Here is a 57671-nt window from a genome sequence, read left to right as displayed (position 1 = left end):
TGCGGATGCTTCATATACCAAGCTAAGACCAATTGGGTCACTGACGCGTCATAATCAGCAGCGATCGGTTTCAATTGATCGACTTTTCTGATGATCTCAGTGAAGCGGTCGCCCTTGAAATCTGGATTTTTGCTGCGAAGATCGCTGTCATCGAATTGTGCTTCTTCACTGTATTTTCCAGTCAACAGTCCAGAGTCTAATGGATAGTAGGGAACAAAGCTGATATTATTCGCTTCTAGGTAAGGGAATAGTTCATTTTCATGTTCGCGATGGATCAAGCTGAATCGTTCTTCGACGATATCAACGTAACCGTCTTGATTGGCTTCCTTTAATTGTTCTAATGAAAAGTTCGATACGCCGATCGCACGAATCTTGCCTTCTTCTTTTAATTGATGCAAAGCAGCAACGGCTTCATTTTTCGGAGTTGCCTCATCTGGAAAATGAATGTAGAAAATATCGATATAATCGGTTTGCAGTCTTTGAAGTGCTGCTTCTACTGCATTACGTAGAAATTCAGGAGAGTTGTTGAATTTTCCATCCTGCTGCATGTCATGAGCAGCCTTGGTCGCCACGATCACGCGTGAGCGGTCAAATTCTGGTTCCTGCAAGACTTCACCAATCAATTCCTCCGAACGGCCGCGGCCGTAAGAAAAAGCCGTATCCAATAAGGTGATTCCGCTGTTGATCGCGGTGCGTACAACCTCCTTGCCGATCTCATCGGTCAAGTTCGGGTAAAGATTGTGCCCGCCCACAGCGTTTGTTCCTAAGCCTAAGTCACTTGCATAGACTCGTGATTTTCCAATTCTTACATCTGTCATATAGCATTCGCTCCTTACTTCTCCCGTTTTATTAAAGAAACAGTTATTCTTTTTTAAGTTTAAAATAAAGTGTGAAAAAAAGCGACTATTCTTTTTCATTCTTTCTATATAGTCGGGAAATCACTTGACTTTCACGGCTTTTTTTAGTAGCTTAATAAGAGATAAAAACATCAATGAAATATCTATGAAGGAACTAGTAAATTACAAAAAAACGTACAGAAAAAATTGCCATGGCTGAAAGCAATTTCGTGAAAAGTAATTGAAAGACAGTCTGGAGATGAGCGCGTGCAAAGCCGCTCCGTTACGCAAGCGTTAATTGCTAGAGAAAAAGAGGATGACTCTTTTAAAAAATAGGTGGTACCGCGACGACTTTCGCCCTTGTTCAAACGAACAAGGGCTTTTTGTGAGTTCTGCTTTTCGCAGTTCTTAAATTTTGAGTTGAGGTTGTTGAATTCTGACTAGAGTAAAGAGCAAGCCATCTAGCAGAATCATATGCGTACGAGGATAAAATCATTTTTCTGGTTTTTAGAAAAATGAACTTCCATTTTAAAACGAGTCAGCAGACCAGATTTTATACAAATTAAATACATTAATACGAAAAAGGAGATTAACCATGAGTTATCAGCGACCAAAAGGGACTAATGATATTTTACCGGGAGAAAGCGAAAAATGGCAATTTGTCGAAGAGACTGCCCGCTTAGTCTTCAACGATTATCAATATCAAGAGATCCGCACACCGATTTTTGAACACTATGAAGTGATTGCTCGTAGTGTAGGGGATACCACAGATATCGTATCGAAGGAAATGTATGATTTTTACGATAAAGGCGAGCGTCATGTGACCCTTCGCCCAGAAGGTACCGCTCCGATTGTACGAGCATATGTTGAAAATAAATTATTCGGACCAGAATTCAAGAAGCCTTACAAGGTTTTCTATACTGGACCGATGTTCCGTTATGAACGTCCACAAAAAGGCCGTTTGCGCCAATTTCATCAAATCGGTGTGGAAGCCTTTGGTAGTGAAAATCCAAGCTTAGATGTAGAAGTGATGGCGATGGCGATGGATTTCTTCAAGCAATTAGGGATCAATCAATTGCGTTTGGTGATCAATACATTGGGTGATAAGGAAACACGAGCGAACTACCGTCAAGCGTTGATCACTTATCTTGAAGCCCATGAAGAAGAGTTGAGCGAAGATTCACGTCGTCGTTTACATGAAAATCCACTGCGGGTACTAGATAGTAAAGATCGTAAAGATCAACCAATCGTTGCAGATGCTCCAAGCATCTTAGACTATTTGAGCGACTATGCAAAAGAATATTTTGAGGGTGTTACCAAGACGTTGGAATACCTGGATATTGCTTACGAAATCGATCACCGGATGGTTCGCGGGTTGGATTATTACAATCACACGATCTTCGAAATCATGAGCGACGCGCCGGGAATGGGTGCTCAGACAACGATTTGCGGCGGCGGACGTTATGACGGCTTAGTAGAAGAACTTGGCGGGCCGGAAACACCGGGGATTGGTTTTGCGATGGGAATCGAACGCATTCTATTAACGTTGGAGCAAGAAAATGTTCTGATTCCAAGTGCAGCTAGTCTAGATGCATATGTCGTTGGACTTGGCGAAGCGACGAATATGGAAAGCTTGAAAGTTGTTCAGGCGATTCGCGGATTTGGTTTTTCTGCTGATCGTGACTTTTTAGGGCGAAAAGCCAAAGCCCAATTTAAAACCGCCGACAAAGAAGGAGCGAAGCTTGTCCTTACTTTAGGTGAAGACGAATTGGCAAATGGTGTGATCAATGTGAAGGATTCAGCGACTCGGGAGGAAAAAGCATTTCCGTTGGCAGCAATCTATGAAGACTTTGCGGCAATCTATGATGAAATGACCATGCCGAAGCTTGATTAAACGAAATAAATCTTACTTATAAAGTAGATTACTTAAATAAATGGAGGAATGAAAAAAATGGCTAGACGTACTGTCTATTGCGGACGAGTGTCCGAAGAGTATTTGGATCAAAAAGTAACATTAAAAGGGTGGGTACAAAAACGCCGCGACTTGGGCGGTTTGATCTTTATCGATCTGCGTGATCGTGAAGGTGTTGTACAGGTGGTCTTCAATCCAGAAGAATCAAAAACAGCTTGGGAAGTTGCGGACCAATGCCGTAGCGAGTTTGTGGTTGAAATCACTGGAACGGTCATTCGCCGCGATCCAGGTGCCGTAAACAAAAAAATGTCAACCGGAGATTATGAAGTCAAAGGTGAAGATATCACGATTCTGAACAGTGCGAAAACACCGCCGTTCTCAATCGAAGACGATCAAAATATCAGCGATGAAGTTCGCTTGAAATACCGTTATATGGACTTGCGTCGTCCGAAAATGGCTCAAAACATGATGATGCGTCATCGTTTGACACAATCGGTTCGCCGTTTCTTAGATGACAATGATTTTCTAGATATTGAAACACCTTATTTGGCTAAATCTACGCCAGAAGGTGCTCGTGACTATCTAGTTCCTTCACGTGTGCATGCTGGACATTTTTATGCCTTGCCGCAATCACCGCAAATTTTGAAGCAATTATTAATGACTGCTGGATTTGACCGTTACTATCAAATCGTTCGTTGCTTCCGTGATGAAGATTTACGTGGCGACCGTCAGCCAGAATTTACTCAGATCGATATTGAAACAAGCTTCTTAACCGCTGAAGAGATTCAAGAATACACTGAAGCGATGATCGCACAAGTCATGAAAGATGTGCGTGGCGTTGAAGTAACCTTGCCATTCCCACGAATCACTTGGGATGATGCGATGGAACGTTATGGTTCTGATAAACCCGACACGCGTTTCGATATGGAATTGATTGATGTGACGGATATCGCTGCTGCGACTGACTTTAAAGTATTCCGTATGGCTTCTGATAACGGCGGCGTCGTTAAAGCGTTGAACGCAAAAGGTGCAGCGGATAAATACTCACGTAAAGAATTGGATCGTTTAGGCCAATTCGTCGGACAATTCGGTGCAAAAGGTATGGCTTGGATCAAAGTGGACGAAAATGGTGAATTAACTGGACCGATCGCGAAATTCATGGGCGGTGTCAGCGATGACTTGAAGAAAGCCACGAATGCGGAAGCAGGAGATGTGCTAATGTTCGCAGCGGATCAATTCTTAACTGCTGTGACCGCTTTAGGCGCGGTTCGTTCGAAAGTTGGAAAAGAACTTGGTTTGATCGATGAAGATCGTTTCGACTACCTATGGGTTGTTGATTGGCCGCAGTTTGAATTTGACCAAGAGTTGGGACGTTACGTTTCTGCTCATCATCCATTCACGATGCCGATGGAAAAAGATATCGCAAACTTGAAGGAGCATCCTGAAAAAGTGTACGCGCAAGCGTATGATATCGTCTTGAACGGCTATGAATTAGGCGGCGGGTCATTGCGTATCAATACCCGTGAATTACAAGAGCAAGTCTTTGAAACATTAGGCTTCACTCGGGAAAGTGCCAATGAACAATTCGGCTTCCTATTAGAAGCGCTGGATTATGGTTTCCCTCCAATCGGCGGAATCGCTCTTGGGCTGGATCGTTTTGCGATGTTGTTAGCAGGCGAAGATAATATCCGTGAAGTTATCGCCTTTCCTAAGAATGGTAAAGCGGCAGATCCAATGTCTGATGCGCCAAGTACAGTTTCACCATTACAGCTTTATGAGTTGAATATCAATGTAACTGACATCGAGGAGTAGAAACGTTTTCATAGCGGGTTGCTTACTCGAATTCCGCTAAATTTTTTCCTTAACTCTAAGAATATACTAAGAGAAGTGCCTGCCGCTATGGCAGGTGCTTTCTTTTTTTCATGAAAATAGTATAATGTGAGTGAAATTTTGAAATGAGGCGGACATGACATGATGAAAAAGAAGATAGAGGAGTGGCCCCACCACGATTACGCCACCCGATTATCTGTCGCAGTTGTTTATGCATTTTTGGCGGCGATTGCCGTAAACTTTTTTTACCAGCCAGGACACATTTATTCCAGCGGAGCTACCGGTTTTGCGCAAATCCTTACAACGTTGTCGCATCGCGTGGTTGGCTTCACCGTACCAGTATCGATTACTTTATTTTTGATCAACGTGCCATTATTTTTCTTGGCTTGGTTCAAGATTGGTCATAAGTTTACGATTTTCACCTTCATCACAGTTTTCTTAACATCGTTTTTCATTCATATTATTCCGCAGACGACCTTGACGACGGACCCGATCATCTGTGCGATCTTTGGCGGAGCGATCATGGGTGTCGGAATCGGTTTTGCCTTGAAAAACGGCTTGTCCTCCGGCGGCTTGGATATTTTGAGTATTACGATTCGTAAACGGACAGGGACCTCTGTTGGATCGATCTCCATTATTTTTAACGTCATAATCATGTTGATGGCGGGGATTTTATTTAGCTGGCAATACATGTTTTATTCAGCGCTGGCGATCTTTATGAGCGGGAAATTAACCGATGCGCTTTATACGAAACAACGCAAAATGCAAGTAATGATCGTGACTAAATGCCCAGAGCGGGTGATTAATGGTATTCAAGATCAGATGCGTCGCGGGATCACGATCATCAATGAAGCAGAAGGCGCCTACAAGCATGACAAGCAGACTGTGCTATTTACGGTCGTTACCCGGTTTGAATTGCCGGTATTAGAATCAATCATGCGGGAAAACGATCCTGATGCCTTTGTAAGTATCTCAGAAAACGTACGGATCATGGGTCGTTTTTACGAAGAATCTATGGATTAAAGCTGGGACACCCCGTCTCAGCTTTTTTTGTCAGTTATGCTTTTCGCAGTTTATTAAGTGTGACCCTGCAATTATAGATTTTTACATATAAATCGAACAAACTGTTTAGCATAATGATATGCGCAGTGAAAATCATATTCATTTTTCTGTTTTTGGAAAAATGAATTCCTTAAAGCGAGCTAGCTGTCAGTTATGCTTTTCGCAGTTTATTAAGTGTGACCCTGCAATTATAGATTTTTACATATAAATCGAACAGGCTGTTTAGCATAATGATATGCGCAGTGAAAATCATATTCATTTTTCCTGCTTTTGGAAAAATGAGTTCCTTAAACTGAACTAGCTGCGAGTCCAACTTTTCGCAGTCTTTTGAAGTTTGAACGGGAAAATATTGATTTCCATGAATTGGTGAATAGGTTATTTAGTTGGATCGTATGCGAAACGAAAATAAAACTCATTTTTCTGTTTTTTAGAAAAATGAATCCCCTAATAAGAGCTAGCTGCCAGTTCGATGTCCAATTTCAGCAAGAGTAAAAGAATCGTTTACCCACAAAAATAACCTTATTTTCCATGGCTTCTAACAAGGATATCCTCAAATAGGAGCTAGCTACATAAGGCATTCTCATCAATATTTAGCAAGAAAAAAACTCAAATATTTAGGAAATACTTTTTTTATTGAGAAAATGTTGCAGTTTGCCAGATTTATCCGTATAGTTAATTTGATTACTCTATAGCAAAGTTGGAAAGTAAAATTATGGGAAAAAGACTAAAGCATAGTCGCTATATTACTGGATTTGACGGGATTCGTTCCTTAGCAGTAATCGGCGTAATTTTATATCATTTGATGCCTGCGCAAATGCGTGGCGGGTACCTAGGGGTTCCTGTTTTTTTTGTGGTCTCAGGATATTTGATCACAGATTTATTATTGCAGGAATGGAAGCAGACAGGCCGGATTGATATCAAACAGTTTTATTATCGGCGGATGAAACGTCTGTATCCGGCACTGGTTACGATGCTGGTTGGGGCTTCGGCATACATAACATTGTTCCAAAGAAATCTTTTGAACAATTTACGAGGCAACGTCATCAGCAGCTTGTTCTATGTGAATAATTGGTGGCAGATCAATCATGGGATGTCCTACTTTGATCGCTTTTCTGGCGAATCTCCGTTTACCCATATTTGGTCGTTGGCGGTAGAAACTCAAAATTACATTTTTTGGCCGATCGTTTTTGTTTTATTGATGAAACTGGTGAAGAATAAAGGAAAAGTATTCCTTGGGATTTTGGGAGCGGCACTTTTTTCAGCTATTTTGATGGCGGTATTGTTTGTTCCTGGGCAAGATCCTACTCGTGTATATTATGGGACAGACACACGCTTGTTCTCAATATTATTAGGCGGCGCTTTGGCATTTATCTGGCCGAGTACGCGTTTGAAAGCACAGATTCCGCCGCAAGCGAAAAAAATATTGAACGGGATCGGGCTAGGTTCATTAGTATTATTGATTTTGGCCTTTGTTTTCATGCGAGACGACTTATCGTTTGTTTATTATGGCGGAATGTTCCTAGTAAGTATCATAAGTGTCGTATTAGTCGCCATCACGGCTCATCCGGGAGCTAGCTGGAATCGCTGGTTGACCAACCCTGTTTTTACTTGGATTGGAAAACGCAGCTATGGGATCTATCTTTATCAATTTCCTGTGATGATCTTTTATGAAGCGAAGGTAAATGTGGCAAATCATATGTTCCTTCATACGATCATGGAAATTATTTTGATTCTTTTCGTTACAGAATTGTCTTATCGTTATATTGAAAAACCGCTGCGTGTGTTCAATTACCGCAAGACGTTTGCTTCGCTCAAGAAATCTTTCTGGGCGCCAATCAAAAGCCGCAGAAAAATTGGGTTTATCATTTCTAGTTTACTCACTTTTATCGCGGTAATCGGTATAATCATCGCACCGACAAATAGCGTGGATGCGAATCAACAGGCTTTGCAGAAGCAAATTGAGCAAAATAAAAAAGCTGCGAACAAGACAGAAACACCGCCGTCGGCAAGTGAGGCGACCGATGGAACTGCGCAATCAGAGGAAACAACCAGCAGTACGGAGGCGCCGAAAAGCTTGGCGGAAAAATACGATCTTAGCAATCGTGAAATAACTAAGGCCAAAAATCTAAAGGTGACTGCCTTTGGAGACTCTGTTCTGTTGGCTGGATCGAAAGGGCTGACTGAGATCTTCCCTAAAATGGTCGTTGACGGTGAAGTGGGGCGGCAGTTGAAGGATAGTGCGCCACTGCTGCAAGCCTTGAAAGATAAAGACGAGCTGAACGATACGGTCTTGTTAAGTTTGGGAACGAACGGAGCGTTTGGGAAAGATGACTTTGCTCAAATCATGAATGTTTTGGGAAATGAACGAAAAGTCTTTGTCATCAACACACATGTTCCAACTCGTCGTTGGCAAAATGATGTGAACGCGAATTTAGAGGCAGCTTCGAAAGATTATAAGAATGTTCATTTGATCAATTGGTATGATTTTAGTAATGCGAATCCAGATTGGTTCTATGATGATCAAGTCCATCCGAACGATGTCGGTTCGATTCATTATTGCCACCTGATCGCAAAAGAAATTTTAAAGGGTGTATAAAAGCAAAAAACGTTTTGTGAGTGATCACAAAACGTTTTTTGCTTGATTATCCAGCAGATATTTTTCTTTCCGTCTGCGGGGTAATTTTTTGAAAGCTGATTCAGCTTTGGTTGCCTCGCTTCGCGTTTCAAAGCGTTCGGCATGAATCATTTGGACAGGGCGGCGACTTTGAGGATGGGTATATTTTGCCCCCGTTCCAGCGTTATGTTCCGTCAGGCGGCGTGCCAGGTCAGTCGTGTAGCCGCCGTAAAAGCTTTGGTCTTTGCAAAGTAAAACGTAAAAGAATTGATCAGTTGCCATAAAGCATCTCCTGTAAGTCGGCAGAGTAGCTACCAGATTGATCATAAGTATATAATGGAGGAAGAAAGCGCAAGCCTTCGCTTTTGCCGTCTTTGATTCCTTCGATCAGCAGTGTGTTGGCCTCTTTCCCTGGTTTTGGATAGACGAATTGGATTCGCTTCGGCGCAATGCGATTCGCTCGCAAACAATCCACGATTTCCAGAAAGCGGTCGGGCCGATGAACCATCGCGAAACGGCCGTTCATTTTTAGTAGTTTCGCTGAAACGCTGACGACATCTTCCAAGGTTGCGTGAATCTCATGACGAGCAATAGCCAAATGTGGATTCGGGTTCTTTTGACTAGTCGGCAGTTCTTTGAAGTAAGGCGGATTACAAACGACGAGATCCGCAGAGTCCGCTCTAAAGACGTCAAAGGTATTTTTCAGGTCTAATTCATGCATCGTCAGCTGCTCTTCCAAATGATTCAAGGCAATACTGCGCTGCCCCATATCAGCCAAGCGCGGCTGCAGTTCGATCTGATCGATGGCAGCAGTTGTTTTACGACTTAAAAAAAGGCCGATCGCGCCATTTCCAGCACAGAGATCGATGATTTTGCCGCGTTTCGGGACACGGGCGAAATTTGCTAACAAGACCGCATCGATGGAAAAAGAAAAGACTTCTGAGCTTTGGATGATTTGGATATCCTCCGCGTAGAGTTGATCGATTCGTTCACCTTTTTTTAACAATTTCTTTAGCCCCCTTAAAAAAATCATACCGTTGTATTATACTACGTTTAGTTAGTTAACTGAAAGGAAGAAAAAATGTTTTTTAAATTCATTCGCGCAATCGTTCGAGTATTACTAGCTGTTATTAACGGCAATGCTCAATACCAAAATCGAGAAAAGTTGCCAGAAGGGAATTATATTCTCGTTGCTCCTCACCGTACGTGGTGGGACCCTTTTTACTTAGCTTTGGCCGCTTCACCGAAACAGTTTAGTTTTTTAGCCAAAGCAGAACTATTTAAAAATCCCGTTTTACGATTTATCCTTGTTCACTTGAATGCTTTTCCTGTCGATCGTGATAAGCCAGGGCCAAGTGTCGTAAAACGACCAATCAAAATGCTGAAGGAATCTGATAAGAGTTTGATCATGTTTCCAAGCGGAACGCGTCACTCGTCAGACCTAAAGGGCGGGATGGCCTTGATCTCACGTTTGTCGAAGAAACCAATCGTACCTTCTGTTTATCAAGGTCCGACGAAATTCTCACAATTGTTTAAACGGACACCGGTGATTATTCGTTTTGGAGATCCTATCGATGTTTCGGATATCAAAAAAATGGACAAGGAAGGGTTGGCGGAAGTAGAGCGTCGTGTTCAAGGAGCTTTTGATCAGCTAGACCATGAGATTGATCCGAATTATAATTATATCGCCAAAGAAAAAAACGCTGAGTAATCAGCGCTTCAGACTGTAGACGAACCTCGCCTTGAGGTTATTGTCTACAGTTTTTTTATCCTAATAGCGGGATGATCCAGGTTGTCCAGATCCAGCTGATGGGCATCACGAATAGCATCGCCGGAATCATATCAGCAGTAGGGAACATCTTGACCTTGATCATCCGAAATCCCGTTGCCAGCATCAAAAAACCGCCGCAAGCCTTAAAATCTAGAATCATTGCTGGTGTTGTTAAAGGGAAAATGACGGTCGCAAACAAAAATAAACTAAAAAAGATAATGAATTGCGGGATCGCGATCATAGAGACGACATAGCCGATATTGCAGGCAAAGATCGCCGCAGTGAAGAAATCTAAAATTGATTTTGCGATCAAAATCGTATGATCGCCAGTCATTCCTTCAGTCAGACTGCCGAAAATACCCGTTCCGCTAGCACAAAAGAGCACGATGATCGTTACAAGTGTACTCATGTACTCGTCGTAGGATAAGGTCAGCTCTTGCTTTGGGAATTTTTCAAGCGGCTTTTGCATCAACGTAGCAGCTGAATTGATCTTCTGATTGAATTGTAAAAGCAAGCCCAATGATGTGCCTAAAATAATCGCTAGGATCACCGCAGGCATGTTCGCCATTTGACTGATACTGGGAATGCCCATCGCCATTGAACAAACGCCAAAAATCAATGTAATCTGTTCTTTAAAATCCTCAGAGAGCAGGTGTCCTAAGAAACCGCCCAATAGGCCCCCGATAATAATCGAAAACGAATTAATAATAATACCAACTGGCAAAAAAACGCCTCCTTTTTCTTGTTAATCTCCTTATTTGGTACAATTGATGTTTAAGCCAGATTCTTCTCCAACAACGTATTTCATTGATTTCCTGTAAAAGAATCCGTTTTTAGTTTGTATTCGATAAAAATTAAAGTTGGATTGACGACGTGGAGCGGGCTTTAATTTTTGGTCACTTAATAATCGTAGCGTAAAAACCTTTGAAGGGAAAGACTTTTATGGTATGACATCCACTTGCTGAGCAGAAAAAAATGAGGAATCGTGTTATACTTTTGGGAAGGACTAAATTTGGAAAAGGGTGGATCAATGAAAGTTTTACATACGGCTGACTGGCATATCGGAAAAAAACTCCATGGTTATGATTTGTTGCCAGATCAAGCATATATTCTTGATCAAATAAAAAAAATCGCACAGGATGAGGCGGTAGAGGCCATCGTGATCGCTGGCGACTTATATGACCGCTCAGTTCCTTCCGAGGATAGTGTTCGGTTATTAAATCAAACGATTGCAGATTGGAATTTAACAGAACAACTCCCTTTATTAGCAATCTCTGGCAATCACGACAGTGCCACGCGATTAGCAACAGGCGCGCCATGGTTCAATCAAGCAAAATATCATCTTCACACTCGTTTACAGGAAGCCTTTACTCCGATTGAAATGAAAGACACACAATTTTTTCTTTTGCCATATTTCGAACCTGTTGATGCGCGCATCTATTTTGAAGATCCTGATTTGCGTACGATTAAGGATGCGATGCCGCGGGTAATTGAGAAAATTCAGGACAACTTTGATCCAACGAAAAGACATATTCTAGTCAGTCACTTTTTTGTTGCCGGCAGCAGTAAGACAGACTCTGAAACGAAGATTGAAGTAGGAGGACTTGATGGGATCAACGGCATTCTGCTGAAGGATTTTGATTATGTTGCCTTAGGGCATCTTCATGGCAAAGAGGCGTTGAAAATGGAGAACGCTCGCTACAGTGGATCACCATTGAAGTATTCTTTGTCGGAAAAAGATCAGACAAAAGGTGTATGGATCGTGGATACAGAGACCAGCGAGTTTTCTTTTCGCGAATTGGCACCGCTTCATGAGATTCAAGAAGTACAGGCTAGTTTTGCAGAATTACTGGACCCGACGTTCTATTCTAAGATCGATCGTGAGGATTATTTATCGATTTTACTAGAAGATCGCGCGGTAATTCCGAATCTTATGAACCAGCTACGGCAAGTTTATCCGCGGATCATTCAGGTTGAGCGGGCGAACGGATTTGAAACGGCGGTCGAAACGCGTTTGAAAACAGAAAATATTAAAGAGAAGTCGCCAATTACTTTGACGGAAGATTTCTTTACTGAGGTGTCGCAAAATGAGTTGACTCCGAAACAAAAAAAATGGATTGAAGATGGGCTACATACGATTCTTAAAAAAGGAGGCGCAAACTGATGCTTCCCAAAAAAATCATTATGGAAAATTTTGGTCCGTTTCTGCATGAAGAGGTCGACTTTGAAGAAATGTCCGAAGCCCCATTATTTTTGATCAGCGGAAAAACGGGTGCAGGAAAAACGACGATTTTTGATGCGATCACTTTTGCCTTATACGGTGATGCCTCTGGCGGTGTTCGTTCGTCGAATGAAATTCGCTCATCCTTCGCTGAGCCGACTGAAGAAACGCGGGTTCAATTCCTGTTTGAACATCAAGGGCGTCACTATTCTATCGAGCGTTGGCCAAAACAAACGCTGGCGAAGAAAAACGGCAAAGGCGAGACAACGAAAAATCAAAAGGTTCAATTGAGTATTTTTAACGATGCGGGACAGGAGGCGGAGGCCTATACGAAGGTAGACGCGGTGAATGAAGTGATCTATCAGATTCTGCATCTGCAAAAGGATCAGTTTCGTCAAATCGTGATGCTGCCGCAAGGAGAGTTCCGGACCTTTCTAAACGCGAACAGTACAGAAAAAGAAACCGTTCTGCGTAGTTTGTTTGGAACGAATGTTTATCGTAATTTCACGGAGGATTTAAAGTCTCAAAAAATCGAGCTGGAGAAGGCGGTCAGTGAGCTGACCACCAGAATTGATCAATTGTTCCAGCAGGTGGTCAGCGAAAAAGGCGTGACCTATGAGGAATCGCTAAGTCTTGCGAAAGAATATTTAGCAGCGGAAGAGCAGGAACTAATAAAAAGTCAGAATACGCTTACTGAAAAATTATCTGAGCAAAAAGTTATGCAGAATAATCTTCAAAAAGCGCAAGAGCTAGCAGATAAATTCCAACAGGCTCAAGAAACGCAGCAGCAGCTTTCGAAATTAGAAGAGCGTCTGCCTGAACAAGAGGAAAATAGGCGACGTTTTGTCAATGCTCAAAAAATTGAAAAAATCCGACCTGCTTATGATCGGGTCCAGGAATTAACTGTACACCAAGCGCAGCAAATTCAGGAAGTTGCCAAAAATGAGCAGCTTTCAGCAGAATTAGAGCTGCGATATGCGGATTGTCAGAAAAAATCCGCAGCTTTTGAGCAAAATAGTTCTGAATGGCAGGGGAAAGAAAAAGAGCTGCAGCACTTAGAATCCTTTTTGCCTTTAGTCAAACAAAAGGAACAGTTGTTAGAGCAAAAGGATGCCTTAACAGAAAAACAAACCCAACAGCAGACACAGATCACACAAATAATCCAGCAAATCAGCGGGCGTGAAGAAGAGCAGAAGGATTTGGCGGCTAAGAGCGGTACTGAGAAAGTTTGGCAGGACCGTCGTTATGAAGAACTGCAATTTCAACAAAGGCTGGTTCACCTGCAAGAACTTGACAAACAAATTTTTGATCAGCAGGAAGAAGAAGAGGAACAACAGATCAAGCTGGCTCAGTTAGTAGAGAAAGCCAGCAGAACTAGTAATCAGCTGACGAGTGAGACCGCGGCTTATAAAAAATTAAAGAGCCAGTGGGCTGCCGCTGAGATCGCTCGTTTGAGTATGGATCTGCTGCCGGGAGAAGCTTGTCCGGTCTGCGGTTCGAAGGAGCATCCGAATCCAGCGGAGCACGCAGAATTATCAACTGATAACTTAGGACAATTACAGGTTGCGTTAGAAACACAGGAAGCGCGTATCAAACAGCTGGAGTTGATCCGTGAACAAACGGAAGCTCGTTATGATGTTGCGATGAAAGCTTTTGATCAATTGCAACATGAACGATTAGCTGCTCAGGAATCACTTAAACAGCAGATCGAAGAGTGTCAAAACAAATTTGAAGACTATTACCAGACAGAAGTGCCGGTCGATCTAGCAGAATTAAAGGCATTTCTCGATAAGCGGCAAGGCGAGACAGCGCAGAATTTAGCTGAGATCGCAGAAATCAATCAAATGCTGCAGCAGCTGACGTTAGAGATTTCAAAAGATCAAGCGAAGAAAAATGAGATCGAAACGAGTTTAAATGCTGTAAAAGCTGAGATTCAGACATTGGATGGACGGCTAGCCAGCTTAGAAGAACAAACGGCCGATTGGCAACTGACGAGTTTAGAAATACGCATCAACGAATTAACAGAGAGTCTAAAAAACTATCGTGAACAGCTGCAGGCGCATCAGGAGTTAATGAAAGAAACTGAACAGCAACGGATTCGTCTACAAGAAAATCAAAAGCTTCTAGCGAAACAGCAGCAAGAAACGGCTGATAATCTCAAAAAGTACCACGAGCAGCTGCAAGAACAATTGGCTGAAGCTGAACTGACGATCGAAGCATTCGCAGCACCGCCGCTTGAACTAGCACAATTGGAAAAAGTGATTACAGCTTTTGACCAAGAACTCTTGGTCTTAAAAGATCGCCAAGAACGATTGACGGAATCAATAAAAGATCAGCAAGAGCCCGAACTGGAGCCGCTGCAAAATCTGTTAGCGGAAAAAGAGGCCGAGGTCAACCAATGTCAACAGCAGCATTATGCTAAAGAGAATCAATTGCAGCAGCAGCGTGAACTGGTCGAAAAGATCGAAGCCTTGCAGGAACAAAGCAAGGATCAGTTGGCGGAGCTAAGCCAAATGATCCAGCTGTATCAAACCATGAATGGTGACAACCCGCAAAAAATCAGTTTAGAGCGTTATGTATTACAATGGTATTTAGCGGAGGTACTGCAAAGTGCCAATCAACAACTGAACCAGTTGACGAAGGGACGTTATCGTTTCGAGCTGAAGCAGGAAACGGGTCGTTCCAAAGGAAATACTGGATTAGAGATAAATGTCTACGATGACAATGCCGGAGCAACCCGCAGTTCACATACCTTATCAGGCGGTGAAAGTTTCATCGCTGCGCTGTCATTGGCATTAGGATTAGCTGAAGTCATCCAGAACCAAGCTGGCGGAGTTGCTATTGAAGCGCTGTTCATTGATGAGGGCTTTGGCTCATTAGACGAAGAAGCGTTAGAAATGGCGATGGAAGCGTTGGAGGGCATTGAAAGTGCGGGGCGGATGATCGGTATTATCAGTCACGTAAGAGAATTGAAAGAGCGTATCCCACAACAAATAATTGTGGAAACTAGCGGAACAGGACGCAGCAGCATTCGTTACCAGCTAGAAGGATGGAGTGAAACGTAAATGAGATGGAGTATTCCAGAAAAAGTGATTGAACGCGGCAGAACCTACTTAAAAGAGGGACGGGTCTTATCCGTTGAGGCGGACCCTGCTCGACGTGTTTGGCATGGTGAAGTATTAGGCAGTGAACTTTATCTGGTTGACTTAGATGGCAGCGGGAAAGAAAATGATATTTGTGCATGCCCTTATTGGGAAGAACATGGGTATTGCAAACACACGGTAGCAGTCGAATTGTATTTGCGAGAAAAGGGACTGTCTCGTGTAATCAAACCTGAAACAATCTTGCCGAAGAAAATGGAGAGCAGCGTTTCTTTTGCGGATCTATTGAACCAAGGCTTCTCACGCTTGGCAAAAGAAGCAGAACCGCTGCAATCGCTATTTGTTGAATTCATAGTCGAAGCGATCCCGACGAATCCGTACCACACGGAATTGGATGTACTGGCTGTTTCCTTGCGGATCGGCAGTAATTTGAGTAAGCGCAGCTATATCGTAAAAAATTTGTACGACTTTCTTCACGCTTACCAAACAGATTCGCCTTATACCGTCAATAAACAATACAAATTCCAAATCGAAGCCGGAGCGTTTGATCCTAAATGCCGTGATTTGATCGAGGATTTAGTCGGTGTCAGCGAAACATACCAGTTATTGGGTAAAGCGGGACTGCAGGTCAAAGGGAAGTTAGACAAGCGTTATCTTTTATTGCCAGTTCATCGGATTCAAGAATTATTAGAAGCGATGGAAAAGACTGGTAATTTAAGTGTCATTTTAGGGGATAAAACCTATTCGGAAGTTCACGAGGGCCAAGAGTTACCATTATCCTTCACCTTAGAGAAGCGCGGAGAAAATGATTTTGGTTTGACCATCGAGGACGTTTTCACTAATTACTATAGTAATTATTTCTTGGGCTTTGTGGAAAATTCTTACTATTTAATGACACATGAGCAGCAGGATACGTATATCACGTTGAAGCAATTAATGAAACGGTTAAAAGAACCGGTCATTGCTTATGAGCAACGGCAGCTTTCTCAACTATTCACCGAAGTTTTCCCTTACTTGCGTAAAATTGGTCGCGTGATCGTATCAGAGGATGTAGCGGAGATCATGAAGGAAGAGCCGTTGCGTGCAGTAGTGATTTTCCGAAAAATAAAAGGGATGGTCAAAGCGGAAGCAGAGTTTCATTACGGCAATGCCTACTTCTCTACTAATGAAGCTCACCAGCCTAAATTACCGAATAATGTCGAGATTTTACGTGATCGCAAAAAAGAAAAACAAATTTTGGATCTTTTTAACACGTATCGCTACCAAAAAATCGATACTGGTTTTGAGAAAAAATTACCGATCAAAGATAATCTCTATTACTTCTTTAAAGTCGAGGTAGAGGAGTTTAGACGATACGCTGAAGTACGAATGGGCAAGAAGCTGCGTCAGCTTTTCTTAGATGGCGAAGAATTCCAACCAATGCTTGAGGTTAGTCAAGAAGGCTCATGGTTAGATATCAAGTTTGATGTGACTGGTATCAAGGACAACGAGATCGATCAAGTCTTGAATGGGTTGTTGCGTAAAGATCGTTTCTATACGTTGGAGAATGGGGAAGTTTTATCCTTCGATTCAGAGGCTTTCCAGCAAACCAGTGAAATGATTGGTCAGCTGCGGGAACGAATCAGCGCTAAAAATGGTCTGATTCGTTTACCGAAGAGTCAGGGAATTATGCTGGAGCAGCGGTTGAAGGATAATCCGCAGGCGCAATTTAGTGAAAGCTTTACTGCGATGGTTCAAGATTTAACAAATCCAGAAGAGTATCAGGTTGCTATGCCCGACAATCTTCAAGCAACATTGCGGCCTTATCAGGAAGCGGGCTTCCGCTGGTTGAAAATGTTGAGCGACTATGGCTTTGGCGGAATCTTGGCTGATGAAATGGGACTTGGGAAGACAATCCAGGTTATCACGTTCCTTTTAGCTGAAAAAGCGCAGCAGCCGATCAAGGCACTGATCGTGACGCCAGCAAGTTTAGTTTATAACTGGCAGGCGGAGATCAGAAAATTCGCCCCTAGTCTTGAGTCGATTGTTGTTTCTGGAAATCGCAGCGAACGGGAGCAATTACTCGCTGATGCTGGAGAAATCGTGATTACCTCGTATGCTAGTTTGCGTCAGGATATTGATCTGCATGATAAAATGGGGTATCAGTATATGATCCTCGATGAAGCGCAAATGGTCAAAAATGCTTCAACGAAAACATCCAGCGCACTCAGAAATTTATCGATTCCGCATCGTTTTGCTTTAAGCGGGACACCGATCGAGAACAATCTGGAAGAATTATGGTCATTGTTCCAAACGGTTATGCCAGGATTTTTCCCACCTATCGGACGTTTCCGTCAAATGGCTGTCCCAGAAATTGCCAAAATGATCCAGCCGTTCGTCTTACGTCGTGATAAGGATACGGTCTTGCAGGAATTGCCGGAACGGATCGAATCCAATGTATTGAGCAGCTTGACTGAAGAACAGAAGACCGTTTACTTAGCGTACCTCAAACGAATGCGGCAGGAAGTCGATCAAATGGACTCTGCAACATTCCGTAAACAGCGTGTAAGTATTTTGGCGGGATTGACGCGCTTGCGCCAAATCTGTGATGATCCACGTCTTTTCATGGAAGGCTATGAGGGCGGCTCAGGTAAACTGGAGCAAGTGAAGGATTTAATCCATGCGGCGAAGGAAAACGGCAGACGTGTGCTACTATTCTCGCAATTCACGAGTATGCTTTCCATTATGGAGCAGGAATTTGCTGAGGAAGGTGTTTCCAGCTTTTATCTAAGAGGCAGTACGAAAGTCTCTGATCGTCTGAAAATGGTCGATGCCTTCAATGCGGGAGAAAAAGATGTCTTCTTGATTTCCTTGAAAGCCGGCGGTACTGGGTTGAACTTGACTGGAGCAGATACTGTTATCTTGTATGATTTGTGGTGGAACCCCGCAGTAGAGGAACAAGCAGCAGGTAGGGCGCACCGGATCGGTCAGAAGAAGGTTGTGGAGGTTTGGCGTATGATTGCTGAAGGAACGATCGAGGAACGTATGAATCAACTGCAGCAAGAAAAACGCGAGCTGTTCCAAAAAGTTATTCAAGGCAATGAAGAACAAACGAATAAACTTACTGAAGACGATATTCGTATGATTTTAAGTTTAGGTGAATAAATAGAAGAAAAGTTTGCAGCGCTATGACTTAGCGTCGCAAACTTTTTTGTTAGTTAGGGCGTTATTCAAATCGTTAAAACTCTTGATTTCTTTATCGAAAATTGCGGTCTGGCCACTTGGGATGTCTCGTCCCTGATGATTGAACCACCAGACAGACCATCCTGCAGCTTTGGCACCAATGACATCATTATCGAAGCTGTCGCCGATGTATAAAAGCGATTCAGGGGACAGAGCCAAGTGCTCCTCCATTAACTTAAAGATTCTAGGGTCAGGTTTTTGGATCTGAACCCCGTCTGATATCAAAATGCTTTCCCAGTCGAACCAGTTGGCTAATTGCAACGCATTGAGTTTATCCTCTTGCCGCTTTACGGGCCCATTTGTAATTATTCCCATGGGAACCTTCTGTTCTTTTAACCAGTCTAAGGCACTGCTTATCTCGATCGGTAATGAAATTGTCTGCAATGCGTGGTCATATGCTGTTTGAAATGCGTCTAGATCAGCATCAGCTGGCACGAAATCGAAATCTGCTAATGCTAGCCGAATTCGCTCGTAGCGCATTTTTTCTAAAGTCCATTCGCCAGTGATTGATTTCATATAATGAAAATCACTATAATGACGAAAACGAATAAATAGTGCCTTCATTTCACTTGCGGGAAATGAGGGGAAAAGCGAATGGATGGCTGCTGCAAAAGGCGCTTGCTGTTCATACAGCGTGTCATCTAAATCAAATACAATTCCTTGGATCATTGAATCACTCCTAATTTCTGAATGGATTCATTATACCAAAAAAAACATCGGTTTTTGTTCACGCTAAGAAAAAAACTAGCTTGATTAGATAATTCTTGTTATGTTATCGGCGCGCTGATGAATTGAAAAAAACACTATCTGCAATCAATCAAAAATATTCTTGCGAAAAAAAATAATGATTGAAACTGGAAAAAAAGGCGGATTTTTAGGGTTTACCAATTTTTGAAATCTCTATAAAAAATTTGGAGATTTTTGATAATTTGTAAGCTGTATCTATTTCACTACCTTGTTTTGCAGGTGAAATCTGATACAGAGGAATACTTATTAAAGCAAAATAAAATAACTTTAAAATAATAAGCGGCATGTTTTAAACAACAATCTATTTTAAAATAATTCTAGAAAAGGCCTATGAGAGAATGGTTTATTGTTCGTTGTTTTATTTTTAAAAATAAAACTTAAGATTATTGATAGGATAAAAAAATATTTCACTAAAAAATAAATCGATAATTTCTCGAAATACGAGTCTGTAATGATACAGTTTTTTATCTTGTTATAACACTGTGCTAAATGAGAGCTACGCCACTGCTTTCTCATCTTGACAAATCATTATTGGCCTGACAGCTCGTATTACGTAGGGATAAATTAAATAACGTTAATATTTGCAAAAAAAAAGAGGAGCACCTCTTTTTTTTGTTACCTTTTTTCTGTATAATAGAGACAGATAGCAGGAAGTGAGTATTACCTGTTACAAAAATTGAGAGTCAAGAAAAGGAGTGATATGCATGTTAACACTATATACTTCCCCTAGTTGTACATCATGTCGGAAAGCACGTGCTTGGCTACAGGAACATGAGATCCCTTATGTTGAACGAAATATCTTTTCTGAGCCATTGAACATTGATGAGTTGAAGGCCATTTTACAAATGACTGAGGACGGAACTGAAGAAATCATTTCAACCCGTTCAAAAGTTTTCCAAAAGTTGAACATGGATTTAGATGAACTGTCACTAAAAGAATTGTTGGACTTAGTTAAAGAAAATCCTGGATTGCTGCGTCGTCCGATCATGATCGACGAGAAACGTTTGCAAGTCGGTTTTAATGAAGATGAAATTCGTCGTTTCTTACCTCGTGACGTTCGCCAATATGAATTACGTCAAGCCCAATTGATGGCTGGACTATAGAATATATACCCCGCGAATGCGGGGTATTTTTTGATTATTCGCTAAATGTAATAAATTGAGACAGCTCTTTTTTTAAGGGCTCAACCTCTTTTTTAAAATGAAAGCCGCGCATGCCGGTTTCTTCGGCAGCTAGAATGTTGGCGGCTGTATCGTCGATAAAGTAGCATTCAGCAGGATTCAATCCAAAGTGACTATAAAATGCTCGAAAGATTTCATGCTCAGGTTTAGCTAATTTCCAATCTGAAGAAATGAAGATGCCGTCAAATGAGCTATGGTTTGGCACTTTTTCTTCATATAAATAATAATCCTGCGGTGCGTTGGACAAAAGATAGACACCTAATCCCTGTTCTTTTAACTGTCGTGGAAGTTGCGCCATTTGTGGTAAGGGATGTAAGCCATTATACCAAGTAGTTAGTAATTCTTCTGCCGTGCCATGTAACTCTTTTGGCAGTCGATTTTTTACTGATAACAGAAGTTCTGGTTTTGTCATCATTCCTTTATCAAAACGCAGCCAGTCTACTGAACCAAATATTTCTGATACTAGCAACTTTTGCTGGGCTTCATCGCTCGTTGTTTCACGGACAAAGCGTATTGGTTCAAAATCAACTAATACGTTTCCTAAATCAAATACAATATTTTTGATCATCAAAAAACCTCCTTAGTGATATACTTTAGTCTATCACTCAAACAAGAGATAGGGGTCTGATTTATACGTATTTGTATATAAGTTAATGGAAACTAGAGAATTCCGAGTAAAAGGAATCTATGAGGATAACATTCATGAGAAAAGTAAAAACAATTCGCAAAGGTTTGGCCAGTCCTCATTTTTACCGCAAGTCTCATGAATCGAGGGCGAGTTTTCTCTTTTGTTTATAGGAATTTAATAAAATTCGTCGGCTTTCTTTACTTTTAAACGGAATCAGTTACAATGAACATATAATCTATCTTTAAAGTGAGGTGTGCCAAGATGGAGATGGAACACATCAATGAGAATACGATCCGCGTCATTATCGAGAATGAAGATTTAGCTGAACGAGGAATTACGTTTTTAGATCTGCTGGGGAATCATCGGGAAATCGAATCTTTCTTCTATAGTATTTTAGAAGAAGTCGATATTGAAGATGAGTTCAAGAGTAGTGAGGCTGTCACTTTCCAAGTACTTCCGAAGAATGACGGATTGGAACTATTTATTAGTAAAAACCTGACACCCGAAGATCTCAATAAAATGAACAATTCAACAGAGTTCGAAACGAGTGATTTTGATCAGCTGATTCGTCAGCAGATTTTAGCCAACTCTGAAAGTCTTGAAGAGGATGGAAAAGTGAGTCGCTTACGGGTTTTTCAATTAAGTAGTTTTGAGGACATGATTGAATTAGCGAGCTATCACTTTTTAGATGAGGCTTGGTGTGACTTATACCTATTGGATGAGACATATTATTTACAAGTTTATTTTGACCCTGAGGTTTTTGGCGAGTTTGGATTAGCAGACGTCATCGCTGAAATCTTAGAATATGCTCAGGATTCTGCTGTTTCAGCAGAAATGTTAGAAGAGTATGGGAAGCTTCTGATGCATCGCGATGCAATCGAGATTACGCGTGCTCATTTTAATTAGAGTGTTCAATACTATCGTTCTTATGAGCGATGGTATTTTTTTGCTAGTAGTACTTATAATAAAGTAAGAAAATTTCTTTCTAGTTACGTATTCCATGTTTTCCTGCGTATCTTTCTTTTGAGGTGAGGAAAATGCTGTTTGCTTATACAAAAGAAAAAGAGATGGTCAGTGCTTCAGAAATAAACGACGAGCAAAAATATTTTTGTCCAGATTGTGATGAACAGTTGATTCGGAAAGCGGGAAAAATCAAAATTCCCCATTTTGCTCATATGAACAATTCAGAGTGCTATGGCTTGAGTGAAGGAGAGACTCATGAACATCTACAATTAAAGCGGCTTTTTTTTAAATGGGGGAACCATTTTGAACGTAATTGGAAAATGGAAGCGCCTCTTACAGATTTAGCGCAGCGTCCAGACTTATTGCATGAGCATTTAGCGGTAGAGATCCAATGTTCGCCGATCAAGGGCGCCCGACTGGCTGAACGGATGCAGGGATATCGTCAGCAAAACTACCAGGATTGGTGGCTGTTAGGAAAGAAGTTGCAGCCCACTGAAAAATTTACACAACTGCAGAAGCAATTTTGTTCGTTTGATAAAGAAAGAGGACTCCATCTTTGGTTGATAGAGAAAAAGCAGATTCGTCTGCTTTATCATATCCATGAAACAGATCGTTTCTTTTATTGTGAAGAACGCTGGCCCAACGGCTCTCAATCTGTAAAGAATATTTTTCAAACAACAGTAAGCAAACGTCCACCACATCTTTTTCCTACTATAGAAAGTGTCAATAAACGGAAACAATCGTTGAGTCTTAAACTAGTTCAAAGCAATCCGCGACTTCGTGGCCTGCAGCACTATTTTTATCAAGAGCGAAGACATCTGCTCTATTTGCCGGACTGGGTCTATTTTCCAAGCCGCTATTTCTTCTTCTATCAAGAGGATTTGCTGGTCTTTCGTTATTTGTTTCAAAAAGAAGGGAAAAACGCCTCGCGGATTTTTGATAAATTTCTAAACTACCGATCAGAAAATCAAAGAGAGTGGTTCTTTCATCGAATTGATCAGCGTGAGATATTGGAACGCCTCTATCTTGAAGCGATTTTTTGTCAAAGAAAGGCTAAAGTTTCGTCAGCCTGACCGCTTTTGAAAATACTTTTTTCCAAATTGTGGTACTATTAAATGTGATTGATAGATGAAACGTCACTTATTCTTCACGCTTCAATAGGAGTCGTTTAGAGATCGGCGTTTGAGAATCAAGTTTCTTTCTAAAGAGGAAAGGACTACAAAACAAGTTAGGAGTGTTTTAATGAGCGAAGCAAAACAATTGCCAAAGCGGCAGGAAGTACCCACTGAACTGACTTGGGACTTAACCAAAATTTTTGCGGATGATGCGGCTTTTGAAGAAAAATTTCAAGCGTTATCCGATGAATTAACTGAAGTGGATAAGATCAAAGGGAGTTTAGGTCAAGGTGCAGCAGAATTTTTAACAGCGATCGAGTATGTTTTAGATATTTATCGCAAAGCGGAAGTTATTTATGTATATGCTCATTTAAAAAATGATCAAGATACCGTTGATACAACAAATCAAGCACTTTATGCTCGAGCTTCAAGTTTAATCGCACAAGTCAGCGAAGCAGTTAGCTGGTTTGAACCGGAAATGTTGCAATTGACGGATCAAGAGATTTGGGCCTTTTTCGAAAGCGAACCAAAGCTTGACCTATATCGTCATTTTGTGGAACAGATTATTTCAGAAAGAGCACACGTTTTACCCGCTGAACAGGAAGCGTTGTTAGCAGGGGCCAGCGAGATTTTTGGGAGTTCCGCTGATACGTTCTCTGTTATGAACAATGCGGATCTGAAATTCCCAGTTGTGAAGAACGAAGAGGGTGAAGATGTCCAATTAACCCATGGTGTTTATGGTCAATTATTGGAAAGTACGGATCGAAAAGTTCGTGAACAAGCTTTTAAATCCTTGTATTCTGTGTATCATCAATTTCGGAATACCTTTGCTTCGACATTAAGTACTCATATTAAAGGGCACAATTACAAAGCGAAGGTTCGCGGATATGGGTCAGCACGTGAGGCCGCTTTAAGCGGAAATCATATTCCTGAAGATGTCTATGAAACATTGACATTAGTAGTCAATCAATACCTGCCTTTATTGCATCGTTATGTGGAATTGCGCAAGGAACTACTAGGCTTAGAAGAATTGCACATGTATGATTTATATACACCGCTATTAGCAGAAGCTCCTGTTAAATTTACGTATGAAGAAGCACAAGAAAAAGCGCTTGAAGCATTGAAACCTCTCGGCGAAGAGTATTTAGAAGTCGTGAAAAAGGCTTTTGCGGAACGCTGGATCGATGTAGTAGAAAATCAAGGGAAACGCAGCGGTGCCTATTCTTCCGGTGCCTATGATACACAACCATATATTCTGTTGAATTGGCACGATCGTCTGGATGAATTATATACATTGGTTCATGAAATGGGTCATAGTGTTCACAGCTATTTTACTCGTCACACGCAGCCGTATGTTTATGGTGATTACTCGATTTTCTTAGCAGAAATTGCTTCGACGACGAATGAAAATCTTTTGACAAGCCGTTTGTTGGAAACTGAGAAGGATCCAAAAATACGTGCATATATCATTAATCATTATCTTGATGGTTTCAAAGGGACGATTTTCCGGCAAACTCAATTTGCTGAATTTGAGCACTTCATCCATACGGAGGATGCTGCCGGCACGCCATTGACAAGTGAGCATTTAAGCAAGTTTTACGGTGAATTGAATGCGAAGTATTATGGACCGATTGTTATCAACGATGAAGAAATCAAAGATGAATGGTCGAGAATTCCACATTTCTACTATAACTATTATGTTTATCAATACGCGACTGGCTTCTCGGCAGCGAGTGCTCTAGCAAAACGGATCGTCGAAGGCGAACCCGATGCTTTAGAAAAATACTTGGCGTATCTGAAATCTGGAAGCAGTGATTATCCGATTGAAGTTATGAAAAAAGCCGGTGTCGATATGACGCAGCCAACGTATATTGAGGACGCGATGGAAATCTTTGCATTGCGATTAGATGAGTTGGAACAACTGGTCGAAGAATTAAAGGCTTAATCAAAAAAAAGAAGCAGGAGCTTAGCGCTCTTGTTTCTTTTTTTTGCGTTGGTAAATCTGAAATGAAGGAGCTATAAAAATAATGAAGAAAACATTTATTTTTATTAAAGATTGATGCTTTATAATTTTTTTCCAATACAGATTACGTTTGAAAAACAATAGTTAAAAATTGAATTTAAGGCTTGTTTTATGCGGAAAAGGTTCTATCAGCCAGGAGAATATATTCAAATAATTGAAAGAAATTTTACAATTGGAATTTCTCTTTTGAGAATGATTATGCGAAAATTAGCATAAGTAGAGGGGGTGGAACATAATGACTAAACCAAATAAAAGAGACAAGATTGATTTGTTTTTAAAATTGTCAATTGCGGTCATGTTTATTGCTGGTTTTCTGATTTTTATGTATCCATTCGTTGTAGACTCGATCAATAATTACATTGATCAGCAGCGTCTCGAAGAGGTCCAAGAGAAAATGGAAGCTCGATCAGAGGCAGATAAGAAAAAACGTCTTGAAAAGCTTGAAAAAGAAAACAAGAAGTTGAAGACGATCATCCCAGGGGCAGGAAGTTTTGATGATCCTTTTGAAACATCACTTCGAGGAACTAAAAGTCCTAAAAAGGAATACTACGAAAAGCATATGATTGGTGCAGTATTCATACCGAAAATAAAAGTGAGCCTGCCAGTCTATGATGAGACGAACGACTTTTTATTGGATAAAGGAGCTACTGTTCTGCAAGGTACCTCTTTTCCGGTAGGTGGAAAGGGAACACATTCAGTCATAACCGGACATACAGGATTGCCAGAGAAGAAACTGTTTACAGATCTAGAGTTGCTCAAAAAGAAGGACAAGTTTTTCTTACATATAGAAGGAAAAAAATTGGCTTATCAGGTTGATCGGATCAAGGTCGTGAAACCTGATAAGTTTGATGCGCTCAAAATTGAATTGGAACGCGATCAAGTGACACTGCTGACGTGTACGCCTTATGGTGTGAATAGTCATCGTCTGCTGGTCACGGGTCACCGTGTGGCTTACCCGGTTGAAGCGGCGAAGAAAATCAAAGAAACCGAAAAATATCATCGTCGACGTGTGTATTATCTAATGGCCGGTTGTCTATTCTTCGCACTGATTTTTGGCTACTTCGTCTGGCGCAAAATCATACTTTATCAATCGAAAAAACGCGAATACGATTTTGTCTTCTATCTATATGAGAATGGTGAGCCATTACCGGGTGTGCGTGCATTGCTTACTCAAAAACAAGACGTTGTTCGCATCGATGGCAAACTTGTTCATACAGTCAGCGATGTGTTCGGGAAGATTGAATTCAAACAAATTCCTGGCGGCGTTTACCGTGTTGAGACCGAAAATGGTTTGAGTGTAAAAGGAAAGGTTTGGCGTTTGAAGGATAAGAAATTCAAGATTCTTAAACGTCGCGGATACAAGAATATCAAACAAAAAATCAAGCATTTTATTATTGAAAGCAAGGTGAACTAGCATGAAGAGGGCACCTAAATCTAGCAGCGCTAAAAGACAAATGATCAGCAAGATTTTTATGATCTTGATCTTTTTAGTCGGGGTATTAGTCATGATGTATCCTTTCTATATCAATGCCGTCAATGATTTTATTGATCAAAAAAGAATGGAAGAAGTTCAAGAACAGAACAAGGAGCAGAATAAAGAGCAAGTCCGCAAAGCGAAGGAACGAATGAAAAAACGCAACGAAGAGTTGAAAAAAAATGGGTTAGTTCCTAAAGCCCCTAAGTTCACAAATAATAATGAACGAAAAATCGTAAGTGACGACTATATTCGCAAGCACTTGATTGGCGCGATCAGCATTCCGACAATCGAAGTTACATTGCCGCTGTTCGATACAACTAATGAGAAGCTGTTGCAAGAGGGCGCAACCGTCTTGCAAGGGACCTCCTATCCGACGGGAGGAGCGGATACCCATTCAGTTATTTCTGCTCATAGCGGATTGCCGGAAAAAAATTATTTACGGATTTAGAAGAAGTGAAAAAGGGTGAGATATTTGTCATAACGTTGTTCGAAGAGAAGCTAGCTTATGAAGTAGACAAGATTGACGTTGTCGAACCGCGAGATACATCCGTAATCGAGATTGAACCTGGTCGCGACATTGTCACTTTATTGACCTGTACGCCTTATATGATCAATAGCCATCGTCTATTAGTGACCGGTCATCGGGTGCCTTATACAGAAAAAATGGCAGAAGCTATAAAAAAAGCGGACGATTCGCGTAAACTAAAGGAGATACTGATTTTAGTTGGATTCGCACTCTCCATATTGCTCCTGCTGTTTGGAATCTATCGTGCCATTCACGCGTATCTTTTAAAGAAACGCCAGTTCAATTTAAATATTCTTCGAACAGATTCATTTGGCAATGCCTTAGCAGGAAGAGAATTTGCGATGTATAGTAAGAATGGAAAACGTCCAGTACAGAGACAAGGTATTCCATTGATGGCGGTGACAGACGAAGAAGGTCGTGCACGTTTTGAGAGTATTCCAGGCGGTGTTTATTGTATTAAAGATAGTGAGGCACTTGGTTTTAAAGTAGGAATCAAGAAATTGCGTCAGGATAAAATAAGTCTTTATTTAACTAAACAACAGAAGGGTTACATTTTTACGAAGGAAAATGCTGTTCAGATCAAAAAATAAAAGCATCATTGCCAGGAGGCAATGATGCTTTTTTAGATTAATGATAAGTGATTGTCTGCTGTTGACTGTCGGATTGGTGCATTTCTATTTTGAGATTCTAAGAATGCAATCAATGACTCTTTCGTATTATATGTATCTAAAATATGATGGATCGTATCGCATCCTTCGATACGGATACCTGCATCACAATCACCGCCGTAGTTATAGATTACAGCTGAAGGGTGAGAAGTGATTTCCATCTCATGAGCGATCTGCTGGTCTGTTAGAAACGCTTCTTGAACAAACGCTGAATGCCGATCCTCTAGGAACATTTCTAAATCACCGCCGACTTTGGTGAATAGCTGAATCGCTAGTTTCTTTGAATAAGGTTGTTTCTGTTCACCAACCGTTTCTTGTAATTCAACTAAGAAATCACGCCCACGCTTTTTTCCTTGCAGATGAGCGGCTTTAACATCTAAAGCGGCTGAATGAATTTCTTGTGACAGGTCGGTTCTTAATTCAATATCTTTTTCGGAGGCGCCAATCCGCTGCATGAACTCAGAGACTGTTTTTAAATTCATGATCGGAATCAGACGTAGCTGGATTTTCATATCGTACTCTTCGATCAAATCAATGATCCGTCGCTCGATTGATAAACATTTTTTTCCAATCGGATTAACAAATAGATAAATCTCGATCATTGGAGTCCCTCCATTTCTTTATTTCGCTTTTGCTGTTCAGTCACGGCTCGAGCGATTTTATTTTGTGTTTTTCGGTAAGGTAAGTCGAATTTTTTTAATAGCTGGTTAAAGTCGCCTTCATTGTAATTCGAATCTGGAACTTCAAGCTCCAGCTCGTAATCATGCTGTTCGCCGTACCAGCTTTCATCCAATGCGAGTTTTCCTTCTGTAATGGTAAATTCCGCACGTTTTGTGATTAATTTCCCAATTAGGTGCAAGTCTAACAATGAAATATTTAATTGCTTCAGCCGGTTCAAAATTTCAGTAGCTTGCGAAACGAACTGTTCATTCTCTACAGCATGATCCACATCAGCAATCGTGAGGGAATCGGTGACCTCTAAAAGACCAACAGTTCGAGGAATTTTCAACGTTGCTTCAGCCTTAGCAGCAAAACGGCGAATTCTCAGACCCATCCCATGTTGTTTTAGTTGGAAATCAGCTGTATCGAAGTAAAGATTTGTTTGTATTACAAATTGCTCATCTGTAATATTATAGTAACGTAACAATTCAGTATACTCGTCTTTTGTCAGCATACTCTTGAATTCGATTTCAATTTCTTCACTCAATCTTATTTTACTCCTGATTCTAGAAAAATCCTAATATAAGACATCCTCACATAGAATAACCTAGCTAGTCAAATGATTAGAACTAATTCCATGAAAATGTTAGTATTTTGTAATATTTGTTGTGGGAGAAAAATATGATAATTCTTTCTGCGGAAGGTTTATGATAAGATAAGAAAGAATGGAAAAATGAAGCGAGGGATATGCGATGGAGAGAGACTGGGATTCATTTCTTGCTCCGTATGAATTGGCAGTAGCGGAGTTAAAGATAAAATTACGCGGATTGCGGAAGCAATACCGTACGAGCGGGGATCATGTGCCGATTGAGTTCGTGACCGGTCGTGTTAAGCCAGTGGAAAGTATCCTTAATAAGGCGGAGTTGCGGGGCATTCCGTTGAACCGTTTAGAAGATGAGATGTCTGATATGGCAGGAATGCGTATCATGTGCCAATTTGTGGAGGACATTCCCTTAGTCGTGGAAATTTTACGACGTCGAAATGACATGAAGATCATTCAAGAGCGGGATTACATCACGAACCGAAAGGCCAGTGGCTATCGATCGTATCATCTCGTGATCGAATATCCTGTGCAGATGTTAGAAGGAGAGAAAAAGCTTCTGGCAGAAATCCAAATTCGGACGTTATCGATGAACTTTTGGGCAACGATCGAGCATTCAATGAACTATAAATATAAAGGGCAAATACCTGAAGATATCCAAAGGCGATTATTTCGGGCGGCGGAAGCTGCATATCAGCTAGACGAGGAAATGTCCAGCATACGTGATGAGATTCAAGAAGCTCAGCATGTATTTAATCGTAAGGAACAAAAAAAGGAAGTGGGACGTCATGGGACTACGGATCGGAATCATCCATAATCAAGAAGAAAAATCAATTCGGGTGTTGCAGCGTTTACGGGGATTATTAGCCGGCAAGGATGATTTAGAGATCGTGGATCGTGATCCAGAGCTGGTAATCACGATCGGCGGTGACGGAACATTGCTTTCAGCGTTTCATCGGTACAACCATCGATTAGATGAAGTCCGTTTCCTAGGGGTGCATACAGGCCATCTAGGTTTTTACACTGATTGGCGGGATTATGAGCTTCCAGAGTTAGTAAATAGTTTGAGTGCTGAGCAGGGGAAAAGCGTAAGTTATCCTCTTTTAGATGTTGTTTTGACGACGAGTGATGGCGAGAAGAAGCATTTCTTAGCTTTAAATGAATCAACGATTCGTAAAGGCAGCCGTACAATGGTAGCAGATGTTTACATCAAGGAAGAATTATTTGAACGGTTTCGCGGGGACGGGTTAGCTATTTCTACACCTACTGGTTCAACCGCTTATAATAAGAGCGTCGGCGGTGCGGTGGTTCACCCCAGCATCAATGCGATGCAATTAGCGGAAATTGCTTCATTGAACAATCGTGTTTTTCGAACGTTGGGCTCTCCTAGTATCATTGGTTCTCATGAATGGATCGATGTTCGCTTAAAAGGGAATGAGCAGCATTTAATAACGATTGATCAGCTCGATATCAATCGCAAAGGGATTACATCGATCAAATATAAAATCGCTGAAGAACGGATTCACTTCGCTTCTTATCGGCATATGCATTTCTGGCATCGGGTTAAGGATGCCTTTATTCGAGAGGATTAATTTTGTGGAATTCAAATGGACGTATCAAGAACAGACCAGTTCGCTAGTACGAACTTTTTTAAAACGACAAGGGATCTCAAAAAAATTATTGGCTAAAATTAAATTTCATGGTGGCAAAATTTTAGTGAACGAGACGGAACAAAACGTCTTGTTTTCTTTAAAAGCCCATGATATTGTAACAGTTGTGATTCCAGACGAAGAGCCTTACGAGACCCTATTAGCTGACGATATTCCTATCGAGATCGTTTTTGAGGATGAGCATTTGTTAGTGGTCAATAAACCAGCGGGGATTGCGTCGATTCCGTCACAATATCATCCCCGTGGAACTATGGCTAACCGGGTCAAGGCATATTACGTAGCACAAGACTACGCCGACCAAGTCGTGCATGTCGTTACGCGTTTGGATCGAGATACATCTGGTTTGATGTTGTTTGCGAAGCACGGTTTTGCTCACGCAAAGCTAGATCAAGGCTTGCAGCAGAAGCAGTTTATTAAAAAATACCAAGCACTCGTTTCTGGTGAAGTGGAAACCTTACAGTCTCATGGGAATATTTTGCTACCCATCGGTCGTGATATGTCGTCTTTAGTAAAGAGACAAATAATCGAGACAGGACAACAGGCTGAAACGGAATATTGGTTAAAAAAACGAAATCTGACTAGCGCTTTAGTGGATATACAGCTGCATACGGGGCGGACTCATCAGATTCGAGTACACTTTTCGGCGATTGGCTGTCCTTTACTAGGTGATGATCTTTACGAGGGTGCGATGGATTTAGGAATTCAACGTCAAGCGCTGCACTGCTATTCTTTAAGCTTTCCTCATCCGTTCAACGACGAAACTATGCATTTCGAGCTGCCGTTAGCCGCTGATATGGCTGCGATAGCAGAAATGCTTTAGATCAATGAAAGGATAAACGTGAGGTAGGTTGTCAGTTCAGCTTCTCGCAGTAATTCAACGGGGAAGGACGAAACACCGAGTTTTTATGAAAAAAATACCAGTCAGTATAGCAGAATGATATCCGTGACGAAAATCAACTTAATTTTTCTGAAAGAAAAATTAGTACATAAAAAAGAGGTAGGTTGTCAGTTCAGCTTTTCGCAGTAATTCAACGGGGAAGGACGAAACACCGAGTTTTTATGTGAAAAAATACCAGTCAATATAGCAGAATGATATACGTGACGAAAATCAACTTAATTTTTCTGAAAGAAAAATTAGTACATAAAAAAGAGGTAGGTGAGATTGATGGATGAGAACCAAGAAGAGCTAGAAATACATTTCCAACAATTACGGGAGGAACTGGATCAGAATGATCTGCAGTCGTTCCGTGATCATTTCTTGGAAATGCATTTTTATGATCAGGGACAATTTTATCAATCGTTGAATCATGAAGAGCGGCAGCTTGTCTATTCTTATTTATCACCTAAAGAATTAGCGGATATGTTTGATGTCATTGAAGAAGACGATGAACATGTGGATGAATATCTAAATGAGATGCGCCCACAATATGCGGCTGATATGTTATCTGAAATGTACACCGATAATGCAGTGGATTTACTGAACGAATTAGACAAAAAACCAGTGGCAAAATATTTAAGCCTGATGGATTCTGAACATGCGAATGAAATTCGCGATCTGCTTCATTATGAGGATGATACTGCGGGCTCCTTGATGACGACAGAATATGTCTCGATCGTGGCGAATCAAACGGTTCGTTCTGCAATGTATGTTTTGAAAAAAGAAGCTCAAATTGCTGAGACAATCTATTATACTTATGTAGTGAATGATGATAATCAATTGGTCGGCGTAATTTCTTTACGGGATTTGATTGTCAATGATGATGATACCATGGTTTCAGATGTTATGAGTGAACGAACAATCTCAGTACATGTAGGTGATGATCAGGAGGATGTGGCACAAACATTCCGAGACTATGATTTTCTAGCATTGCCAGTAACAGATTACGATGATCATTTATTAGGAATCGTGACAGTCGATGATATCATTGACGTAATCGATGATGAAGCGGCAAGTGACTATTCTGGTTTGGCTGGGGTCAATGTTGAAGAGGTCGATGAAAATCCTGTTAAGGCAGCTTCGAGACGGTTGCCATGGCTGATTACTTTACTATTTCTTGGAATGACAACGGCGACGCTGATCAATCACTATGAAGCGCTGGTTAGTAAAGCAAGTATTTTAGCAGTTTTTATCTCGTTGATTACTGGGACTGCCGGAAATGCCGGAACACAATCACTTGCGGTAGCAGTAAGGCGTTTGGCAATTTCGGATGATAGTGAGAAAAATTTTGGAAAGCTAGTACTTGGTGAAATTTTAACCGGGCTTGTGACGGGGTTAGTTACCGGGATAACGATTTTTGTGATCGTTGGTATTTGGAAACACAACTTCATTTTAGGTTTTGTTATAGGAACGGCGATGATGGCTGCTATTACAGTGGCGACGTTAGCCGGCAGCTGGATTCCAATGGTCATGGAAAGATTGGGTTTTGATCCAGCCGTTGCCAGTGGACCGTTTATTACGACCCTGAGTGATTTGACAAGTGTACTGATTTATTTTAATATTGCTAGTCTCTTTATGGAAAGATTTATTGGACAGTGAGTGAAGATTTAAAAGACATATGCTGAAAGTAGTGAGAAAATTTTGAAAAAAGCTTATGCCATTATTATTCGTAACGGGTTGATTTTATTGGTCCGCCGTCAAGGGATGCCTGTTTGGGACTTGCCAGGAGGCGAACTTCTTCCAGATGAGAATGAACGAGAAGGAGTGCAACGCTTAATTAAGGAGCTGCTTTCTTTTGATAGTAAAGTAGATGATTTGATCGGGATATATACAAAAGAGTATCATGATGAGATTACCTATGTATACAAGGTGCAAGAAGCGGTTTCGCAAAGTCAGATGGAGTCGCAGGATTATGTGGCGTTCAATTTCTTTGATCTTCATAATTTACCGTTGAATATTTTTCCAGATCGCAATCGTCAAATCAAAGATTACAAAACAGGACGTTATCCGGTTCGTTTGCGATTTAAGGAGAATCGGATTCTCATTCGAATTGAAAAATTTATCAAGGAACGAAAAAAAGAGAAGTGACTCATTCGAGTCGCTTCTCTTTTAAATTGTAACGATTTTTGTGCCATGCAGTTCGTTGACACCTAATGTTGTGGCAATTTTTTCTGCATTCTCAGCATTGATGCCGCCGCCGGGCAAAATGATAATGCGGCCATCCGCATAATCGATTAATTCTTTTAAATGAGGCAGATTTTCATCGATAGTGGTAGATAACGGACCGCCATGGGTTAGGATACGATCAATGCCTAGTTTAACAAACCAATCAATCGTTTTGAATTGTTCTTCATTGGACAGTTCGTCGAAAGCCATGTGGAAAGTTGTTAATACGCCTTCGCTGTTGCCTACCAGCATTTCTAATGCTTCTTCATCCACTTCGTTGTCTTCGGTCAAACAGCCGAACACCACGCCATCCGTTCCAGCATTTTTTGCATGAATCAAATCATTCTCCATGATTTTCAATTCAATATCATTGTAGACAAAATTTCCGCCGCGTGGACGAATCATCGTCATGACTGGTACATGATTTTCACCAGCATAAGTCAGTACTTCTTCGATCACGCCCAGACTTGGTGTCGTTCCACCGGCTGCCAGGTTATCGCATAGTTCAATGCGTCCTGCGCCTGCTTGGATCGCTTTTGGAATATCGGTATAATTTTCAGCGCAAAATTCTTTAATCAAGATTATATCCTCCGATTTCATATTAAATTTTAAAAGAAATAATTAATGATCCCGACGTATAGTTTAGCATATCTCGACGATAGTAGGAATAGAAGAACTATGCTATGATTAGATAGCAAAAAAAGGAGTGAAGAGATGCTTAAAAAAATTGATCGAAGCGCCTTGTTTTTGGGCAAGCATGCGGAATTGTTTCGTTGTCCGAACTGTCATCGCGAAATGACCCAACAAGAGAAAAGTCTTATTTGTGTAAATGGCCATCGATTTGACTTAGCTAAAAAGGGCACGCTCTATTTTTTGGATCATCAAATTAAAACTGAATATGGCAATGACATGTTTACACCGCGTGGACGAATGATTCGTTCGGGTATGTATCAGCCTGTGATTAAAAAAATCGCGAACTTAATGAAAACCGGGAATGTATTGGACGTTGGTTGCGGTGAAGGAAGTTTCTTGCAGCAAATTACTCAACTAAAAGAAAATCCTGTATCCATCGGGTTTGATATTGCTAAAGAAGGGATTTATCTAGCTAGTAATCAACCAATCGAAGCTTTTTGGTGTGTCGCTGATTTAACGAACCTGCCGTTTACGGAGGATTCTTTTGATACGATTCTAAATATTTTCTCGCCTTCACACTATCGTGAATTTAAACGGGTGATGAAACCAGATGGCTGCGTGTTGAAAGTCGTTCCACAATCTGGCTATTTGCAGGAATTACGAGCGGTCTATCATCCTGACGGCGAAGCCTACTCGAATGAGGCGGTTATTCAACGTTTCACAGACGAGCTATCCCTCGACCATCGTGAACGAGTGACGTATGAGTTTAAAATACCAGAGGAAAATCGTTTGGATCTGTTAGAGATGTCGCCATTAGAATGGAAGGTTCCAGCAGATGTAAAGGCAAAATTAGCGGCGAATCCGTTGAAGAAAATAACGATCGATATTGAAATATTAAAAGGACATTAGAGTAATCGCTTTCATGTGGATTACTGAAAATAGAAGGTTGCATTTGTGACTTCGTGATGTTATAGTACAAACAAGTTGTTTTTCATTGGTTTTTATCAGGTTCCTGTTCTGATAAAAGTTAGTGAAAAGTGCTTCACTAACGTAGCGACTCGCCGTGCTAGACACCGAGTTGGTACGTTTTTTTTTACGGTTTTTGTGGTTTCGAAAAAGGATTTCTGAAACCGAAGAAGCTGACAGTTGTTCTTCTTGCTTGGGCAGATCAGGGGAAATCTTCTTTTATTATTGAACAAGCTGTAAAATACCGTCCTGATTTGTTTCATATATAAGTAAGTGACTGTTCTATGTGCGAGATTATTTTGAATACTTACATTAGAAAATAAAGATAGAAATAAGAACGAGGGAAAATATCATGACAAACCATATCGTATTATTTGAACCACAAATTCCAGCGAATACTGGAAATATCGCACGAACTTGTGCGGCAACCAATTCACCTTTACATTTGATCGAGCCTTTAGGTTTTTCCACCGATGATAAGCATTTGAAGCGGGCAGGACTTGATTACTGGAATGATGTGAATATTACTTACCATAAAAATTTGGCCGCATTTTTAGACTACTTAGGCGATCAGCCTTTGCATTTGATCACAAAGTTCGCCAATAGTACGTATTCAGAAATTGATTATACTGACGGTGCAGATCATTTCTTTATGTTTGGAAAAGAGACCACAGGCCTGCCGGAAGTGTTCATGCGAGAAAATGAGGAGAAGTGTTTACGTATCCCGATGAATGATGAACATGTTCGCTCGTTGAACCTTTCCAATACAGTTGCTCTAGTCGTTTACGAAGCGTTGCGGCAGCAAAGTTTTCCTAATTTAGAATTGACGCATCATTATGAACACGATAAGTTAGATTAGATAATAAGGACTTAGAAAGGGATTTTTATGAAACTTTATTTTACTCGTCACGGGAAAACTCGGTGGAATCAGGAGAAACGTTTTCAAGGCATGATGGGGGATTCTCCTTTGCTGCCTGAAAGTTTGGAAGCAATCAAAGCGCTGGGAAAAGAATTAAAAGATGTTCCATTCGAAAAAATTTATACCAGTACATTGAAGCGAGCATACCTGACAGCAGAAGGGATCAACAAGCAATTAGCACACCCAACAGAAATTATTCGTTCAGAAGATTTGCGGGAGCTGGGACTGGGAACCTTGGAAGGCCAATTGATTCCAGTGATTGAAGAACGTTACCCGAAAGATATGGTCAATCTGCGCCATCATTTAGAATTCTATGATCCTACTCCATTTGAGGGAGAAAAAATCGAAGATATGTTGAAACGAATCAATGATTTAGTGGAGAAAGCGGTAGCCGAGGCCAAAGAAGGTCCGCTTCTTTTTGTCGGTCACGGTGCAGCCTTGACTGCGGCGATCCAAGCATTAACCGGAAAGCCGTTAAACGAATTAAGGGAAATGGGTGGCTTATTCAATAATAGCTTGACGATTCTGGAGGCAGACAACAGTAAGCCGCCTTATCAAATGATTCAATGGAATGATGTCCGCTTTTTAGAAGGAACCGGATCAAAACCAGATTCCTTACTCTAATAGCGAAAGGAGGAGCGAAATGTCGGAAGAACAGTTATACATCGTGGGAACACTAAAAGTGATCTTTTTTCAAAATCCCAGTAATTTTTATAAGGTTATGTTGATCAAAGTCAGTGAGACAAACAGTGATTATCTTGAACAGGAAATTGTTGTAACGGGAAGTTTTGGCGATATGCAAGAAGATGAAGACTACCGCTTCTTCGGACATTTTGTCGACCATCCTCGTTATGGCAAGCAATTTTTAGTGGAGAGTTATGAACAAGCACATCCGACTTCTGCTAACGGCCTAATCAACTATCTTTCTAGTGAAAAGTTTCCTGGGATCGGAAAGATAACCGCGGAAAAAATAATCGAGGTTTTAGGCGAAGAAGCGATCGATCAAATTATGGAGAACCCGGCAGTGTTAGCGAGGGTTCCTAATTTGAATGTAAAAAAGCAGAAGGTTATTGTTGATACGATTCGACAAAACCATGGGATGGAGCAGATCATCGTCGGCTTGAGCCGTTACGGATTTGGAAGCCATCTGTCATTTGCGATTTTTCAAACCTATCGAAATGAAGCGTTAGAGGTCATCGCAGAGAATCCTTACCAATTGGTAGAAGATATTGAGGGGATTGGGTTCAAAAAGGCAGATAGTTTAGCTGAACAGCTAGGTATCTCAGCTGACAGTCCACAACGGATTCGGGCGGCGATATTTCATCAAGTCAATGAGGACGCGAACCAAAGCGGTGATACTTACGTAGAGGCACAGCAACTTTTGACGGAAGTTTTGCAGCTGTTAGAAACTTCTCGACCAGTCGAGATTGCTCCCGATCAAATTGCTAGTATGATTATCCAATTAGTTGAAGAGGAAAAAATTCAGCAGGAAGCAACGAAAATCTATGAAAATACCCTGTTTTATAGTGAATGGGGCATCGCTTCTTCGATCGAACGGTTATTGGCTCGTAAAAAAGAGATCAACTATCCGCAAGAGACAGTAGATAAAAAGTTGCGAACTATAGAAAAGTTATTAAAAATTACGTATGGCGATTCTCAAGATCAAGCCATTAAAGAAGCTATCCGTTCGCCGTTATTCATTTTGACGGGCGGACCCGGAACGGGGAAGACTACTGTAATTGATGGGATCGTTAAGCTGTTTGCTGAATTGAATGATTTGTCTTTAGACCCAAAGGATTATACGAATGCAATCTTTCCCATTCTATTAGCGGCTCCAACTGGCCGGGCAGCAAAACGCATGAACGAAACTACGGGTCTTCCTGCCAGCACGATTCATCGATTATTAGGCTTGAATGCGAATGATGACACGCCTGATATTGACGCTAAAGAACTTGATGGCGGGTTGTTGATCGTGGATGAGATGTCGATGGTGGATACTTGGTTGGCTAATACGTTGTTAAAGGCGATCCCTAATAATATGCAGGTAATCTTCGTAGGAGATAAAGACCAATTGCCGTCTGTTGGACCGGGACAGGTTTTTCATGACTTACTGCAGATTGAAGACATTCCTAAGATGGAATTGACAGATATTTATCGCCAAGGGGACGGATCCTCGATCATTCCGTTAGCCCATGAGATCAAAGATGGAAAATTGCCGCAGGATTTTCGAAAAAATCAAGCCGATCGTTCTTTTCTTGCTTGCCATGCTTTTCAAATGGAAGAGGTCATTAAGCAAGTTGTTGAGCGGGCGAAGAAAAAAGGCTTTACTGCACAAGATGTTCAGGTTTTAGCTCCCATGTATCGTGGTCCCGCGGGAATTGATGCAATCAATAAAATGATGCAGGAAATTTTCAATCCCAATGATGGACGGAAAAAAGAGGTTCAGTGGAACGATGTCGTTTACCGTATCGGTGATAAAGTTCTGCAACTCGTTAATAATCCGGAACTTAATGTTTTTAATGGCGATATGGGGATCATTGTTGGAATTATTCCAGCAAAGGAATCGGAAGATAAAGTGGATGAATTAGTCATTCAATTTGATAGTAATGAAGTTAGTTATAAACGTACAGAATGGAATAAAATCAAACTTTCTTATTGTTGTTCGATCCATAAGTCTCAAGGGAGTGAATTCAAAATGGTTCTCTTGCCGATGGTCAAACAATATTCTCGGATGCTGCAACGGAACTTGCTGTATACAGCGGTAACCCGAAGCAAGGATTTATTGATTTTACTAGGTGAGGAAGAAGCTTTCCAAGCATGTGTAAACCGAGAATCCGCTGTGCGAAAAACGACGCTGATCGAGCGAATCTTGAATGGGACGGAAGTTGCTCCTGCGCAGCCTAAGGCAGAACCATTTAAAGCGGTAGAAGAAAAACAAAAAAATACAGTGAATGAGCCAACGATTTTGACACCGAAGCTAATTGCTGCACAAGCGATAGATCCAATGATTGGAATGGAGAATGTCACGCCAGCAATGTTCATGTAGGATATAAAAAGGACTGAAAAATAAATCCATGGATTTATTTTTCAGTCCTTTTTTCTGCATACCAAATGTGTTGTGTCGCAGTGGAGAAGTTCATATCAAATGATCGCTCGCCCATGTCCTCGCCATCGGCTTGACCATGTTGCGGAACAACTGAGACGATTCGGATTTTGCTGCTAGTAAAATGCTTGTAGTGCTTATTTTCAGTATGTCTTTTTCGCAGAAGCTGGATTAGAAAGCGTAAGATCGCTGGTAGATTTGGTTTTTCTACCACCACAAGATCGATCGTGTCTTTTTTAGGATCAGCCATCGGTGCGATCGCCACACCGCCGCCAAAGTAAGGAATATTCGTAGTGGTACATAGGAAAGTTCGTTCAAAGCTTAAAGCTTGCCCATTCAACTCGACGAGAATCGGAAACGTTTTTTGAGTAAAGATTGCCTTCACCAAATAAAGTGCATAGGATGCCGACCCTAAGTGATATTTATTTAGCACCTTTTTTGAAGTAGAAGCGTTCGTTGTGGCAACGATCAAGGCATCTAACCCAATGCCGACATTGTTCAGGATAACTCCCTGTTCCTCGCGGATTTTTTCCTCATAATGAAAAACATTAATCGGTTGTGGTTTTAACGCAGAGGTAATTTGTTCAAAGGCTTTCTCCGGTTCGCGTGACAAACCGATACCGCGTGCGAAATCATTTCCCGAACCAGCAGGAATATAGCTGACAGGAAGGTGACGATCCAAGGCATAAAATTGACTGACAACCTCATGTAAGGTACCGTCGCCGCCGATCACAACTAGCAGATGAAATGAATTATCAACATGCTCTTTTTCGCAATTTTCCGACCATGGGCTGAGTAAATCGACCAAACGACCTACGATTTCTCTTTCATCCCCAGGTTCTTCAGTGTAATAGGGTGTGTATGTATAATCACCGTCATCAAGTAACTGGATGATTTTTTCAGCTGTCTTCGCCGCGTTGCCGCTGCCGGCTGCGGGATTGATTAAAATATGATAATGAAAATTCATGTCCTCGATCCTTTCAAAAATTGATTATAACAGAGTAACGAAAGGAACTGTAGAAAATTGAATCATTTTTTCTTGTTCTGGGCAAAGAAAACTCTCTCCACAACAAGAGGAGAGAGTGCATTTAGTAAATCGTTCATTCTGTTTCCGATCTTTGGATGAACCAGGTAATGATTTTTTTATCGTAATTTGAGGCCTCATAATCGCGGTTTATGTTAACGATGTTAGAAAGGGAATCCGTGGTTACAGCCAATGTTCCCCAAATATAAAAGGAGTGTTCATGGTCTCTGTTCTCAATTTTATATTTTTCCACTAACGGTGCACGAGTGCTGCAACAGCCATAATTTCCAGATGTCCATCGATCTTTGATGACAGCCTGCCCATCTTGTTGCGCTTTTATATACAATTTCTCTAACTCGTCGTTGATCCCTATCATGGTTAACCCCCTTCTTTCATTCAAAAAAAGAATAGCTTACACTAAGATTGTAGCATCACTCGATCGAATAATTCAATTTTGCAACACTATCGAAAAAAGCAAGAGTTGACTTACAATCTTAAAAAAAGTATGCTGTAAAAGGTTTACAGCGGTTCATCAACCATCCCGCTTAAAAAAAACTTGGAGAAAGAAGGATAATTATGAATATGGTAGAAAGAAAGCGAGTCAATGTTGTGGTGACCAACGGAATCATCATGGCGCTATATTTGGCTCTGACGATTTTAGTATCACCGGTAGCATCAGGAGCGATCCAGTTTCGTATCTCTGAAAGTCTGAATCACTTGGTCGTGTTTAACCGTAAATATTTATGGGGAATCTTTGGCGGAGTCGTAGTATATAACGCGATCTTTGGCATGGGTTGGCTAGATGTTGTTTTCGGCGGCGGTCAAACATTGTTAGCCTTAACCTTAACAGCGGTCTTGCAAAATATTATTAAAAATACGAAAGTTCGTTTAGCGTTGAATGTCGTATTCTTTAGCGCAAGCATGTTTATGATCGCATGGATGCTGAATTTGACAGCGCAACTGCCCTTCTGGCCGACATACGGCTGGACGGCTTTGAGTGAAGCAATCATTATGACAATTTCAGCACCAATCATGTATTATTTGAATCAACGATTAAATTTTGCAAAACAAATATAAAAAATGGCGATCCTAATTTAATAGGATCGCCATTTCTATTCGAATGATTAATCTTGCATCGTTAAAGATTCAACTTCTTGAATCTCAAAATGCTTCCGTTCCAGATAATCGATGATTTGGTTCATTTTGTTCTCATCGACACCTGCAGGCAAAGTGAATAAAGTCCGGCGACCTTTGAATTCTTGACCGACATCTAAGGTGATGCAGCTTGCAATGGTCGTAAACTTAGAAATGATTTTCGACATCGCGGCTAAATCGCCACGTTTGCCAGTAGAAACGACAGTTATTACATAGCTGCCGGTTTGGATATTCCAAGACTGTGATAACATATTTAATAAAGTACTGTGAGTCAAGATGCCATAAAAATGGTGGTCTTCATCTAAAACAGTAATGTATGGCAATTCTTTAATCGTAAAAAAGATTTTAAAAAATGACGTGTCTAGCGAGATAAATTTTGTTGCGTTTTTAAGTAAATGAGTGACAGGTAAATCCATGTCGCCACCATTCGCTTTGTGCCGGTAAATGTGCATTTTGTAGATATTGCCTCGGAAAATTTGATCGCTTTCATCAAGAATCGGGACACAACGGAAACCCGTACCTTCTAAAATGTCCAGTGCTTCTTGCAATGTCGTCGATTCATTGATCGTGGTCAAATTCTCTTTGGGATAAACGAGACTTTTTAATAACATCCAATAACCCTCCAATAAAGCTATTCGTTCTTTCATCATATTATCATATTCTCTTAGATAAAGAAATTCATTTTAGAAACAATTCAAATTGGCAAACAACAACTAAAGAAAGAATTACAGCTCTAAGGAAAGATTGACATAAAAAAGGATAGATGATAATGTTAATCTGTGACTTTTCGGGTTTACTCATTCGCTGTTTTACGCGATGGTATACGACATGAAAAATGAATACATTAAAAAGAATTAGGAGTAGATCGCTATGGCTACAAAAAAAGCGGCTCTAGCCTGCACTGTCTGTGGTTCAAGAAACTACACAAAATCAGTGAGTGAAGGCAAACGCGGTGAGCGTTTAGAGATCAATAAGTTTTGCAAACATTGTAATCAGTACACGATACATAAAGAAACAAAATAACTTACAAATTAGGGGGATAATCCATTGAACTTTTTACGTAGTGTCAGAGAAGAAATGAAACTTGTTTCTTGGCCTTCAAAAAAACAATTACGTCATGATTCGCTAGTTGTAATTGAAACAGCGATCATTTTTGCTTTGATGTTTTTCATCATGGATACAGCGATTCAAGCACTGATTAATTTGATCATTCGCTAGTAGCCAATTCAAAAAAAGCATGTTATACTGTTTGAGAGAAAAAACCTTGGTACTGCTGAGGTTTTTTTATTTTAGAACGAGGAGCCGATGGCAAAAATGGAATCTTTTGAAAAACAATGGTATGTGCTACATACTTATTCCGGCTATGAGAACAAAGTAAAGGCAAACATAGAATCACGTGCACAAAGCATGCGGATGGAAGACTATATTTTTCGTGTAGTTGTCCCTGAAGAAACCGAGACAGAAGTTAAGGGTGGCAAGGAAAAAGAAATTGTCCACAAAACCTTCCCCGGATATGTATTAGTTGAAATGGTCATGACTGATGATTCTTGGTATGTTGTTCGAAATACACCAGGTGTAACAGGTTTCGTTGGTTCACACGGTGCCGGAAGTAAGCCAGCGCCATTGATGCCAGAGGAAATCAATCATATTTTACGTTCATTAGGTATGAACACGCGTCAGCATGATTTAGAAGTGGAAGTTGGCGAAACAGTGAAAATCATCGAGGGTGCTTTCGCAGGTTTGGAAGGTGTCATTACTGAGATTGATGAAGAGCGCGATAAAATCAAAGCAAACATCGATATGTTTGGTCGTGAAACAAGTACTGAATTGGACTTCGACCAAATCGATAAAATTTAAGTAATCGACTAAGTCAAGACAAGCTGTCTTGGCTTTTTTTGTATTTAGCATGTGATGACTGTTTTTGAATAGTAAATGTCTCAATATGAACGGGTTGCAAAAGTTTTTTTGTTGAGTTAACGGTTCTTTATGCCTATAGTAGGAAGTAGAAAAAATAAATGATGAATAGAGCTGTTTAATGGAAAATAGAAATGGGGTTGAAGCATGAAAAAAATAGTTTTAAGCATACTCGCTATCGGAGTTATTCTCGTACTCGCTGGATGTGGTTCTGGCGAAACAAAGGAAGTGGGAAAAACCGAAACGGCACCAACGGAAACGGCGTCTAAAGAAAAAAATGATGAGAAAAAAAGTGCAATTCCTACGATTTTTATTCATGGGTATGGTGGTACGATGAATTCTTTTGGCGGTATGATCCAGCGATTAAGCGGGGAAGGCAAAACGAAAAAAGAAATGCTGATTACTGTTCAAGCAGATGGAACCTTGAATGTGGATGGGCAACTAAGTAAGAAAAAAGATAATCCTAGCATTCAGGTGTTGTTTGCAGCTAATAAGGACAATGAATGGAACCAAACAGAATGGATTTATTCTGTCTTACAGTATTTGAAGAAACAGGGGATAACGCAAGTCAATTTAGTGGGTCATTCGATGGGTGGAGTCAGTTCGTTACGATATTTGACAACCTATGGTCAACCCAGCGATGCGCCGGTAATAAAAAAATTTATTTCGATTGGTGCGCCCTTCAATGATTTCACCGAGTCAGCAGAATCAATTGATGATGTATTGAAAAATGGTCCAGATGCACAATCCAGCAGATATACAGATTATGAAAATGGGCTCTCTAATGTACCGAATACCTTGCCCATTTTATTAATAGCAGGAAAATTAGATGAAAATACCGCATCAGATGGTACGGTTCCGCTTAACAGTGCATTGGCGACATATTCTTTATTGGAAGCGCATGGTAATCCAGTTGAGTATCAAATTTTTACTGGCCAAAATGCGCAGCACAGCCAATTACATGAGAATTTAGAGGTAGACGAAGCTGTTGCTGACTTCCTATGGAAATAAGTGATGCTCCAATGAGGTACTAAAAGTCTCTCCAGTAGGGGCAGCAAATCTTTTTTAAATGAATGCATTCTGTTTGAATGAGGAGACAGATTTCTTGCTTACTTTTTGTAAGAGTATTAAGATGGGTCATGTATTCAAAAGAAAGAAGGATTTATCATGACTTATCAAGCAAGTAACGAAGAACATCCAATTGAAATCATAAATATCGCATCACTCGAAGAGCGCGTGAAAGAGCGTATGGATAAGCGTATGGATAAAGGAGCGTTCGGATATATTCGCGGCGGATCAGAAGATGAATGGACAATGAAGGAAAACACTTCTTCGTTTAATAATAAAACAATCATGCCTCGCGTGCTGCGAGGTGTTGATCATGCTGATTTAACAACGAAACTTTGGGATATGGACCTTGCTACACCGATTATTCAAGCACCATCAGCTGCCCAAGGCTTAGCGCATGAAAAAGGTGAAGCGGATACGGCAAAAGGTGTCGCTGAGGCTGGTTCAATCTTTTCAATCAGTACTTATGCGAATACAACAATCGAAGATGCGGCTGCTGCTGCACCTGAAGCTCCCCAATTTTTCCAATTATATATGAGTAAAGATGATGGCTTCAATGAATTTATTTTAGACAAAGCCGTTCAAGCTGGAGCAAGAGCAATTATCTTAACAGCAGACTCAACTCTAGGCGGTTATCGTGAAGAAGACATTGTTAACCATTTCCAATTTCCATTGCCAATGCCAAACTTAGCAGCTTACAGTGCTAAAAGCGACAGCGGTGATGGTGAAGGAAAAGGAATTGCTGAAATTTATGCAGCAGCCAAACAAGGATTAGTTCCTGAAGATATCAAAAAAATCAAAGATTTAACGAATCTGCCAGTTTTTGTTAAAGGAATTCAATCGCCAGAAGATGCTGAAGTTGCGATTGCAGCAGGTGCTGATGGCATTTGGGTCTCGAATCACGGCGGTCGTCAATTAGATGGCGGTCCAGCCTCGTTTGATGTTTTGCCATTAATTGCGGGCGTTGTAAATAAACGTGTTCCCATCGTTTTCGACAGTGGCATTCGCCGTGGTGAGCATGTCTTCAAGGCTTTAGCTAGCGGTGCTGATTTAGTTGCAATCGGGCGTCCAGTAATCTATGGTTTGAATCTTGGCGGTGCCGAAGGTGTAAAGTCTGTCTTTGATCATTTGAACAGAGAACTTTCTATCACGATGCAGCTTGCCGGAACAAGAACTATTGATGAAGTTAAGAACACAAAATTGAATAATGCAAAATAACTCGTGAATAAAAACTTCCCAAGAAGAATACTTTTCTTGGGAAGTTTTTTTGTTTTTCTTGCACACATTTCTGTTTTAGTTTATTATTAACTAATAAATTAGGTTAGCCTAAAATAGAAAAGAGGGGTATCTGTGAAAACGATTCGCGTAGAAAGTCTATCCGTTGCTTATCGTGGGAAAATCGCTTTGCAGCATGTGAATTTAGAACTATCCGCTGGAAAATTAACTGGTATCGTTGGCCCTAATGGTGCTGGGAAATCCACCTTAATGAAAGGAATCCTGCAACTAATAAAAACACAATCAGGGAAAATTTTTTATGGGGACCAGCCGCTTAATAGACAAAGACAAAAAATCGCTTATGTCGAACAACGACAAGATATTGATTTGAGTTTTCCGATAGATGTTTTTGGTGTTGTACTGTTTGGAACATATCCGCATTTGAAAATGTTTCAACGACCTGGGAAAAAAGAAAAACGATTCGCAGCTGAGTGTTTGGAAAAGGTGGGCCTAGCTGAATTTTCAGATCGTCAAATCAGCGAATTGTCTGGTGGACAGCTCCAACGGGTATTTATTGCAAGAGCATTGGCGCAACAGGCCGAATGGATCTTATTAGATGAGCCCTTCGCCGGTATCGATGCGACCAGCGAAAAAATTATCATTGAGCTGTTGAAACAATTACGAGACGAAGGGAAGTCGATTGTCATTGTTCATCATGATCTCCATAAGGTAACGGATTACTTTGACGAAGTAATTTTACTGAATAAGGATTTAATTGCTTCAGGTCCAGTTGCTCAAACGTATACGACGAAAAATATGGAAAAAACTTATGGCAGTGAAATTACTCAGATGTTGAGAGTGGGAGGTGCTGACTTTGCTACATGATTTTTTTCAAGGATTAGTTGATTATCAATTTTTACAAAATGCTTTGCTCACTTCGATCATGGTCGGAATATCTGCGGGCGTGATTGGTTCCTTTATCATCTTACGGGGAATGTCATTGATGGGCGATGCGATTTCTCACGCGGTCTTACCGGGGGTTGCGATCTCTTATATGTTAGGCAGTAGCTATATTATTGGCGCAACATTTTTTGGAATTTTTTCTGCGGCATTAATTGGATTTGTTGGTAAACACAGCCGATTAAAAAATGACACGGCAATCGGGATCGTTTTTAGTTCTTTCTTCGCGTTAGGGATTATTTTGATTTCCTTTGCTCGAAGTGCGACGGATCTTTATCACATCTTATTTGGAAATGTTTTGGCGGTTCGAGACTCAGACATGTATCTAACAGCGATCGTGATGGTCATTGTATTATTAGCCGTCTTGCTTTTTTACAAGCAATTAAAATTAACATCCTTTGCACCAACAATGGCGCAATCTTACGGCTGGAACATCGGTGTGATCAATTATGGGTTAATGTTTCTGCTGACATTAGTAGCGGTGACTTCACTGCAAACGGTTGGGACGATTCTTGTGATAGCGATGTTAATTACACCAGCGGCTACAGCTTATCAACTGACCAATAAACTTTCCGTAATGGTAGGACTGTCAACATTGTTTGGTGTATTGAGTGCCATCATCGGGTTATATTTTAGTTACAGTTATAATCTACCTTCTGGAGCGACGATCGTACTGACGGCAGCTGTATTTTTCATTGCAGCATTTCTGTTTTCTCCAAGTAAGGGTCTGATCCAGCAGTTACGAAAAGATGCCCGTTCAGCTGCTTCAAGTATTAACTAAAGGTTAGGCCAATGTAGTAGGACATGAATCATTAAAAATCATTCTTAGAGAAAAGGAGTAAACACATGAAGCATAAAAAGATAATTTTTGCAGGGATCATTGGATTATTATTACTCGCTGGGTGTGGGACGAAAAATAATGAAACCACTGATACAAAAGATTCAAAGAAGTTAGAAGTGGTCGCGACAAATTCAATCATTGCAGATATGGTCAAAGAAGTCGGGAAAGATGAGGTAAGTGTTCACAGTATCGTTCCCGTAGGCACTGATCCTCACGAATATGAACCATTACCAGAGGATATTAAGAAGGCTAGTGAAGCGGATATCGTTTTCTATAATGGCTTAAATTTGGAAACAGGGAATGGCTGGTTTGATAAACTGATGGAAACGGCCAAGAAAAAGGAAAATGAAGACTATTTTGCAGTGAGCAAAGAAGTTGAGCCGATTCATTTGACTGGCAATAGCAAACAAGAAGATCCCCATGCTTGGCTGGATATTTCTAACGGTGTTTTATATGTTAAACAAATCCAATCTGTTTTGAGTGAAAAAAATCCGAGTAATAAGGATAGCTACCAGAAAAATGCGGAAGCGTATATCAAAAAACTTGAAGTATTGGATGCTTCGGCCAAAGAAGAATTTGCTGATATTCCAGCTGAGAAAAAATTATTAGTTACTAGTGAAGGTGCATTTAAATATTTTTCCAAGGCTTATGATTTAACAGCGGCCTATATTTGGGAAATCAATACGGAAAGTCAAGGAACACCAGAGCAAATGAAACAAATCGTTGAAAAGGTACGTGCCTCAAAAGTCCCATCGCTGTTTGTTGAAACAAGTGTCGATAAACGCAGCATGGAACGACTAGCAAAAGAAGTTGATCTGCCGATCTATAGTGATTTGTATACAGACTCGCTAGCAAAGAAGGGTGATCCGGGAGATAGTTACTACAAAATGATGAAGTGGAATCTTGATAAGATTCACGAAGGATTGATGGAATGATAAAAGCAGCTGATCAAACGATCAGCTGCTTTTCATTTGACTAAATTGTAGCTTTTTCTGGCTCGCCAAACACTTGTTTTTGTAAACGTAAACCAGTTGGAGTAGTAGCGACACCGCCTTCAGCAGTTTCCTTGAAGATTTGCGGCATTGCGCGACCAACCTTGTACATAGCTTCTACGACTTCATCTGGTGGGATGACACTGCGAATCCCAGCTAGTGCCATGTCTGCTGAGATAAATGCTTGGGAAGCCCCCATCGCGTTACGTTTTACACAAGGTACTTCAACTAACCCAGCTACAGGATCGCAAATCAGTCCCATGACATTTTTTAAAGTGATTGCTAAAGCATTCGCGGCCATTTCAGGAGTGCCGCCGTTCGCTGAGACTAAAGCTGCTGCTGACATCGCGCTGGCAGAACCAACTTCAGCTTGGCAGCCGCCTTCAGCACCAGAAATCGATGCGTTATTGGCCATGACAAGTCCGAAAGCACCAGCAGTAAACAAGAAATCTATTTGCTCCTCGTGAGTTAGACTCAACTTTTCCCGTGCGGCCATTAAAACACCTGGCAGTACGCCGGCACTACCAGCAGTAGGAGTAGCACATACTAATCCCATTTTTGCGTTAACTTCATTAACAGCGATTCCGTTACGGACAGCTTTCAGAATCGTTTCACCACTCATGAATTTACCGCTTTCGATATAGTCATTCATGCGTTTGGCATCTCCGCCAGTAATTTTTGTTACAGAAGTCACACCTTGAATGCCTTCTTCGATTGAACTTTCCATTACTTCTAAATTGCGTTCCATCAACGCAAGGATTTCTTCACGCGTACGATCTGTTAATTCCATCTCAGTTGCGATCATTAATTCGCCGACCGTTGGATAATCCTTTGCTTGTTCTACAAGCTCTTGGATCGAATAAAACATGACAATTCCTCCTTGTTCACAATAAATTGAAATGACTATTCACTTCATACCTAAATCAATTATTTAAAATAAGTCACACTTAAGACATCGTCTTCGCCTTTAATTTCTTGTCTCAATCCTTCTGGATCATCTGGGGTGTCATCGATCTCTAAAAGAACGATCCCGTTTTCTCCTCTAGTTTTACGAGTCATAGTTACTTTTCCGATGTTTAGTCCGTGTTTCATGAAGATTGTAGATACTCGTGAAAGTAAACCGGGCACATCCTTATTGATGATGATATACGTAGGGTTGCCCATGCCAAGAGAAATGCTGTATCCATTCATTTCCGTGATTTGAATATTTCCTCCGCCGATTGAGACACCGGTGATTGACATCTCCAAGTCACCTTTGATCATGCGTAAGGTCACAGTGTTAGGATGATCAGCAATTTCTTTTTTCGGTACAAAAAGAACTTCCATTCCTTGTTCATGAGCTATTTTCAATGAATCGGATAAACGGGGATCATCTGGATCCATCCCTAAAATACCGCCGACCAAAGCAATATCTGTTCCATGTCCGCGATATGTTTTAGCAAATGATTCATATAAATCGAATTCGACTGAATCGGGACGTTCCCCGAAAATCATACGGCAAACTTTTCCGATTCTTGCAGCACCAGCAGTATGCGAGCTGCTTGGGCCCACCATCACTGGACCGATAATGTCAAAAACACTTCGATATTTTAATACTTCCATTATTTTAACCCTCCTAAATTTATCCGATGAAAATCCTCATCAAGTCGACCATAGTGTAACATATACGCTTTCTGAAAATAGGAAGATTAATAATTTATTTTGTTATTCTCATAGTAGTTAAAGAGATTGTGAAGCGTTTTATTATTGTTGAAAAAGTTTTATGATTGTGTCCAGCTTTTGAGCACTAAGTTGATACTGAGACATATCAGCGCTATAGAAAAATCACTATGTGTCTCAGTAGTAAGGCTAAATTTTGAGCAAGTGTCTGATTATTGCTAAAAAAGCTAGTTCACTAAGCCGAACATAAAAAAAGTGCAACAGTAAGAAACCACTCTTGCATTCAATAAAAAATTCTGCTATGATAACAAAGTGTGTCTTGTACACGCTGTTTTAAGTGGGAGGAGAAATTTTGATCTCCAATTAACCACATCACGGACTCAAGGAGGTATGTCTCGTGGCAAAGAAAGTAGAAAAATTAGTTAAACTGCAAATTCCTGCAGGGAAAGCAACACCAGCTCCCCCAGTAGGTCCTGCACTAGGTCAAGCGGGTATCAACATCATGGGATTCACTAAAGAATTCAATGCTCGTACAGCTGATCAAGCAGGTTTGATCATTCCAGTAGTGATCTCTGTATATGAAGACCGTTCATTTACATTCATCACAAAAACACCGCCGGCTGCAGTATTATTGAAAAAAGCGGCTAAAATCGACAAAGGTTCTGGCGAACCAAACAAAAACAAAGTTGCAAAAGTTACTAGCGATCAAGTAAAAGAAATCGCTGAATTGAAAATGCAAGACCTAAACGCTGCTAACGTTGAGTCAGCAATGCGCATGGTTGAAGGAACTGCACGAAGCATGGGTATCACTGTCGAATAATTCGATAATTATCGATAAACCCAAGAAAGTAGCTTCTCAGTTGGCTCCCTATCTAAAGATACGGAACACGTGGGAGGTTCTACCGTTATAACCACATCAAGGAGGAAACAAAATGGCTAAAAAGAGCAAAAAAATGCAAGATGCATTAAAAAAAGTTGATACTACTAAAGCTTACCCAGTTGCGGAAGCAGTAGCACTAGCAAAAGAAATTAATTTCGCGAAATTTGACGCAACGGTTGAAGTTGCTTACAAATTGAACGTAGACCCTAAAAAAGCAGACCAACAAATCCGTGGAGCAGTTGTGCTTCCAAACGGAACTGGTAAAACTCAAACTGTTTTAGTATTCGCTAAAGGCGAAAAAGCAAAAGAAGCAGAAGCTGCTGGCGCTGATTTCGTTGGCGACGATGACATGGTTGCGAAAATCCAAGGTGGATGGTTCGACTTTGACGTTGTTGTAGCGACACCTGACATGATGGCTACAGTTGGTAAATTAGGTCGTGTGCTTGGACCAAAAGGTTTAATGCCTAACCCTAAAACTGGTACTGTAACAATGGATGTTACAAAAGCTGTTGAAGAAGTTAAAGCTGGTAAAGTAACTTACCGTGTTGATAAAGCTGGTAACGTTCATGTGCCAATCGGTAAAGTATCATTCGACGATGCTAAATTGGTTGAAAACTTTAACACAATCAACGAAACTTTAGTAAAAGCAAAACCTGCAACTGCTAAAGGCCAATACATCAAGAATATTTCACTAACTACAACATTTGGACCTGGTATCCATGTTGAACAAAGTGCTATCTAATTTATTTTAGAAAAATACTTGACTCGGCTAGCTTATCTATGGTAAGTTAGTCGAGGTTAAATATTAACTGTACCGAAGACAGTAGGCGACGCAAGTCTTAATTTCCTACCGAGGACGTTTATTGAGAATCTTCAATAGTCCCTCTATGTCTACGGTGGCATAGGGTATTTTTTTGCTTTCAGCAAGGAATGCTCTTCCATCAAAATCAGGAGGTGAAACATATAATGAGTGAAGTAGCAATCGCTAAAAAAGCCGCTATCGTTGATGAAGTCACTGAAAAATTCAACGCTGCAGCTTCAGCTGTTATCGTCGACTACCGTGGTTTAACTGTAGATCAAGTGACTGAATTACGTAAACAATTACGCGACGCAAACGTTGAAATGAAAGTTATCAAAAATTCTATCTTAGTTCGTGCAGCTGAAAAAGCTGGATTGAACGGATTAGAAGAAGTATTCTCAGGACCTACTGCTGTTGCATTTAGTAATGAGGATGTAGTTGCTCCAGCTAAAATTATCGACGAGTTCGCTAGTAAAGCTGACAAACTAGAAATCAAAGGCGGTATCATTGAAGGAAAAGTAGCTTCTATCGAAGAAATTACTGCTCTTGCAAAACTACCGAACCGCGATGGACTTCTTTCTATGCTATTATCTGTTCTTCAAGCGCCAGTCCGCAACGTGGCTTACGCTGTGAAAGCAGTCGCAGAAAAAGAAGAAGAAGTAGCTTAATCGCTGCATAAAATATAAACTAAAAAAACTTACCTAAACGGAGGAAATTTAAAATGGCATTGAACATTGAAAACATTGTCGAAGAACTTAAAGGCGCGACAATCTTAGAACTAAACGACTTAGTAAAAGCTATCGAAGACGAATTTGGCGTAACTGCTGCTGCTCCTGTAGCTGCTGCTGGTGCTGCTGCAGGACCTGCTGCTGAAGAACAAACTGAATTCACAGTTGAATTGACAGCTGTAGGCGACCAAAAAGTTAAAGTTATCAAAGCAGTTCGTGAAGCAACTGGCTTAGGCTTGAAAGAAGCTAAAGCTGTAGTTGATGGCGCTCCTGCACCAGTTAAAGAAGACGTTTCTAAAGAAGATGCTGAAGCATTAAAAGCAGCTTTAGAAGAAGTTGGCGCTTCTGTAACATTAAAATAATCACTTTTGATTATTCCTACAGAGATCTGATTTCAGATCTCTGTTTTTTTGTCTTTTTTTATCCATACAAAAATCCGAGCAGATTATTCTTGCTCGGATTAAGCGTGTGTAATTATTTTTATTGTAAAGCTTCAAGCATGACATCTGCTTGATCCTCCAAAACATTTCCAGCATAATTCGGGGTGGCTAAAGATAAACCTCCATGCTTATTATGGAACAGATAAAGATCTCCAGATTGATTATTTGAGTTAGTCGCGCCTGAGATTTGCTCGCCAATTGAAAGAGCCGTGCTTACCTTAACTGTTCGAACCTCATTCGTATCCGCTGAAAAAATGTGAATAGTTTTTGCAGGCACATTTTGCATTATAAGGTTGTAACGAGCCTCACTGCTTGTATCAACGTTAAATGTAATTTGATTAGTGTTAGTATTAATATTTATTGAATCTGGTACATTCATACCATTAAAGTAGAAAGTTGCGTAACCGCCAAATTCACTACTTGATACAGTATCAGCTGTTTGCTGCACAGTTGAGTCTGTGGTTTCAGAAGTAGATGAACTGTCGGACAAATTTGAAGATGACTTCTGAGTAACGCTTGATGAAACCTTGCTGACTTGCGTTGAGCTCTCTGTATTGACTGGATTACTTGTGGTTGATTCTTGAGATGAATCACGAGTACATCCAACTAACAAGAAGGATGCAACTAGGCATACCATAAAGATTTTTTTCAAAGACAATCCCCCCTTCGTAGTTGATTATAGCAAAAAAACATCTTTTTGTAATCGTTTGCACAAAGTTTGTGAGATATGCTTGCTAAAATGATTTTAATCATCGGAGCACTTCTTTTTGTGAGCAATATCTTTGTATACTCAATTAATAACGCGTAGACTATTAATCAAGAAGAAGAAAAGGACTGATTTAATTTGAAGAAAATGTATGAAACAGCTATGATCAACCACGGTGGACGTACTGGAGATGTGCAAGCGCCGAACGGAAGTATGAAAATGAAAATCGAGCCACCTTCAATTCATTCAGAAGGAACAAATCCAGAACAATTATTTGCTGCAGGGTATGCCTCATGTTTTAATGGCGCAGTTCACCACATGCTGAAAGAACACAATATTGAATCTGATGCGGAAGTCAAAGCACGTGTTTCTCTATATCAGCTTGATGATGGCGGGTATCAAATCGGAGTGATCTTAGAGACTTCATTACCAGGTGTGGAAAAAGAAGAAGCACGAAAAATCGTTGAAGAAGCACATGAATTTTGTCCGTATTCAAAAGCAACTCGCGGAAACATTGATGTAGAAGTTGAATTGGTCTAGTTTGTGAACCTCTCAGTATTTTGAGAGGTTTTTTCTTTCATTCATTTTCATTACAGACTGCAATGAAATGTAAATCGGAAAATCTTCTTAGGATAACACTCTATATCTGATAAATTATTTCCGCTAATTAGCAAAAAGGAGAATGAAATAAGAGCTGTTGCGTATTGCTTTACAAAAAGTGAAGAATTAAATAGTATTAGGTCTTAATTATTTTATAAAGGATGTGCAGGGAAAATGAAAAAATATTTAGCGGAATTTCTAGGTACCTTTATGCTCGTTTTTTTGGGAACTGGTACAGTAGTTGTTGCTAAAGGTGGTACGTTAACAATTGGTTTAGCGTTTGGGTTAGCGATCACGATCATGGCTTATGCGGTAGGAGGGATTTCTGGAGGAAACTTTAATCCAGGTGTATCGATTGCGATGATGATCAATAAACGGTTAGAAGTGAAGGATGGAATATTTTATATTATCGCCCAAGCGTTAGGTTCAATTGTAGCTTCAGCAATTTTATATGTATATGTTCATGCGTTAAAATTACCTAGCGATGGTTTTGGTCAAAATGATTTTCCTAACATCAGTGCAGCGCAAGCATTTGGTGTGGAAACATTGATCACATTTCTATTCGTATTCGTCATTTTGATGGTAATCAGTGAAAAGTATGGCAACGCCCAAATGGCTCCGTTGGCGATTGGTATTACATTAGCATTCTTGATTATCGTAGCATTGAACTTAACAGGAGGCTCATTAAATGCGGCCCGCAGCTTAGGACCAGCGATTTTTGCTGGCGGCAGTGCTTTATCACATTACTGGGTTTACCTATTAGCTCCAACATTAGGCGCAATCATTGCAGCGTTTGTTGGTAAATTTATGGGTAGTGAAGAAAAATAATTTTTTAAACTAAGACGATCGCTATGATCGTCTTTTTTGCTCTGTATTTTTATAACGGGAGAAAGACACGAGAAAGAATAAAAGAGCAGAAACGAGAGGTTCTGCTCTTTTGCTATATGAAGAAAGTATCAGAATGATTTTTCGATTTTCGTACGATGGTAAATGGAATAACCTACGACAAAAAGATAAGCAATCACCATGGGGATGATAACAGTGTAGGAAATGCCCATTAGTGCAAATGTTAATAGAAGTGCAGAATACACATATAACATCATATCAAAACCTTTAGCTTTAGCCATATTTCCAATCATAATGTTTCGTTCATCCTTTGTATCGATCTCGATTTGTTTGGCTAATTTAGGATCGCTTTCAATCGCTTTTTTACTTATATATTCGCCTAGACCATAACCAAACAATCCACATCCTAGACCGATACAAAGGTAAGGCAATGTTTTCATGATCATTTGTGGATCAGCAATTGCTTTTATTAAATAAAAACCAATGAGTATCAATACTATGCCAGATAGGGCAATAAGCAAGTTCTTTTTCATTGTTCCTCCTCCTCATAGATAAAAATATCTTCAATTGTCATATTGAAATACTTGGCAATTCTAAATGCTAATAAAATAGATGGGTTATAACGATCATTTTCCAAAGATCCGATTGTCTGTCGTGATACTTCTAAGGCAATCGCCAACTCTTCCTGTTTTATGCCTTTTTCTTTTCGAATTTCTTCTAAACGATTTTTCATAGGACCTCCTTACGGAAAGCTTGCTTTACATCTAAAGTATAAATGAAAAAAACAATTATGTAAAGCACACTTTCCTTTTTCGAGATTAATTAAAAAAACAACCTAATCAGTTTACTACGCTGATTAGGCTGTTTATCTATAGTTGTTCTGAGACTGTATTAGTTTGTTTTTTACGATAACTGAAGAGAATAACGAAATAAATAAAGGCGGTGAAAAGGGTTACGCCAATCGGATTATTCATAAGGATTCCTACAAAGATCAATCCCAATACAAGAATCACTAAACCACTGAAGAATCGTTCTGTCAGGTTTCCTTTTTTTACAGCTAAAACAAAGGCAGCTAGACTAATCAATAGCCAAGTCAATAGCACAGAGTATGAAAGTGATCCCACCAAATAATTGAATAATTTATCTCCTAGAAAGTAAGACAAGATAACACCAAGATAAAGTGTACCCGTACAAAATAATACCGCTCGCTGCGGGACCTGATGCTTATTTAGAACAGCAAGCTTAGAAGTAAAACCGGTATTATCTTTTACACGAAAGTATAGTGTTCTAGAGGAAGCGTAAACGCCTGAATTAATTGAAGAAAACAACGCCAATACAATGACAAAATTTACGATATCAGTTGCAAATGGAATGTGCATCTTTTCAAAGACCATCACAAATGGGCTGGCAGTCGTGGCTGCTAAGGTATCCCAACGATAGATGATCAGAAGTAAAATCATTGGCACGATATAAAATGAAATGATTCTACCCATAACGCCTTTGATTGCTTTAGGAATAGCTGTTTTCGGATCTTCGGTTTCGCTAACTGTAATAGCGATTAGCTCAGAGCCGCCGTAAGAATAGATTACAACCAAAAGAGAACTTACCAGCCCTTGAAGACCGTGAGGAGTAAAACCACCATGACTATTCATTCGAGAAATGGTATCGATAAAGCCAATATTAAATACTTCACGCCCAACAAGATATGCACTGAAGACAATCAAGATAATAATGACCGCGATTTTGATAAATGCTAGCCAATATTCTGTTTCTGCGAATAAACGAACGGAATATAAATTAATAGCAGTTGTTAATACTGCCAAGATTAAAACAAAAATCCAAGAAGGAACATGAGGAAACCATAACTGCATGAAACTGGCAGCAGCTACGGCTTCAGCGATAATATTGACCATCCATAGCGACCAATATAACCAATCAATAAAGTCCGCAGTACGTTCGCCGAGAAATGGTTTGATAATTCCAGACAACCCCTGAACATTGTCGCTGCTTAAGACTAAGCGACCTAATCCATTCATAACAATGAAGAGTACTAAACCACCAAGCAGGAAGGCAAGTATGACGGAGGGGCCGGCAATTCCGATTGCTTCCCCGCTGCCCTTGAATAAGCCTGCTCCGATTGCGCCACCAAGCGCCAGCATCATAATGTGGCGAGAGGTCATTTGTTTCTGTAATTTATTTTCCATAAAGCTGCCTCGTTTCTAAATTGAAAGAATAGTTTGTAGATTTGAAATATTCTGATAATGATTTATCAATAATAGCAGAATCTTCTGA

At 40.5% G+C, this 57671-nt stretch carries 56 protein-coding genes, 1 pseudogene and 2 other annotated features (1 of these 59 running past the window's edge); of the genes and pseudogenes, 39 read left to right on the top strand and 18 right to left on the bottom strand.

Annotation, left to right across the window (positions count from 1 at the left end; all coding sequences use genetic code 11):
• On the bottom strand, window positions 1-818 hold the 5' portion of the coding sequence (locus tag IGI38_RS09115; protein WP_438729019.1) for an aldo/keto reductase. It extends 118 nt beyond the left edge of the window; the window shows 818 of its 936 coding nt (coding positions 1-818); the start codon lies at window positions 816-818; its stop codon lies off the left edge, out of view.
• Between the two features lie 175 nt (window positions 819-993).
• Window positions 994-1201 (top strand) — a binding site (T-box leader).
• A 230-nt stretch (window positions 1202-1431) separates the two neighbouring features.
• Here IGI38_RS09115 and hisS point away from each other — a divergent pair.
• From hisS to IGI38_RS09095, 4 genes are all read left to right on the top strand, one after another.
• Window positions 1432-2730: a histidine--tRNA ligase gene (gene hisS, locus IGI38_RS09110; RefSeq protein WP_438729017.1), complete on the top strand. Its 1299-nt coding sequence runs from the start codon at window positions 1432-1434 to the stop codon at window positions 2728-2730.
• Between the two features lie 57 nt (window positions 2731-2787).
• Window positions 2788-4560, top strand: a complete 1773-nt coding sequence (gene aspS, locus IGI38_RS09105) for an aspartate--tRNA ligase (RefSeq protein ID WP_438729015.1) — start codon at window positions 2788-2790, stop codon at window positions 4558-4560.
• Between the two features lie 162 nt (window positions 4561-4722).
• On the top strand, window positions 4723-5601 hold the full coding sequence (locus tag IGI38_RS09100) for a YitT family protein (protein ID WP_438730393.1): 879 nt from the start codon (window positions 4723-4725) through the stop codon (window positions 5599-5601).
• Between the two features lie 751 nt (window positions 5602-6352).
• Window positions 6353-8236, top strand: coding sequence for an acyltransferase family protein (locus IGI38_RS09095; RefSeq protein WP_438729013.1), 1884 nt, complete (start codon window positions 6353-6355; stop codon window positions 8234-8236).
• A gap of 24 nt (window positions 8237-8260) precedes the next feature.
• Here the strand turns inward: IGI38_RS09095 and IGI38_RS09090 are convergent, their stop codons facing one another.
• Both IGI38_RS09090 and IGI38_RS09085 read right to left on the bottom strand, forming a co-directional pair.
• Complete coding sequence (locus IGI38_RS09090) at window positions 8261-8536, bottom strand: GIY-YIG nuclease family protein (RefSeq protein ID WP_438729011.1); 276 nt, start codon at window positions 8534-8536, stop codon at window positions 8261-8263.
• A complete protein-coding gene (locus tag IGI38_RS09085; protein ID WP_438729009.1) occupies window positions 8526-9260 on the bottom strand; it encodes a tRNA1(Val) (adenine(37)-N6)-methyltransferase in 735 nt (244 codons plus the stop codon). The genes IGI38_RS09090 and IGI38_RS09085 overlap by 11 nt, the downstream gene beginning before the upstream one ends.
• 75 nt (window positions 9261-9335) lie before the next feature.
• Here IGI38_RS09085 and IGI38_RS09080 point away from each other — a divergent pair, with 75 nt between their 5' ends.
• Window positions 9336-9965, top strand: a complete 630-nt coding sequence (locus tag IGI38_RS09080) for a lysophospholipid acyltransferase family protein (protein WP_438729007.1) — start codon at window positions 9336-9338, stop codon at window positions 9963-9965.
• A gap of 55 nt (window positions 9966-10020) precedes the next feature.
• Here the strand turns inward: IGI38_RS09080 and IGI38_RS09075 are convergent, their stop codons facing one another.
• Complete coding sequence (locus tag IGI38_RS09075) at window positions 10021-10749, bottom strand: DUF554 domain-containing protein (protein WP_438729005.1); 729 nt, start codon at window positions 10747-10749, stop codon at window positions 10021-10023.
• 306 nt (window positions 10750-11055) lie between these two features.
• Between IGI38_RS09075 and IGI38_RS09070 the strand changes: the two genes are divergently transcribed.
• From IGI38_RS09070 to IGI38_RS09060, 3 genes are read left to right on the top strand one after another with little or no spacing between them, the layout of a single operon-like run.
• Window positions 11056-12189, top strand: coding sequence for an exonuclease SbcCD subunit D (locus tag IGI38_RS09070; protein WP_438729003.1), 1134 nt, complete (start codon window positions 11056-11058; stop codon window positions 12187-12189).
• Window positions 12189-15311: an AAA family ATPase gene (locus IGI38_RS09065; RefSeq protein ID WP_438729001.1), complete on the top strand. Its 3123-nt coding sequence runs from the start codon at window positions 12189-12191 to the stop codon at window positions 15309-15311. Before IGI38_RS09070 ends, IGI38_RS09065 begins: the two co-directional genes overlap by 1 nt.
• Window positions 15312-18491, top strand: a complete 3180-nt coding sequence (locus tag IGI38_RS09060; protein WP_438728999.1) for an SNF2 helicase associated domain-containing protein — start codon at window positions 15312-15314, stop codon at window positions 18489-18491.
• A gap of 21 nt (window positions 18492-18512) precedes the next feature.
• Here the strand turns inward: IGI38_RS09060 and IGI38_RS09055 are convergent, their stop codons facing one another.
• Window positions 18513-19238 (bottom strand): HAD family hydrolase, encoded by a 726-nt coding sequence (locus IGI38_RS09055; protein ID WP_438728997.1) that lies wholly within the window; start codon window positions 19236-19238, stop codon window positions 18513-18515.
• Between the two features lie 782 nt (window positions 19239-20020).
• Between IGI38_RS09055 and spxA the strand changes: the two genes are divergently transcribed.
• Window positions 20021-20419 (top strand): transcriptional regulator SpxA, encoded by a 399-nt coding sequence (spxA, locus tag IGI38_RS09050; RefSeq protein ID WP_010739854.1) that lies wholly within the window; start codon window positions 20021-20023, stop codon window positions 20417-20419.
• A 34-nt stretch (window positions 20420-20453) separates the two neighbouring features.
• Here spxA and IGI38_RS09045 read toward each other — a convergent pair whose 3' ends face one another.
• A complete protein-coding gene (locus IGI38_RS09045; RefSeq protein ID WP_438728995.1) occupies window positions 20454-21065 on the bottom strand; it encodes an HAD family hydrolase in 612 nt (203 codons plus the stop codon).
• Between the two features lie 321 nt (window positions 21066-21386).
• On the opposite strand from IGI38_RS09045, the gene IGI38_RS09040 reads away from it, so the two are divergent.
• The 6 genes and pseudogenes from IGI38_RS09040 (at window position 21387) to IGI38_RS09015 (ending at window position 27819) form a co-directional block, all read left to right on the top strand.
• Window positions 21387-22031, top strand: coding sequence for an adaptor protein MecA (locus tag IGI38_RS09040; protein WP_438728993.1), 645 nt, complete (start codon window positions 21387-21389; stop codon window positions 22029-22031).
• 131 nt (window positions 22032-22162) lie between these two features.
• Window positions 22163-23161, top strand: a complete 999-nt coding sequence (locus IGI38_RS09035; RefSeq protein ID WP_438728991.1) for a competence protein CoiA — start codon at window positions 22163-22165, stop codon at window positions 23159-23161.
• Between the two features lie 169 nt (window positions 23162-23330).
• Complete coding sequence (pepF, locus tag IGI38_RS09030) at window positions 23331-25148, top strand: oligoendopeptidase F (protein ID WP_438728989.1); 1818 nt, start codon at window positions 23331-23333, stop codon at window positions 25146-25148.
• Between the two features lie 313 nt (window positions 25149-25461).
• Window positions 25462-26640: a class C sortase gene (locus tag IGI38_RS09025; protein ID WP_438728987.1), complete on the top strand. Its 1179-nt coding sequence runs from the start codon at window positions 25462-25464 to the stop codon at window positions 26638-26640.
• A gap of 1 nt (window position 26641) precedes the next feature.
• Window positions 26642-27312: pseudogene (locus IGI38_RS09020) on the top strand (class C sortase); the annotation flags it as partial.
• Window positions 27310-27819 carry a SpaA isopeptide-forming pilin-related protein gene (locus IGI38_RS09015; RefSeq protein ID WP_438730390.1) on the top strand — a complete coding sequence of 170 codons (510 nt, stop codon included), beginning with the start codon at window positions 27310-27312 and terminating at the stop codon, window positions 27817-27819. The pseudogene IGI38_RS09020 and the gene IGI38_RS09015, both read left to right, overlap by 3 nt.
• A gap of 32 nt (window positions 27820-27851) precedes the next feature.
• Here IGI38_RS09015 and IGI38_RS09010 read toward each other — a convergent pair whose 3' ends face one another.
• Entirely contained in the window at window positions 27852-28499 is a 648-nt protein-coding gene (locus tag IGI38_RS09010; RefSeq protein WP_438728985.1) for a DsbA family protein, read from the bottom strand.
• On the bottom strand, window positions 28496-29104 hold the full coding sequence (locus tag IGI38_RS09005) for a CYTH domain-containing protein (RefSeq protein WP_438728983.1): 609 nt from the start codon (window positions 29102-29104) through the stop codon (window positions 28496-28498). Before IGI38_RS09005 ends, IGI38_RS09010 begins: the two co-directional genes overlap by 4 nt.
• Window positions 29105-29309: 205 nt before the next feature.
• Between IGI38_RS09005 and IGI38_RS09000 the strand changes: the two genes are divergently transcribed.
• The 5 genes from IGI38_RS09000 to IGI38_RS08980 all read left to right on the top strand — a co-directional run bounded on the left by IGI38_RS09000 (window position 29310) and on the right by IGI38_RS08980 (window position 33853).
• Window positions 29310-29975: a GTP pyrophosphokinase gene (locus tag IGI38_RS09000; protein ID WP_438728981.1), complete on the top strand. Its 666-nt coding sequence runs from the start codon at window positions 29310-29312 to the stop codon at window positions 29973-29975.
• The gene (locus IGI38_RS08995) at window positions 29947-30750 is read left to right on the top strand and encodes an NAD kinase (protein WP_438728979.1); all 804 of its coding nucleotides are present in this window, start codon (window positions 29947-29949) and stop codon (window positions 30748-30750) included. The genes IGI38_RS09000 and IGI38_RS08995 overlap by 29 nt, the downstream gene beginning before the upstream one ends.
• A 4-nt stretch (window positions 30751-30754) precedes the next feature.
• Window positions 30755-31648, top strand: coding sequence for an RluA family pseudouridine synthase (locus IGI38_RS08990; protein WP_438728977.1), 894 nt, complete (start codon window positions 30755-30757; stop codon window positions 31646-31648).
• 345 nt (window positions 31649-31993) lie between these two features.
• Entirely contained in the window at window positions 31994-33364 is a 1371-nt protein-coding gene (gene mgtE / locus IGI38_RS08985; RefSeq protein WP_438728975.1) for a magnesium transporter, read from the top strand.
• A 42-nt stretch (window positions 33365-33406) separates the two neighbouring features.
• Complete coding sequence (locus tag IGI38_RS08980; RefSeq protein ID WP_438728973.1) at window positions 33407-33853, top strand: NUDIX hydrolase; 447 nt, start codon at window positions 33407-33409, stop codon at window positions 33851-33853.
• A 21-nt stretch (window positions 33854-33874) separates the two neighbouring features.
• Here the strand turns inward: IGI38_RS08980 and IGI38_RS08975 are convergent, their stop codons facing one another.
• Entirely contained in the window at window positions 33875-34510 is a 636-nt protein-coding gene (locus IGI38_RS08975; RefSeq protein WP_438728971.1) for a copper homeostasis protein CutC, read from the bottom strand.
• 135 nt (window positions 34511-34645) lie between these two features.
• Here IGI38_RS08975 and IGI38_RS08970 point away from each other — a divergent pair, with 135 nt between their 5' ends.
• The 4 genes from IGI38_RS08970 (at window position 34646) to recD2 (ending at window position 39495) form a co-directional block, all read left to right on the top strand.
• Entirely contained in the window at window positions 34646-35473 is an 828-nt protein-coding gene (locus IGI38_RS08970) for a methyltransferase domain-containing protein (protein ID WP_438728969.1), read from the top strand.
• 409 nt (window positions 35474-35882) lie between these two features.
• The gene (gene trmL / locus IGI38_RS08965) at window positions 35883-36389 is read left to right on the top strand and encodes a tRNA (uridine(34)/cytosine(34)/5-carboxymethylaminomethyluridine(34)-2'-O)-methyltransferase TrmL (protein WP_438728967.1); all 507 of its coding nucleotides are present in this window, start codon (window positions 35883-35885) and stop codon (window positions 36387-36389) included.
• Window positions 36390-36416: 27 nt separating this feature from the next.
• Window positions 36417-37073, top strand: coding sequence for a histidine phosphatase family protein (locus IGI38_RS08960; protein WP_438728965.1), 657 nt, complete (start codon window positions 36417-36419; stop codon window positions 37071-37073).
• A 19-nt stretch (window positions 37074-37092) separates the two neighbouring features.
• Complete coding sequence (gene recD2, locus IGI38_RS08955) at window positions 37093-39495, top strand: SF1B family DNA helicase RecD2 (protein WP_438728963.1); 2403 nt, start codon at window positions 37093-37095, stop codon at window positions 39493-39495.
• Between the two features lie 34 nt (window positions 39496-39529).
• Here recD2 and IGI38_RS08950 read toward each other — a convergent pair whose 3' ends face one another.
• Both IGI38_RS08950 and IGI38_RS08945 read right to left on the bottom strand, forming a co-directional pair.
• Window positions 39530-40519 (bottom strand): diacylglycerol/lipid kinase family protein, encoded by a 990-nt coding sequence (locus IGI38_RS08950; protein ID WP_438728961.1) that lies wholly within the window; start codon window positions 40517-40519, stop codon window positions 39530-39532.
• A 133-nt stretch (window positions 40520-40652) separates the two neighbouring features.
• Window positions 40653-40952 carry a hypothetical protein gene (locus IGI38_RS08945; RefSeq protein ID WP_438728959.1) on the bottom strand — a complete coding sequence of 100 codons (300 nt, stop codon included), beginning with the start codon at window positions 40950-40952 and terminating at the stop codon, window positions 40653-40655.
• Window positions 40953-41149: 197 nt separating this feature from the next.
• Here IGI38_RS08945 and IGI38_RS08940 point away from each other — a divergent pair, with 197 nt between their 5' ends.
• Window positions 41150-41653, top strand: coding sequence for a QueT transporter family protein (locus IGI38_RS08940; protein ID WP_438730388.1), 504 nt, complete (start codon window positions 41150-41152; stop codon window positions 41651-41653).
• A gap of 47 nt (window positions 41654-41700) precedes the next feature.
• Here IGI38_RS08940 and cbpA read toward each other — a convergent pair whose 3' ends face one another.
• Window positions 41701-42342 (bottom strand): cyclic di-AMP binding protein CbpA, encoded by a 642-nt coding sequence (cbpA, locus tag IGI38_RS08935; RefSeq protein WP_438728957.1) that lies wholly within the window; start codon window positions 42340-42342, stop codon window positions 41701-41703.
• Window positions 42343-42601: 259 nt separating this feature from the next.
• Between cbpA and rpmG the strand changes: the two genes are divergently transcribed.
• The 8 genes from rpmG to IGI38_RS08895 all read left to right on the top strand — a co-directional run bounded on the left by rpmG (window position 42602) and on the right by IGI38_RS08895 (window position 48664).
• Window positions 42602-42754: a 50S ribosomal protein L33 gene (gene rpmG, locus IGI38_RS08930; protein ID WP_010739830.1), complete on the top strand. Its 153-nt coding sequence runs from the start codon at window positions 42602-42604 to the stop codon at window positions 42752-42754.
• Window positions 42755-42778: 24 nt separating this feature from the next.
• A complete protein-coding gene (gene secE / locus IGI38_RS08925; protein ID WP_010746478.1) occupies window positions 42779-42949 on the top strand; it encodes a preprotein translocase subunit SecE in 171 nt (56 codons plus the stop codon).
• 96 nt (window positions 42950-43045) lie between these two features.
• Complete coding sequence (gene nusG / locus IGI38_RS08920) at window positions 43046-43588, top strand: transcription termination/antitermination protein NusG (RefSeq protein ID WP_438730384.1); 543 nt, start codon at window positions 43046-43048, stop codon at window positions 43586-43588.
• 204 nt (window positions 43589-43792) lie between these two features.
• Window positions 43793-44656 carry an alpha/beta fold hydrolase gene (locus IGI38_RS08915; protein ID WP_438728954.1) on the top strand — a complete coding sequence of 288 codons (864 nt, stop codon included), beginning with the start codon at window positions 43793-43795 and terminating at the stop codon, window positions 44654-44656.
• A 156-nt stretch (window positions 44657-44812) separates the two neighbouring features.
• Window positions 44813-45931 carry a lactate oxidase gene (locus IGI38_RS08910; protein WP_438728952.1) on the top strand — a complete coding sequence of 373 codons (1119 nt, stop codon included), beginning with the start codon at window positions 44813-44815 and terminating at the stop codon, window positions 45929-45931.
• A gap of 132 nt (window positions 45932-46063) precedes the next feature.
• Window positions 46064-46813 (top strand): metal ABC transporter ATP-binding protein, encoded by a 750-nt coding sequence (locus IGI38_RS08905; protein WP_438728950.1) that lies wholly within the window; start codon window positions 46064-46066, stop codon window positions 46811-46813.
• Complete coding sequence (locus IGI38_RS08900; protein ID WP_438728948.1) at window positions 46803-47669, top strand: metal ABC transporter permease; 867 nt, start codon at window positions 46803-46805, stop codon at window positions 47667-47669. The genes IGI38_RS08905 and IGI38_RS08900 overlap by 11 nt, the downstream gene beginning before the upstream one ends.
• Window positions 47670-47734: 65 nt before the next feature.
• Window positions 47735-48664: a metal ABC transporter substrate-binding protein gene (locus tag IGI38_RS08895; protein WP_438728946.1), complete on the top strand. Its 930-nt coding sequence runs from the start codon at window positions 47735-47737 to the stop codon at window positions 48662-48664.
• Window positions 48665-48704: 40 nt separating this feature from the next.
• Here IGI38_RS08895 and sdaAA read toward each other — a convergent pair whose 3' ends face one another.
• The gene (gene sdaAA / locus IGI38_RS08890) at window positions 48705-49589 is read right to left on the bottom strand and encodes an L-serine ammonia-lyase, iron-sulfur-dependent, subunit alpha (protein WP_438728944.1); all 885 of its coding nucleotides are present in this window, start codon (window positions 49587-49589) and stop codon (window positions 48705-48707) included.
• 59 nt (window positions 49590-49648) lie between these two features.
• Window positions 49649-50323 (bottom strand): L-serine ammonia-lyase, iron-sulfur-dependent subunit beta, encoded by a 675-nt coding sequence (sdaAB, locus tag IGI38_RS08885; protein WP_438728942.1) that lies wholly within the window; start codon window positions 50321-50323, stop codon window positions 49649-49651.
• Window positions 50324-50777: 454 nt separating this feature from the next.
• On the opposite strand from sdaAB, the gene rplK reads away from it, so the two are divergent.
• The 4 genes from rplK to rplL all read left to right on the top strand — a co-directional run bounded on the left by rplK (window position 50778) and on the right by rplL (window position 53149).
• Entirely contained in the window at window positions 50778-51200 is a 423-nt protein-coding gene (gene rplK / locus IGI38_RS08880) for a 50S ribosomal protein L11 (protein WP_207110171.1), read from the top strand.
• A 112-nt stretch (window positions 51201-51312) separates the two neighbouring features.
• Window positions 51313-52002 carry a 50S ribosomal protein L1 gene (gene rplA / locus IGI38_RS08875; RefSeq protein ID WP_438728939.1) on the top strand — a complete coding sequence of 230 codons (690 nt, stop codon included), beginning with the start codon at window positions 51313-51315 and terminating at the stop codon, window positions 52000-52002.
• A gap of 54 nt (window positions 52003-52056) precedes the next feature.
• Window positions 52057-52183 (top strand) — a sequence feature (ribosomal protein L10 leader region).
• 43 nt (window positions 52184-52226) lie between these two features.
• Window positions 52227-52727, top strand: coding sequence for a 50S ribosomal protein L10 (gene rplJ, locus IGI38_RS08870; RefSeq protein ID WP_438728937.1), 501 nt, complete (start codon window positions 52227-52229; stop codon window positions 52725-52727).
• A gap of 53 nt (window positions 52728-52780) precedes the next feature.
• Window positions 52781-53149, top strand: a complete 369-nt coding sequence (gene rplL / locus IGI38_RS08865; protein ID WP_010781344.1) for a 50S ribosomal protein L7/L12 — start codon at window positions 52781-52783, stop codon at window positions 53147-53149.
• 118 nt (window positions 53150-53267) lie between these two features.
• Here rplL and IGI38_RS08860 read toward each other — a convergent pair whose 3' ends face one another.
• Window positions 53268-53879 carry a hypothetical protein gene (locus IGI38_RS08860; protein WP_438728935.1) on the bottom strand — a complete coding sequence of 204 codons (612 nt, stop codon included), beginning with the start codon at window positions 53877-53879 and terminating at the stop codon, window positions 53268-53270.
• A 192-nt stretch (window positions 53880-54071) separates the two neighbouring features.
• On the opposite strand from IGI38_RS08860, the gene IGI38_RS08855 reads away from it, so the two are divergent.
• Entirely contained in the window at window positions 54072-54473 is a 402-nt protein-coding gene (locus IGI38_RS08855; RefSeq protein ID WP_438728933.1) for an organic hydroperoxide resistance protein, read from the top strand.
• Window positions 54474-54707: 234 nt separating this feature from the next.
• Window positions 54708-55361 carry an MIP/aquaporin family protein gene (locus IGI38_RS08850; RefSeq protein WP_438728931.1) on the top strand — a complete coding sequence of 218 codons (654 nt, stop codon included), beginning with the start codon at window positions 54708-54710 and terminating at the stop codon, window positions 55359-55361.
• Between the two features lie 128 nt (window positions 55362-55489).
• Here IGI38_RS08850 and IGI38_RS08845 read toward each other — a convergent pair whose 3' ends face one another.
• From IGI38_RS08845 to IGI38_RS08835, 3 genes are all read right to left on the bottom strand, one after another.
• Entirely contained in the window at window positions 55490-55912 is a 423-nt protein-coding gene (locus tag IGI38_RS08845) for a DUF6442 family protein (RefSeq protein ID WP_438728929.1), read from the bottom strand.
• A complete protein-coding gene (locus IGI38_RS08840; protein ID WP_438728927.1) occupies window positions 55909-56112 on the bottom strand; it encodes a helix-turn-helix transcriptional regulator in 204 nt (67 codons plus the stop codon). Before IGI38_RS08840 ends, IGI38_RS08845 begins: the two co-directional genes overlap by 4 nt.
• A 136-nt stretch (window positions 56113-56248) precedes the next feature.
• Window positions 56249-57583 carry an amino acid permease gene (locus IGI38_RS08835; RefSeq protein ID WP_438728925.1) on the bottom strand — a complete coding sequence of 445 codons (1335 nt, stop codon included), beginning with the start codon at window positions 57581-57583 and terminating at the stop codon, window positions 56249-56251.
• Window positions 57584-57671 lie beyond the last annotated feature (88 nt).

The sequence above is a fragment of the Enterococcus sp. AZ128 genome, assembly GCF_051714485.1.
Taxonomy (GTDB): Bacteria; Bacillota; Bacilli; order Lactobacillales; family Enterococcaceae; genus Enterococcus_A.
This window is presented reverse-complemented; position numbering and strand designations above follow the sequence as displayed.

Coding starts and splice junctions, on each gene's coding strand:
- spxA (WP_010739854.1), top strand. CDS start 20,021: ATGTTAACACTATATACTTCCCCTAGTTGTACATCATGTCGGAAAGCA.
- IGI38_RS09100 (WP_438730393.1), top strand. CDS start 4,723: ATGAAAAAGAAGATAGAGGAGTGGCCCCACCACGATTACGCCACCCGA.
- IGI38_RS09070 (WP_438729003.1), top strand. CDS start 11,056: ATGAAAGTTTTACATACGGCTGACTGGCATATCGGAAAAAAACTCCAT.
- mgtE (WP_438728975.1), top strand. CDS start 31,994: ATGGATGAGAACCAAGAAGAGCTAGAAATACATTTCCAACAATTACGG.
- IGI38_RS09095 (WP_438729013.1), top strand. CDS start 6,353: ATGGGAAAAAGACTAAAGCATAGTCGCTATATTACTGGATTTGACGGG.
- sdaAB (WP_438728942.1), bottom strand. CDS start 50,323: ATGGAAGTATTAAAATATCGAAGTGTTTTTGACATTATCGGTCCAGTG.
- IGI38_RS08915 (WP_438728954.1), top strand. CDS start 43,793: ATGAAAAAAATAGTTTTAAGCATACTCGCTATCGGAGTTATTCTCGTA.
- IGI38_RS09000 (WP_438728981.1), top strand. CDS start 29,310: ATGGAGAGAGACTGGGATTCATTTCTTGCTCCGTATGAATTGGCAGTA.
- rplJ (WP_438728937.1), top strand. CDS start 52,227: ATGAGTGAAGTAGCAATCGCTAAAAAAGCCGCTATCGTTGATGAAGTC.
- IGI38_RS09040 (WP_438728993.1), top strand. CDS start 21,387: ATGGAGATGGAACACATCAATGAGAATACGATCCGCGTCATTATCGAG.
- IGI38_RS09015 (WP_438730390.1), top strand. CDS start 27,310: ATGATCAATAGCCATCGTCTATTAGTGACCGGTCATCGGGTGCCTTAT.
- IGI38_RS09010 (WP_438728985.1), bottom strand. CDS start 28,499: ATGATCGAGATTTATCTATTTGTTAATCCGATTGGAAAAAAATGTTTA.
- nusG (WP_438730384.1), top strand. CDS start 43,046: ATGGAATCTTTTGAAAAACAATGGTATGTGCTACATACTTATTCCGGC.
- IGI38_RS08960 (WP_438728965.1), top strand. CDS start 36,417: ATGAAACTTTATTTTACTCGTCACGGGAAAACTCGGTGGAATCAGGAG.
- IGI38_RS08850 (WP_438728931.1), top strand. CDS start 54,708: ATGAAAAAATATTTAGCGGAATTTCTAGGTACCTTTATGCTCGTTTTT.
- IGI38_RS09045 (WP_438728995.1), bottom strand. CDS start 21,065: ATGATCAAAAATATTGTATTTGATTTAGGAAACGTATTAGTTGATTTT.
- IGI38_RS08945 (WP_438728959.1), bottom strand. CDS start 40,952: ATGATAGGGATCAACGACGAGTTAGAGAAATTGTATATAAAAGCGCAA.
- hisS (WP_438729017.1), top strand. CDS start 1,432: ATGAGTTATCAGCGACCAAAAGGGACTAATGATATTTTACCGGGAGAA.
- IGI38_RS09025 (WP_438728987.1), top strand. CDS start 25,462: ATGACTAAACCAAATAAAAGAGACAAGATTGATTTGTTTTTAAAATTG.
- IGI38_RS09090 (WP_438729011.1), bottom strand. CDS start 8,536: ATGGCAACTGATCAATTCTTTTACGTTTTACTTTGCAAAGACCAAAGC.
- IGI38_RS08840 (WP_438728927.1), bottom strand. CDS start 56,112: ATGAAAAATCGTTTAGAAGAAATTCGAAAAGAAAAAGGCATAAAACAG.
- cbpA (WP_438728957.1), bottom strand. CDS start 42,342: ATGTTATTAAAAAGTCTCGTTTATCCCAAAGAGAATTTGACCACGATC.
- IGI38_RS08845 (WP_438728929.1), bottom strand. CDS start 55,912: ATGAAAAAGAACTTGCTTATTGCCCTATCTGGCATAGTATTGATACTC.
- IGI38_RS09035 (WP_438728991.1), top strand. CDS start 22,163: ATGCTGTTTGCTTATACAAAAGAAAAAGAGATGGTCAGTGCTTCAGAA.
- rplL (WP_010781344.1), top strand. CDS start 52,781: ATGGCATTGAACATTGAAAACATTGTCGAAGAACTTAAAGGCGCGACA.
- sdaAA (WP_438728944.1), bottom strand. CDS start 49,589: ATGTTTTATTCGATCCAAGAGCTTGTAGAACAAGCAAAGGATTATCCA.
- IGI38_RS09065 (WP_438729001.1), top strand. CDS start 12,189: ATGCTTCCCAAAAAAATCATTATGGAAAATTTTGGTCCGTTTCTGCAT.
- IGI38_RS08950 (WP_438728961.1), bottom strand. CDS start 40,519: ATGAATTTTCATTATCATATTTTAATCAATCCCGCAGCCGGCAGCGGC.
- IGI38_RS09080 (WP_438729007.1), top strand. CDS start 9,336: ATGTTTTTTAAATTCATTCGCGCAATCGTTCGAGTATTACTAGCTGTT.
- pepF (WP_438728989.1), top strand. CDS start 23,331: ATGAGCGAAGCAAAACAATTGCCAAAGCGGCAGGAAGTACCCACTGAA.
- IGI38_RS09055 (WP_438728997.1), bottom strand. CDS start 19,238: ATGATCCAAGGAATTGTATTTGATTTAGATGACACGCTGTATGAACAG.
- rpmG (WP_010739830.1), top strand. CDS start 42,602: ATGGCTACAAAAAAAGCGGCTCTAGCCTGCACTGTCTGTGGTTCAAGA.
- recD2 (WP_438728963.1), top strand. CDS start 37,093: ATGTCGGAAGAACAGTTATACATCGTGGGAACACTAAAAGTGATCTTT.
- aspS (WP_438729015.1), top strand. CDS start 2,788: ATGGCTAGACGTACTGTCTATTGCGGACGAGTGTCCGAAGAGTATTTG.
- IGI38_RS09060 (WP_438728999.1), top strand. CDS start 15,312: ATGAGATGGAGTATTCCAGAAAAAGTGATTGAACGCGGCAGAACCTAC.
- IGI38_RS08910 (WP_438728952.1), top strand. CDS start 44,813: ATGACTTATCAAGCAAGTAACGAAGAACATCCAATTGAAATCATAAAT.
- IGI38_RS08835 (WP_438728925.1), bottom strand. CDS start 57,583: ATGGAAAATAAATTACAGAAACAAATGACCTCTCGCCACATTATGATG.
- IGI38_RS08895 (WP_438728946.1), top strand. CDS start 47,735: ATGAAGCATAAAAAGATAATTTTTGCAGGGATCATTGGATTATTATTA.
- IGI38_RS08970 (WP_438728969.1), top strand. CDS start 34,646: ATGCTTAAAAAAATTGATCGAAGCGCCTTGTTTTTGGGCAAGCATGCG.
- trmL (WP_438728967.1), top strand. CDS start 35,883: ATGACAAACCATATCGTATTATTTGAACCACAAATTCCAGCGAATACT.
- IGI38_RS08995 (WP_438728979.1), top strand. CDS start 29,947: ATGGGACTACGGATCGGAATCATCCATAATCAAGAAGAAAAATCAATT.
- rplA (WP_438728939.1), top strand. CDS start 51,313: ATGGCTAAAAAGAGCAAAAAAATGCAAGATGCATTAAAAAAAGTTGAT.